Here is a 56,651-nt window from a genome sequence, read left to right as displayed (position 1 = left end):
TCGCCGTGGAGGCGATCGCGCGGCACGGCCGGACCGTCGCGAGCCCGGCCCAGGCCCGCACCCGCCTCGGCCTCACCGCCTGATTCGGCGCGGTCGACCGTTCCGGCCCTCGCGTCCCCTTTGTCGCGCCCGCACGGGATCGGGTAGGAACGGGGACGCGCCCGGCTCTCCGGGCGACGTCCCGGGAGGCGAGCGGATTGGCTGACGGCTTTGTGGCAGCGCCCGTGCGGCGTCGGCGGCGCGACGGAGCGCTGCGGCGCGACGCGGTTCTGGATGCCGGCCTCGCGGTCTTCTCGACCCTTGGCCTTCATGGGGCGAGCCTCGATCAGATCGCCGAGCGCGCCGGCCTCTCGAAGACCAACCTGCTCTATTACTTCGCCTCGAAGGAGGCTCTCTACGTCGCCGTGCTGCGACGGGTGCTCGATGTCTGGCTCGATCCGCTTCAGGCCCTCGATTCCGGGAGTGAGCCGGCCGAGGCGCTCAAGGCCTACATCCGCGCGAAGGTGACCCTGTCGCGCGACGCACCCCAGGCGTCCCGCCTGTTCTGCCTCGAGATCGTCCAGGGCGCTCCGCTCCTGCGGGCGGAACTCGAAGGCCCCCTGCGGGCCTTGGTCGACGCCAAGGTCGCCGTGCTGAGCGGCTGGATGGACGAAGGGCGGATCCAGCCGCACGACCCGCATCACCTCGTCTTCTCGGTCTGGGCGATCACCCAGCACTACGCCGATTTCGCCGTGCAGGTCGACGCGATCACCGGGCACGATCTGTCGGACGAAGCCTTCTTCGAGCGGACCGTGGCCAGTACCCAGAGACTGATCCTGGCGGGCCTCGGACTCGCCTGATTCGGCGGCGTCGCCGGATCCGGGTCCGAGCGCTGCCGTTCTCGCCGTTCCGATGGGCAGGACCCGCACAGCGCGCGCGCATGCCGCGGAGAGTTTGTGCAGATGGTCAAACTTCCTGATTTTGAAGTTTGACCATCTGGTCCGAATAGCTAGCCTGAGGATGTGCCGTACCACTTCGGTCGAGTCCGAAGCCGTACGGCGGAAGACTTGACGGGTCTCATGTCGCGGCACGCAATGCTGCCGTCGGAACGCGAGGGTGCCATGACCGAGCCCAAAGCCGAGACTGAGGCCGAGCCCATGGCCGAACCCATGGCCGAACCGATGAGCATCGGTGTTTTCATTCCGATCGGTAACAACGGCTGGCTTCTCTCGGAGAACGCGCCGCAATACATGCCGAGTTTCGAGCTGAACAAGCAGGTGACGTTGAAGGCCGAAGGGTACGGCCTCGATTTCGCGCTCTCGATGATCAAGCTGCGGGGGTTCGGCGGCAAGACCGAGTTCTGGGACCACAACCTCGAATCGTTCACGCTGATGTCGGGGCTCGCCGCCGTCACCAGCCGGATCAAGCTCTACGCCACCGCCCCGACCCTGTGTCTGCCGCCCGCCATCGTCGCCCGGATGGCGTCGACCATCGACTCGATCTCGAACGGCCGCTTCGGCCTCAACCTGATCACCGGCTGGCAGAAGCCGGAATACGCGCAGATGGGCCTCTGGCCCGGCGACGAATACTTTGCCCGGCGCTACGAGTATCTCTCGGAATACGCGCAGATCCTGCGCGATCTCTGGGAGACCGGCCACAGCGACCGCAAGGGCGACTTCTTCCAGATGGACGATTGCCGCCTGAGCCCGCGCCCGCAGGCCGACATGAAGATCATCTGCGCCGGGCAGAGCGGCGCCGGCATGGCGTTCACCGCGACCTATGCCGATTACAATTTCTGCTTCGGCAAGGGCGTCAACACGCCCACCGCCTTCGCCCCCACCGTGGCGCGGCTGGAGGACGCCAAGGCGAAGACCGGCCGCGCGGTCTCGTCCTACGTGCTCTTCATGATCATCGCCGACGAGACCGACGAAGCGGCCCACGCCAAATGGGAGCATTACAAGGCCGGCGCCGACGGAGAGGCGATCGCCTGGCTCGGCGTTCAGGGCTCGGCCGATACCAAGTCGGGGGCCGACACCAACGTCCGCCAGATGGCCGATCCGACCTCCGCGGTGAACATCAACATGGGCACCCTGGTCGGCTCCCACGCCACCATCGCGCGGCTCCTCGACGCGGTCATGACCGTGCCGGGCACCGGGGGCGTGCTCCTCGTCTTCGACGATTTCTTAGCGGGCCTCGACGCGTTCGGACAGAAGATCCAGCCGCTGATGAAGACGCGTCGGCACATCACCGGTGATGTCGCGCCCCTGACGCGGGGCGACTCGGCCTCCCTGGCACAGGTGGCGTGATGCGGGGCGAGATCCCGGCGGGCTACCGCGACGCGACGGGCCGCGTCGGCGGCGTGACGCTTCCCGCCCGGCCCGAGCCGATCGCCTTCGACGCGGGCGCGAGTGCGCTCATCGTCGTCGACATGCAGAACGCCTACGCGACGAGGGGCGGCTACCTCGATCTCGCCGGCTTCGACGTTTCCGCGACCGGCCCGGTCGTCGAGCGGATCGCCGCGGCCGTCGCCGCCGCCCGGGCGGCGGGACTCCTGGTGATCTGGTTCCAGAACGGCTGGGACGCCGATTACGTCGAGGCCGGCGGTCCGGGTTCGCCGAACTGGCACAAGTCGAACGCCCTCAAGACCATGCGCCGGCACCCGGAGAGGAACCACAGGCTCCTGGCCAAGGGCACCTGGGACTACGCCCTGGTCGACGCGCTGAGGCCGGAGCCGGGCGACATCGTCCTGCCGAAGCCGCGCTACAGCGGCTTCGCCAACACTGCCCTCGACAGCATGCTCAGGGCCCGCGGCATCCGCACCCTGATCTTCACCGGCATCGCCACCAACGTCTGCGTGGAATCGACCCTGCGCGACGGCTTCTTCCTCGAATATTTCGGCATCGTCCTGGCCGACGCCACCCATCAGGCCGGCCCGCCGAGCCTGCAGGCGGGGGCGCTCCTCAACATCGAGACCTTCTTCGGCTGGGTCTCGGACGTCGGCGCCTTCGCCGAGGCGCTCGCCGCCGAGCCCCCCCGCAACGCCGAGTAACCCTCAATCGAAAGCCTCCCAGAATGCCGAAGACCGTCGTGATTCCCCCCGGCACCGGCAAGCCGCTGGCGCCCTACGTGCCCGGAACCCTGGCGGATGGCGTGCTCTACGTCTCGGGCACCCTGCCCCTCGATGCGGACGCCAACGTCGTCCATGTGGGGGACGCGGCCGCGCAGACCCGCCACGTCCTCGAGACGATCAAGGGCGTGGTCGAGGCCGCCGGCGGCGGCATGGACGACGTCACCTTCAACCACGTCTTCCTGAAGGACTGGGCCGACTACGCCGCGATCAACGCCGTGTATGCCGCGTACTTTCCGGGCGAGAAGCCGGCGCGCTACTGCATCCAGTGCGGGCTCGTGAAGCCCGATGCGCTCGTCGAGATCGCCTCGGTGGCCCATCTCGGCAAGGCCGCCTGAGGGATGGCCGTGCCGGTCCATCACGCGGTCCATGGCCGGGCCGGCGGCCGAACCGTGCTGCTTTCGCCGGGGCTCGGCGGGGCGGCGGGTTATTTCGCGCCGCAGATGCCGGCGCTGGTCGAGCGCCGTCGCGTCGTCACCTACGATCATCGCGGCACCGGTCGCTCGCAGGGCCCCCTGGAGCCCGGCCACGACATCGCGGCCATGGCGCGCGACGTGCTCGCCCTCCTCGACGGGCTCGCCATCGAATCGGTCGACCTCGTCGGGCACGCGCTCGGCGGGTTGATCGGGCTGCAACTGGCGCTGACGCACCCCGAACGGGTCGGGCGCCTCGTCGTCATCAACGGATGGGACAGCATCGACCCGGCGACCCGCCGTTGCTTTGCGGCCCGGAAGGCACTGTTGACGCGGGACGGTCCCGAGGCCTTCGTCCGAGCCCAGGCGATCTTCCTGTATCCGGCGCCCTGGATCTCGGAGAATGCGGAGCGGCTCGCGGCGGACGAGGCCCACGCGCTGGCGCATTTCCCCGGCGCCGACGCCGTTCTGGCGCGCATCGCCGCCCTGGAGGCGTTCGACCTGACGGGACGCCTCGGCGCGGTGCCGCACGAGACCCTGGTGATGGCCGCGCGCGACGACGTGCTGGTGCCGTTCACCGCGTCGGAGCGGCTCGCCGCCGGATTGCCGAACGCCCGCCTCGATCTCGCGCCCGATGGGGGGCACGCCCATTCCGTGACGCGGCCGGAGCTGGTCACCACGGCCCTCCTGCATTTCCTCGATCGGCCGTGACGGCGCGAATGGCGATGGACCCGCGAATGGACCCGCGCTTGGACTTGGAGTCGACCGACATGACCGGGACCGAGGGACCTGACGACGCGCCCGTCGCGGCCGGCGCCTATCGCGATGCCATGGCGCGGCTCGCCAGCGCGGTGCATCTCGTCACCACCGACGGGCCGTGGGGGCGTGCCGGCTTCACCGCCTCGGCCGTCTGCAGCGTCAGCGATGCGCCGCCGACCCTGCTGGTCTGCCTCAACCGCGCGTCCTCCGCCCACCCGGTCTTCGACCGGGCCGAGAGGCTGTGCGTCAACATCCTCGGTGCCGGACAGCAGCACGTCGCGGCCGCCTTCGGCGGCAGGCGGTCGATGCCGGAGCGCTTCGCCGCCATACGCTGGTCCACCGGCGCGCGCGGGCTGCCCGTTCTCGCCGACGCGTTGGCGACGTTCGAATGCCGGATCGCGAGCCGGAGCCGCGTCGGCACCCACGATGTCCTGTTCTGCGAGGTGGTCGGCCTCGGCGAGGCGTCCGGTGCGGACGCCCTCGTGTATGCGGACCGGCGCTACCACGTGGTGCCGTCCGCACCCGTCGCCGAGGCGCCGGGAGAATACGAGCGCATCGTCGGCGTGCACGAAGCCGGCGGCACCGATCGGGCGGTGATCGCCAAAGCGCCCGAGGGGGCGTGGAGCCGCGCCGTCACCGCCGCGGCGAAGTGACGGAGCCTGAGCGGCGTCGGCCTCAGGCGTCGATGACGCTCACATGGGCCGCGACGACCTTCCAGCCATCGGGGAACCGGACCCAGGTCTGGCTCTGGCGCCCGATGCGATCGGGCGCCGTCGGGCGCGTGAACAGCGTCATCGCGACGGCGCAATCGCGGCCGTAGGTGGTGATAACCGTGCCGGAGAGATCGCGCGCCAGACCCTCGGCCGAGCGGGACCGGCGGAAGGCGCGGATCGCGTCCATGCCGTAGAGGTTCTCGCCCCCGCCATAGCGGATGGTGCGGGGATCGTCGTGGAACAGCGCTTCCAGGGTCGGAACTTCGTTGCCGACGAGGGCCGCCTCGTAGCGGGCGAACGCGGCCTCGACCTCGGCTTTCACGGTGGGATCGTCGATGGGCATGCGGCTCACGCGAAATTGGCGACGGGCGCGCGAACGACGCCCGCGCGTTCGAGATGATGGGCGACCCGGAGCGCCAGATCCTCGCGCCACGGTGCGGCGATGACCTGCACGCCGAGCGGCAGGCCCGTGTCGAGCCAGACCGGCACGGCGACCACGGGCAGGCCGATGAACGAGATCGGCTGGGTGAACAGGCCGATATTGGCGCGTACCGGCAGCGTGACGCCGTCGAGCACGAAGGCTGTCTGCCCCGCGCGCGGCGCCCGGCAGGGTGTGCAGGGCGCGAGGATCACGTCGACCTCGCGGAACAGGTCGAGCACGGCCGCGCGGTACCAGCGCCGGAAGCGTTGGGCGCGCTCGACGAACGGCGCGGGCAGCATCATTCCGGCGATGAGGCGATCCCGCACGGCCGGATCGAAATCGCCGGCCCGCTCCCGCAGGCGGTCGCGATGCAGGGCGGCGCCTTCGGCGGCCGTGATCAGGTAGGCCGCCGCACGGGCCCGTGCGGCCTGCGGGATCTCGACCGTGCGCGTCGCCGACAGGGCGTCGGCGACGGCCGCGACGGCCGCGAAGGCTTCCGCGTCGCCGCCGGAGGCGAAATACCCGCCCGCCACGGCGATCCGCAGATCCCCCACGCCCGCGTCGAGGCCGGGACCGGTCGGTTCGACGGCCCGATCCGTGGCGACGGGATCCGCCGGATCCGGGCCCTGCATGGCGTCGTACGCCAGGGCGAGATCGCGGGTCGAGCGGCTCATCGGCCCGAGATGGTCGAGGCTTCCGACGAAGGGAAAGCTTCCGGCGCGGCTGAGGCGCCCGTAGGTGGGCTTCAGGCCGAAGCAGCCGCAGAAGGCGGCAGGCACGCGGATCGAACCGTTGGTGTCGGAGCCGAGGGCCAGGGGCACGAGGCCCGCCGCCACCGCCCCGCCCGAACCGCCGGAGGAGCCCCCCGCCATGTGTCCGGGCGCGTGCGGATTCCGGGTGTTGCCGTCGTGGCAGTTCTCGCCGGTGAAATCGTAGGCGTACTCGCCCATGTTGAGCCCGCCGACGAGGATCGCCCCCGCCGCTTCCAGGCGCCCGATCAGCGTCGCGTCCCCCTCCGACGGCGCCCGCTCCCGGTTGATCCGCGACCCGGCCCGCGTCGGCAGCCCGGCGATGTCGAACAGGTTCTTTGCCGCGAAGGGGACGCCCGCGAGGGGGCCGGGCGCCCCGCCCCGCCCATGGGCCGCGTCGAGTCGGTCCGCGCGGGCCAGGGCACGGTCCGCCAGGACGTCCGTGAAGGCGTTCACGGCGGGATCGACGCGGCCGATCCGATCGAGGGCCGCCGCGACCACCGTCCGGGCGCTCACCGCCCCGCTCGCGACGGACGCGGCGATCGATGCGGCCGAGGCCGTACTCCAATCCTGCTCGCTCACGGTCCCGGACCTCACGCTTCGAACACCGGGGCGGCTTCGGCCTCGTCCGGCAGGGGGAACGCGCCGACGAGGTCGGCCGCGGCGTGCAGCACGCGCAGGTTGGCCACGATCGCCGGCATCCAGGCGGGGTCGATGGGCAGGGCGAGCATGCCGGACGCGGCCGAGGCGTAGGCCTCGGGATCGAAGGCCGGGATCTCCGGGGCTTCCGTCATGCAACGTCCTCCTTGGTCTGGGCGATGGCGGTCATGCGAATCTCGTTCCGGCGGGCCCCCGGTCCGCGCCGCCGAGAGGGTTCAATCGAGCGTCTCCGAGGCACGCCCCTCCAGGGCGGCGACAACCCGGTGCGCGTCGGAGACCCAGCCGAAGATGCCGCCCTGCGCCGTGATCATCGCGAGGCCGGCTTCGTGGAATTCCGGGATGTACGACGCGCAGGCATCGGCGATGACGACGCAGCGATAGCCGCGGTCGTTGGCCTCCCGCACCGTCGTGTGCACGCAGACCTCGGTGGTCACGCCGCAGACCAGCAGGGTCGCGATGGCCCGGGTCGCGAGCACGTCGGCGAGTTCGGTGGCGTAGAACGCGCCTTTGCCGGGCTTGTCGATCACCGGCTCGCCATCCTGCGGCGCCAGGGCGGGAACGATGCCGTGACCGGGTTCGCCGCGGATCAGGATGCGTCCCATCGGCCCGGGCTGACCGATCCGCGCCGTGGGTTCGCCGCGCTCCAGCTTGGCCGGCGGCGCGTCGGAGAGATCCGGGCGATGGCCCTCCCGTGTATGCACGACGAGGAGCCCTGCGGCACGCGCCGCGTCGAGCACGGCCCGGCATGGGGGCACGGCGGCGGCGAGGAGGGAGACATCGTTGCCGAGGCTCTCCCCGAAGCCGCCGGGCTCGAGGAAATCGCGCTGCATGTCGATGATGACGAGGGCCGTGCGCGACGCCTCGAAGGGAAGCGGCGACGGCTCGGCGTCGAGAAGGCTGGGCATGCGCGGATCTCTCGCGACCGGGAATCACGGCCTCGAAGCATGTATGCAATCTGGCCGAAATGCGTGCCCAAACCACACACAGCGGTGCGCGAAGTTTCGTCTCTCCTGGCCACCCCATGGGCAGATCGCCGGGATGCGGCATCCGACGCCGGAGACGTCAGCGCTGGGCGCGCGCCCGGCTCGCGCGAATCGGCGGGGCGCGGCGTTTCAGGCGGTCCCGAGCCCGTTCGCCGGCCGCTTCGCGCGCGGCGGCACTTCCGGCATCGAGCGCCTCGAATGCGTCCTCGACCACGCTCATATGGACGAGCATCGCGGAGTTCGCGGCCGCCGCATCGCGGGCGAGCACGGCCCGGACAACGAGGCCGTGTTCGGCATGCGAGCGGGCGAGCCGCCCCGGTGCCTGGAACTGGGCGCGACGGTACGGCGTCAGCCGCCGCCGGAGGTTGCGGGCGATCTCGTCGATCACGCTGTTGTGCGCACCCACGTAGAGAAGGCTGTGGAAGTCCGCATTGGCGAGGACATAGGCGTCGTGGTCGTTCGCCTCGGCGAGGCTGCCCATGCGCTCGTGCAGCATCCGGAGCTGCCCGCGCTCGGCCGGTGTCATGCTCAAAGTCGAGAGCCGCGCGCAGGTCGCCTCGATCTCCCCCATGGCGATGAAGAGCATGTCGAGTTCGTCCGGCGTGATCGTCCGCACGGTCGCGCCCAGGCGTGGACGCAGGTCGATTAGGCCGGTTCCGTTGAGAAGTCGCAGGGCGTCGCGCACCGGTGTGCGCGACACGCCGAAGCGCTTGGCCAGGACCTGTTCGTCGAGATGGGTGCCGGGCGCGAACTCCCCCGACAGGATCGCGTCGGCGATGGCGTCGGACAGGCTCTCGGAGCGGGTTGGGGACGCTGGCACTGTGGTCTCGGGTTCCCGATGCGCCACCGGTACGGGGCCGCGCACGCCACCGATGATAGAGACGAGTTTCCCTCGCCCCGCAACATGACCCGCTGTCCGGGTCTATGGAGATGTGTTGCGGTTATGTGACGGCCGGCTCCGGCGTCCGACCAAGGGCGGGCCATGGCACACCGGTTGCGGTCCCCCGAACAGCATTGGCAGGTTCAGGGGGACGAACGATGTTCGCAAGGACGTTCACGGCTGCGGCTCTGTCGCTCGCCACGGTCGGGGCAAGCATGACCGGGGCAAGCATGACCGGGGCCTGCATGGCCGCCGATCTCGAGACCAGAAAGCTCAACGTGGCGGAGGCAGCACCCCTCAGGGAGCCGTCCTTCTTCCTGTTCTCGGACACGCAGGTGAGCTTTCGCTACCAGTTCCCCGCGGCCGAGCCGGGCGTGCAGATCCAGCGGGCGGATGGCGGCTTCCGCAACCGCGACATTCCGAAATACATCACCAACATCTCGCACGCCGACGCCTGGGCGTACGGCACGAACTTCTTCTCCCTCGACATCCTGAAATCGACCTCGCAGGACCCGGCCGGGACCACCAACGCCCCGGGCGGCTTCGCGCAGTACGACAACGGGGCCACGGAAGCCTACGGCCTCTATCGCGGCACGCTCAGCCTGAACGCGCTGACCGGCACCAAGGCCTTCACCGTGCCGGGCCTCGTCAAGGACGTCTCGCTCGCCTTCGGGTTCGACGCGAACACGAAGAACACCGCGTTCGGGCCGAAGAAGCGCGACGTCGTCGGCGGCCTGACCTTCTCGGTCGACGTGCCCGCCGGCTTCCTCAACATCAGCGCCCACGCCTACAAGGAATGGAACCGGAACGGCTTCAATATCGGCGGCGACCGCGACGTCAGCTTCGACACTGTCCCCGAATTCGAGATCGTCTACAACTTTCCGATCACCTTCTTTCCGAACGTTCCCCTGAGCCTCGCGGGCTTCAACAACATCGTCATGCCCAAGGGCAAGGGCATCCGGGACGCGTTCAATTATCCGGGTGGCTACTATCCCGGAACCGGCGTCGAGTTCCTGTCGCGCACGAACCTCGTGCTCGATGTCGGTAAAATGATCTGGAACCAGCCCAACAAGCTCGATGCCTTCGTGGGCTTCCAGTACTGGCTGAACAAGTTCGGCAACGTGGAGCGCACGACCTTCAAGGGGACCGAGGAGAAGAGCTTCCTTGCCGGCATCGCGTTCCACATCTTCTGAGAAGCCCCGGGGCGGCCTGGAATATGCTCCGCTCGGGACATCGCGTGGAATCGGGAGTCGGAATGAACGCGCACAAGGCCGGGACCCATCGTCTCTGGATCAGGAACCCGCTGGCGATCCTCGCGGAGGATGCGGCCGGTGGCCTCGTCGTCGAAGGGACGCGCATCGTGGAGCGCGTGCCCTCGGGCGGCCAGCCGGCGGCGCCTGTGCACGAGACCTTCGACGCCGCGGGCCACGTGGTGATCCCCGGCCTCGTCAACACCCATCACCACTTCTTCCAGACCCTGACCCGCGCTCATCCGCTGGCGATCAACAAGCCGCTGTTTCCCTGGCTTCAGGCCCTCTACACCGTCTGGGACAAGCTGACCCCGGAGGCCTTCCGCCTCGCCACGCGCCTCGCCTACACCGAACTGCTCCTGTCGGGCTGCACCACGGCGGGGGATCACCACTACCTGTTCCCGAAAGGACTCGAAGCCTCCGTCGACATCCAGGTCGAGGAGGCGAAGGCCCTCGGCATCCGGGCCTTCGTCACCCGTGGTTCCATGAGTCTTTCGGTGCGCGACGGCGGCCTGCCGCCGGACGCCCTCGTGCAGGACGACGACACGATTCTCTCCGACAGCGAGCGGGTGCTGTCCCTGTTCCACGACCCGAACCCCGGCGCCATGGTGCAGATCGGGTTGGCGCCCTGCTCGCCCTTCAACGTGACGAAGCGGCTGATGCGCGAGAGCGCGGCGCTGGCCGAGCGCCATGATTGCCGCCTGCACACGCATCTCGGCGAGACCCTGGACGAGGACGCCTACTGCCTCGCGACGTTCGGGCAACGCCCCGTCGACTACCTCGAGGAGGTCGGATGGATGAGCCCGCGCGCCTGGCTCGCCCACGGCATCCACTTCAACGACGACGAGGTCGCCCGCCTCGGTAAGGCGGGGGTCGGCGTGTGCCATTGCCCGACCTCGAACATGACCCTGGCGTCCGGCCAGTGCCGGACCTGCGAACTGGAGGCCGCCGGCTCCCCCGTGGGGCTCGGGGTCGACGGCTCGGCCTCGAACGACAGCTCGAACCTCATGGAGGGCGTCCGGCACGCCCTGATGCTGAACCGCCTCACCTACGGCGCCGAGAAGGTCACGCACCTCGACGCCCTGCGCTGGGCGACGGAGGGCTCCGCCGCCTGCCTCGGGCGCTCCGATATCGGCCGCCTGGAAGAGGGCCGCGAGGCGGATCTTGCCCTCTTCACCCTGGACGAGCTGCGCTTCTCCGGCGCGCACGATCCCCTGGCGGCCCTCGTGCTCTGCGGCGCCCACCGGGCCGACCGGGTGATGGTGGCCGGGCAATGGCGGGTCATCGACGGACATCCTATCGGCCTCGACACGCGTCGGCTGCGCGAAGACCACAGCCGGTTGGCCCGGCACCTGTTCGGCGCCGTCTGAGGATGGAAGCCGCCCGCTCCGCTTCCGCTTCGCCGCGCCCGCAGGCAGGGCCGACGCCCCTGTTCGGCGCCTACGGCATCGTGAAACGGTTCGGCGGCTTCACGGCGAACGACGGTGTCGATCTGGAGATCCGGGCCGGCGAGATACACGCCTTGCTGGGCGAGAACGGCGCCGGCAAATCCACCCTGATGAAGATCCTCTACGGCCTGCTGGAGCCCAGCGAGGGCGTCGTCACGCACCAGGGCGACATCGTGCAACTGCCGAACCCGGACGCCGCCCGCCGGCTCGGGATCGGCATGGTGTTCCAGCATTTCTCCCTGTGCGAGAACCTCACGGTCGCCGAGAACATCGCCCTCGTCATGCCGCGGGATCTCTCCGGCCGGGCGCTGGCCGACCGCATCGCCAAGCTCGGCATCGATTACGGCCTTCATCTCGAGCCGGACCGTCCGGTCTGGTCGCTCTCGGCCGGCGAGCGCCAGCGCATCGAGATCGTGCGTTGCCTGCTGCAGGATCCGAAACTCGTCATCCTCGACGAGCCGACCTCTGTGCTCACCCCGGGCGAGGCCGAGGTGCTGTTTTCCGTGCTGGAGCGTCTACGCGCGGAGGGGCGGGCGCTGCTCTACATCTCCCACCGCCTCGACGAGGTGCGGCGGCTCTGCGTGCGCGCCACCATCCTGCGCGCCGGCAAGGTCGTGGGCGCCTGCAATCCGCGGGAAGAGACGGCCCGATCCCTCGCGGCGATGATGGTGGGGAGCGCCGTGCGCGAGGTGACCGTGCGCGGGGGCGGAGCCGTCGGCCGGGAGCGCTTGGCGCTCGACCGCCTCGCCCTCCCCGCCCCCGGCCTGCACGCCACCGCGCTCCGCGACGTCTCGCTCAGCGTCGCGGGCGGCGAGATCCTCGGGATCGCGGGCATCGCCGGGAACGGACAGGCCGAACTCTTCGCGGCCCTGTCGGGCGAGGTGCGGGCGGCCGATCCGGCTTCCGTGCGCCTCGACGGGGCACCCGTTGGGGACCTCGGCATCACCGCGCGCCGGCGCCTCGGCGCCGCCTTCGTGCCGGAGGAGCGCAACGGCCACGCGGCGGCACCCGCGATGAGCCTGTCGGAGAACGCCCTGCTGTCGCGCCATTCGACGGCGCCCCTGACCCGGTTCGGTCTGCTTCGTCCGGGGGCCGCCCGTGCCCTCGCCCAGCGCGTGATCACGGCCTTCGACGTGCGCAAGGCGGGCCCCGATCCCGCCGCCGGCACCCTGTCGGGCGGCAACCTCCAGAAATTCGTGGTCGGCCGCGAGATCCTGGCGGAGCCCGGAACGCTCGTGATCAACCAGCCGACCTGGGGCGTCGATGCCGCCGCCGCCGCCCATATCCGTCAGGCGGTGATCGATCTCGCGGCCCGCGGTACCGCGATCCTCGTCATCAGCCAGGACCTCGACGAACTGTTCGAGCTCGCCGGTTCCATCGCCGTGCTGCACGACGGTACGCTATCGGCGGCGGTGCCTGCGGCCGAGACGACCCGCGAGGCCATCGGCCTGCTCATGGGCGGATCGAGCGACGCGGCGCCGGCCCCCGCGCACTGATCGGGAGACCCCATGCGCCTCGACCTCGTGCCCCGCACCCGCCGCTCCGCGGTGCTCGACATCCTCGCTCCGGCGCTGGCCTTCGTCGCGGCGGTTCTGATCGGCGGCGTCGCCGTGGCGGCCCTCGGTGTCTCGCCGAGCGCGGCGTTCGTGACCTATTTCGTCGCCCCCTTGAGCGAGGTCTGGTCGCTCCAGGAGATCGCCCTCAAGGCGGCCCCCCTGGCCCTCATCGCGACGGGGCTCGCCTTCTGCTACCGCGCCGACCTCTGGAACATCGGCGCCGAGGGCCAGTTCGTCGTCGGCGGATTGGCCGGTGGCTGGGTCGGCGTGGCGACGCACGGATCGGGTGACGCCCCCTGGATCCTGCCCGCCATGCTCGCTGCCGGAGCCCTCGCGGGGGCCGCCTACGCGCTGATCCCGGCCGTGCTGAAGGTCCGCCTCGGGGTCTCGGAGATCCTGACGAGCCTCATGCTGGTCTACGTCGCCCAGCTCCTGCTCGACTACATGGTCCGCGGCCCCTTGCGCGACCCGGCGGGCTACAACTTTCCCCAGAGCGTCGGGTTCGATCCGGCCGCGCGCCTGCCCTACCTCATGGAGGGCGAGACCCTGCATGCGGGCGTGCTCGTCGCCCTGGCCGCCGTGGGGCTGGCGACCTTCGTGCTGGCCCGCACCCTGTTCGGATTCGCGGTGCGGGTCGTCGGCGCGAGCCCGCGGGCCGCGCGCTTCGCCGGCTTCTCCGATGCGCGCCTGACCCTGTCGGTCTTCGCCATCTCCGGCGGGGCCGCGGGCCTCGCCGGCATCGTCGAGGTGGCGGGGAAGATCGGGCAGCTCCAGCCCGAGATCTCGCCGGGCTACGGCTTCACGGCGATCATCGTCGCCTTTCTCGGCCGGCTCTCGCCGCCCGGTATCCTCGTCGCCGCCCTCGTCATCGCGCTCACCACCATCGGCGGCGAGGGCGCGCAGATCGACCTGAAGCTGCCCCTCGACCTGACCCGCGCCTTCCAGGGCCTGCTCCTCGGCCTCGTCCTCGGGGCCGACGTGTTCGCCCGCTACCACGTCCGGATCGTGCCCGGCGGGCCGTCGGGCCGCACGGCGTCGTGAGCCCGCGCGAACAGGACCGGAGCCGGTCATGACCCTCGACATCGTCCAGATGGTGCTCGTCACGGTCCTGGCGGCCGCGACCCCCATGATCCTCGCCGGCCTCGGCGAACTCGTCGCCGAGCGCTCCGGGGTGCTCAACCTCGGCGTCGAGGGCATGATGATCTTCGGCGCGGCCGTCAGCTTCGCGGTGGCGATGCAGACCGGCTCGACCCTTCTGGGGGCGCTGGGCGGTGCGGGAGCGGGCCTCGGCCTCGCCGCCCTGTTCGGCCTCCTCACCGTCGGGCTCGCGGCGAACCAGGTCGCTTCCGGCCTGTCGCTCACCATCCTGGGTCTCGGTCTGTCGGGATTGGTGGGGGCGAACTACGTCGGCATCAAGCGCGATCCGGCGCCCCACCTGGCGATCCCCGGCCTCACCGACCTGCCCGGGATCGGCCGGCTGCTGTTCGGGCAGGATGCGTTCGTCTACACGGCGGTCGCCCTCGTCGCCGCCGTGTCGTGGTTCCTCTGGCGCACCCGCGCGGGCCTGACCCTGCGCGCCATCGGCGACGACCCCGTCGCGACCCATGCCCTCGGGCTGAAGGTGCGCCGGGTCCGCTTCCTGTCCGTCCTGTTCGGGGGCGCCTGCGCCGGGCTCGGCGGGGCCTATCTGGCGCTGGCCTATACGCCGTTCTGGTCGCCCGGCATGACGGCGGGCCGCGGCTGGATCGCGCTCGCCCTCGTGGTGTTCGCCTCCTGGCGGCCCCTGCGGGTCGCGGCCGGCGCGCTCCTGTTCGGCGGGGCGACGGTGCTCCAGCTTCACGCCCAGGCCGCCGGGCTCGGCCTGGCGGGCCAGCTCCTCTCCGCCCTGCCCTACCTCGCCACCATCCTGGCCCTGGTCTTGCTCTCCCTGGGACGGCGCCAGGGCGGCTCGCTGGCGCCCGCCGCCCTCGGACGCGTCTTCACGCCGAGCCGGTGACCCGCTTCCACGACGGCACGCCGAAGTTGGCCCACAACGGATCGAAGAGGACACCACCATGCGGGGTAGGTTGATGAGACTCGGCGGTGCGGTCCTGGGCGCGGTCCTCGCGGCCGGACCGGTGCTGACCTGGCAGGCCTCCGCGGCCGACAAGCTGAAGGTCGGCTTCGTCTATGTCGGGCCGGTCGCCGATTTCGGCTATTCCTACCAGCACGACCTCAGCCGCAAGGCGCTGGCGGCGGCGATGCCCGACACCGTCGACACCACCTTCCTCGAGAACGTGCCCGAGGCCGACAGCGAGCGCTCCATCGAGAAGCTCGCCCGCTCCGGCGCCGGCCTGATCTTCACCACCTCGTTCGGCTTCATGGAGCCGACCCTGAAGGTCGCCCGCAAATTCCCGAAGGTGAAGTTCGCGCACGCCACCGGCTACAAGCGCTCCGACAACGTGGCGACCTACTCGGCCCGCTTCTACGAGGGCCGCTACGTGTGCGGGAAGATCGCCGGCAAGCTCTCGAAATCCGGCACCGTGGGCTACATCGCCTCGTTCCCGATCCCCGAAGTGGTGAGCGGCATCAACGCGTTCATGCTCGGGGCGCAGTCGGTCAACCCGAACATCAAGATCAAGGTCGTCTGGGTGAACACCTGGTTCGATCCGGGCAAGGAGGCGGAGGCGGCCAAGGCCCTGCTCGCCCAGGGCGCCGACATCCTCACCCAGCACACCGATTCGGCGGCCCCCCTGCAGGAGGCCGAGAAGCAGGGCAAGCTCGCCTTCGGCCAGTCCTCCGACCAGTTCCGCTTCGCCCCGAAGGCCCAGCTCACCTCGATCACCGACGACTGGAACGGCTACGTCATCGCCCAGGCGAAGGCCGTCCTCGACGGCACCTGGAAGAGCGGCGACACCTGGGGCGGGATCAAGGACGGCATGGTGGTGCTGGCGCCCTTCACCAACATGCCCGACGACGTGAAGGCCATGGCCGAAGAGACCACCAAGGCCATCGCCGACGGCAAGATCCACCCGTTCACCGGGCCGGTGCTGAAGCAGGACGGAACCGTCGCGGTGAAGGCGGGTGAGACCGCACCCGACCCGATGATCCTCGGCATGAACTGGTACGTGAAGGGCATCGACGACAAGCTCACGCAGTAGCGCGCCATCGGACGCGCGGAAGCCCGCCGGATCGCTCCGGCGGGCTTCTTGATCTTACCGGCGACGGATCAGGGGCGCGGTGCCGGCGGCCGGTCGGGCGTCGGGATGCCGGATGGCGGGAGAATCGGCTCGCCGATGCCGGGTGGGGCCGGAATGGCATCGCCGCTTCGAATCGCTTCCCGCTCGTTCCGGGGGCCGGCGCGGCCCTCGGTGCCGCCGGGAGCCGTGGCGGGGTCGCTGCCGGCCGGGGCACCCACGGATTGGGCGAGTGCCGGGCCGGCCAGGCCGAACACCCCGCACAGGGCGAGGACCGAAATCGTCAGGCGCATGATCGGGTACCTTCCAGGTCAGTCGAAGGGGAGAAGCAGGTTTCTGTCGAGGCGACGGAACGCGGCCCTGGCGGTTCCGCCGGGTCAGCGACGACGATGCGTTCCGTGGCGGCGGATCGCTCGTCCGCGAAGGCCGCCCGGGGCCGTGAGGCGCGATTGACCGGCCGGAGGCGTCAGGCTGGCTTGCGCCCGGGCTTCGGGTGCCACTCCGAGGACGCCACCGCCGAACAGGCATCCTGCGAGGAGCCAACCCATCATGGGAAGGCCGAGGCAGATGATTCGGGACGGACGCATCGGATACGCTCCTGCCGCTGGCCCTGGGCCGGGTTCGCGGATCGGAGCACAGCAATAGCCATGCCGGCCCGGCCTCGAGTGCCTCTCACCAAACGCCCGCTGCGCCGCCGTGCTCCAGGCGAGAGCCGGCTGCGACCGGGAACCTGGTGAGGTACGCTAACTTCCCCGATACGTCTGATAGCTCCAGGGCGTCGCCACCAGGGGCACGTGATAATGGCCTTCCGGATCGCCGACGCCGAAGCGCAGCGGCACGACATCGAGGAACGGCGGCTCGGGCAGATCGAGGCCGAGCGCCGGCCCGATCCGCCGGAAGTGGTCTCCGAGTGCGAAGCGGAGCTCGTAGGTCGCCCGCGGCACGGGACGCCCGTGGATCAGGGGCGCGTCGGTGCGGCCGTCCGCGTTGGTCACCGCGCGGGCGACGACGGCAATGTCCGTGTCCGAGATGAACTCGACGAGCGTCACGGCCACCCCGGCGGCGGGCTTCCCCTGGACGGTGTCGAGGACATGGGTCGAGATCCGGCCCGTCGTGGACAACGGCCCCGCGCCCGTCACCAGAGCGTTCAGGCGGATCGCGGCGATCCGCATCACCTCGGCCTCGGCCGTCCGTTGCTCCTCCTCCGGCGACGCGGCCAGCCGAGCCTCGAAACTCGCCAGCAGGGAGGTCCGGCCGTGCCGCTTGACGCACAGGATGAAGGGCAGCCCGAACTTGTCCCGGTAGGCCGCATTGAGGGCTGCGAAACGGGCGGCTTCGGTCTCCGACAGGCGATCGAGGCCCGCCGCGGCCTGCTCGGCGATGGAATTGGGGGCGATGTCCCCGGAGCGGGCGGCGCGTCCGGCGAGTTCGGGATGGTTCGCCAGGAGAGCCTGCCGCCGGGCGTCCGGGGCACCCTCGACCGCCCGGCGCATGGCGGCGAACAGGGCCTCGACGGTGCCGAAGGGCCGTTGCGCGGCGGTCGCCTCGGCGACCCACGGGGCATGCTCGAAGACGGCGCCGAGCACCGCCACGAATTCGGTGGCCGGGGCTTCGTTCAAATCTGCGAGCGTCGTGGGCATGACGGCCGGGTCTCCTTTGAGGCGGGCGATGGTGACGCATCGCAGGGCGGAGGGGTGCAGGCAACGGGCCACGTGCCGTGCCCGAGGCAAGCGCTTCGGCCTCTGGCACATGGTTTGCGCTCTTGGAACCGGCATCCCCGGTGAGGGATCTGCGCGTCGCGGCAGAGGTGTCGACCATGAACAGCGCCACGACGATCGCGGCCCCGCCCGATGCCGTCCTGAGCCCGACCGGCAGCGCACCGCCCGCGGCCGCGGCGAATGTGCGCCCCGTCGCCCTCGGCCTGCTCGGGCTGCAGCACGTCCTGGTGATGTATGCGGGCGCCGTCGCCGTCCCCCTGATCGTCGGCCGTGCCCTGAATCTCGCCCCCGACCAGGTGGCGATGCTGGTGAGCGCCGACCTGTTCGCGTGCGGTCTCGCAACGCTGGTGCAGAGTTGGGGCCTGCCCGGCGTCGGGGTGCGGATGCCGGTGATGATGGGCGTCACCTTCGCCGCCGTCACGCCCATGGTCGCCATGGGGACCAACCCCGCCATCGGATTGACCGGAATCTACGGCGCCGTGATCGCCGCGGGCCTGTTCGCGTTCCTCGCGAGCCCCCTGGTCGGACGGCTGCTGCCGCTGTTCCCGCCGGTGGTGACGGGCACGATCATCCTCGTGATCGGCGTCTCGCTGATGAAGGTCGGCGTCAACTGGGCCGCGGGTGGGGTCGGCAATCCCGACTACGGCGCCCCGCTCTTTCTCGCCATCGCCACGTTCGTGCTCGGCGTGATCCTGGCGATCACCCGCTACGGCACCGGCTTCGTCAATTCGGCCTCGGTGCTCATCGGCATCGTCGCCGGGACGATCGTGGCGGCGTTCTTCGGTCTGGTCGATCTCGGCCACGTCGCCAAGGCGTCCTGGTTCGACGTGGTGCGCCCCTTCGCCTTCGGGTACCCGACCTTCGATCCCGTCTCCATCGTCACCCTGTGCATCGTGATGATCGTGGTGATGATCGAGTCGACGGGGATGTTCCTGGCGCTCGCCGAGATCTGCGCCGACCCCGTGGACGAGGCGCGCCTGACCAGGGGCCTGCGCGGCGACGGCCTCGGCACCATCCTGGGCGGCGTCTTCAACACGTTTCCCTACACCTCGTTCTCGCAGAACATCGGGCTCGTGGGCGTCACCGGGGTGCGGACCCGGAACGTGGCCATCGTCGGCGGCTGCATCATGCTGGGCCTCGGCCTGATTCCGAAGCTTGCAGCCCTCGTGGAGGCGGTGCCGCCTTGCGTCCTGGGCGGGGCCGGCCTGGTGATGTTCGGGATGGTCGGCGCCACCGGGGTGCGCATCCTCGGCGCGGTCGATTTCGCCCGCAATCGCAACAACCTGTTCGTCGTCGCGGTGTCCATCGGGTTCGGCATGATCCCGCTGGTCGCACCGGCCTTCTTCAGGCAGATGCCGCATGCCCTGCACCCGCTGCTCGAATCCGGCATCCTGCTCTGCGCCATCGCGGCGGTGACCCTGAACCTGTTCTTCAACGGCCTCGCCGGTGCCGGGGCGTCGCGGGCGGCGGCCCGGCAGCAGGCGGCCGCCTCCGAGCATTGAGCGTCCCCGACGAACCCTCGGCTGCGCCGTTGCGCGCGAGGCGGGCACCGGCGAGTCTCGCGCGCGCGCCGGGAGCGTCGTGCCGTCCCCTCGATTCCCGATCGCACATGGAGAGAAGACCATGCCCCTGACCGCCTCCCAATACGGCAAGGGCCGCGTGCGGGTGATGCGGCTCGTTCGCGACGGGGATCGTCACACCCCGCGCGAACTCTCCCTCACGGTGCTGATGAAGGGGGCCTTCGACGCCGCCTGGACCGGGGCCGACAACCGCGCCTGCGTCGCCACCGACAGCGTGAAGAACATCGTCAACGTGGTCGCGGCCCGGAACCTCGCCCTCGACGCGGAGGCCTTCGTCCAGGCCGTCGCCGCCACGTTCCTCGAGGCGTACCCGCAGATCGAGGAGATGCGGATCGAGGGTTCGGAAACACGCTGGCTGCGGCGTTCCATCGGGGGCGCGCCGCATGGGCACGTCTTCACCCTCGATGGCAACGGGACGGGCTACGTCGCCCTGACGGCCCGCCGCGACGGGAGCGTGCTCCGCTCAGGGCTGCGGGGCTTCACATTCATGAAGACCACGCAATCGGGCTGGGCGGACTTCGTCGACGACGGGTACCGCACCCTGCCGGACGCGACGGACCGCATCGCCGCCACCGCCATGGACGCCACTTGGTCCTGGGCGGCCGCCCCCGCCGACACCACGGCCACCAACGCGCGGGTGCTCGATATCCTGATCGACGTGTTCGGCACCACCTACAGCGCCAGCGTTCAGGACAGCATGTACCGCATGGGAGAGGCGGTCCTCGCGGCCATCCCGGAGATCGCCGAGATCGGCTTTTCCATGCCGAACAAGCACTACATTCCCATCAACCTGACGCCGTTCGGCCTGGAGAATCCCGGAACCGTGTTCCTGCCGACCGACGAGCCCCATGGGCAGATCGAGGCGACGATCGGGCGGGGCTGAGCCGCGATCCGTCCGTGAGCGAAGCCGTTTGGGTCGATTCCAACGTACTTGAGGAAGGGCCGACCGTGTTCCCGGCGTAAGCTCCGGGTCCCGCCCGCGCCGTGCCCCTTCGCGCGGTGCGATCCCTTGGGTGCCCTCCGGGTGGGCATTCCCTGGAACGCCGAGCGTTCCCGTCGCCTGATGCTTCTCGGAGATGCGGTCCGCCGAAAGATGCGTGCCAGCGGCGGCAGGACCTGGCACAAAAGGCGGCACTGGCGTCCAAGTAACTGCCTGAACTCGGTTTATTCTCGCGAATTTTTACCGGAGGGACATCGAATCAAGGCGTGTGCATCAACATGATGCACACGCCTTGCGCACGGAATGTTGCTTTTCGATGCGTTGCTGCACAAATTCTGGGAACTCAGCGAGCCGTTCCGCCTTCTATCGGACCGCGGCTCCGCACTCGGGAACCCAACCATGACCGTACGTATCCTCGTGGGCGCCGCCCTTGGTCTTGCCCTTTCCAGCGCCGCTCTCGCGCAGAGCTACACTGCCCCGGCCGGGATTCCCGCCGCGACCGCACCGGGCGGCCTCGAGGGACGGGCCGCCGACCGGAACTTCCACGCCTACACGGGCCGCTTGTCCCACCCGGTGCCCGGACGGGCCGGTGCTGCGGATGCGGACGTCACCGGTTCGGTGAGGGGCGCCCTGCCGCAGCGCGGGCGCTGAAGGCAGCCGATCCCGCAACCGGTCTGCGTGACGTGCGCGACGGCGTGGAAGTCCGCGTGTGAGAGACATCGATCCTCGTCTCGGTTTGGGCCGGCGGCTTCCATAGGCCTGCCGGCCCTTCCATTTCCGGACGCCCTTCGACGGAACTGGAAGCGGGTCCCTTGCGTGGCCAAAAACCGTGCATACACGGCCGTCATTTTGAGCGCCTGGTCTGTCCAATTGCTGATGCGCGTAGAGCAAAGGCCATCATCGCACTGCCGAAAGTCTTGGCTTTCTCTCCATTGGGGTACGGCTTAGGTTTCGTTCCATCGCAACCATGCGAGTCGAATGGAACGGATGCCGTGACCGCACGCCCTTTCTCTCGCAGACATCTTCTCGCCGGAGCCGGCGCCCTGTCGCTCGGGCTCCTGCCCTCCGGTCGTGCGCGGGCCGCCGGTGCCTTGACCGTCGGATTCATCTACGTCGGGCCCAAGGACGATTACGGGTACAACCAAGCCCACGCCCAGGCCGCGAAGGCGCTCAAGGGTATGCCGGGCCTCGAAATCACCGAGGAGGAGCGTGTCCCCGAGACCAACGCCGTCGAGAAGACCATGGAGAGCATGATCAACCTCGACGGGGCGACGCTGCTGTTCCCCACCTCGTTCGGTTATTACAGTCCGTATCTTCTCGCCCAGGCGAAGAAGAACCCCAAGATCCAGTTCCGGCATTGCGGCGGCCTCTGGACGGACAAGGATCCGAAGAACGCAGGCTCGTACTTCGGCTACATCGCCCAGGGCCAGTACCTCAACGGGATCGTGGCGGCGCATGCGTCGAAGTCGAAGAAGCTCGGCTTCGTCGGCGCCAAGCCGATCCCGCAGGTGCTGAACAACATCAACGCCTTCCTGCTCGGGGCCCAGAGCGTCGATCCGTCCATCACCTGTCAGGTCATCTTCACCGGCGAGTGGTCGCTCGCGGTCAAGGAGGCCGAGGCCGCAAACGCGCTCATCGACGGCGGCGCCGACGTCGTCACCTGCCACGTCGACAGCCCGAAGGTGGTGGTCGAGACCGCCTCCCGGCGCGGGGCCTTCGTCTGCGGCTACCACGTCGACCAGTCGCCGCTCGCCCCGCAGAAGTATCTCACTGGCGCGGAGTGGAACTGGCTGCCGATCTACAAGGACTTCATCGCCGCGATGCAGGCCGGCCGCGTGCCGCAGAACTTCGTGCGCGGCGGGCTCGCGGACGGCTACGTCAAGATGAGCCCCTACGGCCCCGGCGTGAGCGAGGCGGCTCGCAAGAATGCCGACGCGGTCAAGGCCGAGATGATGACGGGCGGCTACGCCATCATCAAGGGGCCGCTCAAGGACAACACCGGGAAGGAAATCCTGGCCGCCGGCCAAGCCTACCCGGAGAAGGCGCCCGAACTCGAGAGCACCAACTACCTAGTCGCCGGCGTGAAGGGCTCGGTATGAGCGCCGGGCCGATCGGGCCTCGGGTGACGTCCCCGATCGCACACGGGAGACCCTGACGCGTGGTCGCGCAGGCCGCCCCTTCGGAGCTGAGTGCCGCCCCGGCGCGCCCCTCGGCCGGCCTCCAGGTCCGCGCCTGGCTGGCGCGCCGCGCGGAGGCGGTGGCGATTCCCGTGGCCGCCGCCGTGACGGGCTTCGTGCTGTTCGGTGTCTTCCTCGCCGCCATGGGCAAGTCGCCGGTCCAACTCGTCGAGATCGTCTGGCGCGGCGGCTTCGGCTCGGCCTTCGCGCTCGGCAACAGCCTGCAGCGCGCCGCGCCCCTGCTGTTCGCCGCCCTGTGCGTCGCCCTCCCCGCCCGGCTCGGTCTCGTGGTGATCGGCGGCGAGGGCGCCATCGTGCTCGGCGGCCTCGCCGCGGCGGCCGCCGCCCAGCCCCTCGCCGCCTTGCCGGTGCCGCTCGCGATCCCCCTAATGGCGCTGGCGGCGGCCCTCGTCGGAGCGGTCTGGATCGGTGCGGTGGGCTGGCTCCAGGCCTATCGCGGCGTCAACGCCACCATCTCCAGTCTGCTCCTGTCCTACATCGCCATCGCGGTCGCCAACCATCTCATAGAGGGTCCGCTGCGCGATCCGACGAGCCTGAACAAGCCTTCGACCCTGCCGGTGGGCGAGGCCTTCATGCTCGGTCCGATGCCGGGGATCGGCGTGCATTGGGGGCTGGGCTGCGGCGTGATCGCGTGCCTGGCCGCCTACCTGCTCATGGACCGGACGACCCTCGGCTTCGCGGCCCGCATCGCCGGAGGCAACGTGCGGGCGGCGCAGATCCAGGGACTGCCCGTCGGCCGGCTCATCGTCGGCTTCACGGCCCTGGGCGGCGCCTTCGCGGCGCTCGCCGGCTTCTTCGAGGTGGTCGCCGTACAGGGCACCGCCAACGGCACGCTCGCAGCCGGCTACGGCTACACCGGCATCCTCGTGGCGTTCCTCGCCCGGCAGAACCCCATCGCCATCGTGCCGGTGGCCTTCCTGCTCGGCGGCATCGAGGCCTCGGGCGGCCTGATCCAGCGGCGAATGCAGCTCCCCGACGCCACCGTCCTGGTGCTGGAGGGCCTGCTCTTCCTCGTCGTGCTCATGAGCGAAACGCTCTACGGCCGGTTCAAGCTGTTCAACCCGCATCTCTGGGCGGCCAAATCCCGGGCAACCGAGCGCGAGACGGCACGGGGATCGACCCCCGCGGGGCCGGCATGAGGGGTGGGCGATGAGCGAGGATCTCGGTCTCTGGTCCGTCCTGATCGCGGTGATCGGCGGGGCGATCCGCGTCTCGACGCCGTTCCTGTTCGTCAGCCTCGGTGAGACCATCACCGAGCGCTCGGGGCGGATCAATCTCGGGCTGGAGGGAACCCTGGTCTTCGGGGCCATGTCCGCCTACGGCACCGCCGTGTTGACCAATTCGCCCTGGGCGGGCGTGGCGGTCGCCGCCCTGGCGGGCGCCGCGTTCGGCCTCCTGCACGGGTTCGTCTGCCGCCTGCCCCGGGTCAACGACGTGGCGGTGGGCATCGCCCTGATGCTGTTCGGCTCAGGTCTCGCCTTCTTCCTCGGCAAGCCCTTCATCCAACCCTCGGCCCCGCCGCTCCCGGCCATTCCCTTCGGGTTCTGGTCGAGCCTGCCCCAGGTGCAGGCGGCCCTGCAGGTGAACGTGCTGTTCCTCGCGGGCGCGGCCCTGTCGGTGTTCCTGTGGTGGGCGTTCCGCAACACCAAGGCCGGCCTGATCGTGCGCGTTGTCGGTGACAGTGCCGACGCCGCACGGGCCATGGGCTACGACGTCGACCGCGTCCGCCTGTACGCGACGGCCACCGGCGGTGCCCTGGCGGGGATCGGGGGCGCCTACCTGTCGCTGTACTATCCGGGTTCGTGGAACGAGGGCGTGTCGTCGGGCCAGGGCCTGATGGCGGTGGCCCTCGTCATCTTCGCCCGCTGGAACCCGCTGGCGTGCTTCGGCGCGGCTTTGCTGTTTGGCGGCGCCGGGGCCCTGGGGCCGGCCCTGCAATCGGTCGGCGTCAGCCAAGGCTACTACCTGTTCTACGCCGCGCCCTACGTCCTCACCCTCGCCCTACTGATCGCCACCGCGTCGCCCGACCGGGCGCTGGCCGGCGCACCGGGCGAACTGTCCCTCTCGAAGTAGGCTCTCGCATGAACGGACTCGGCGGACTGAACAAGTCGCCCGACGGCGTCGTCATCGGCCTCGTGCAGCTGCAATTGCCCAAGGTGGTCACGAAGGCCGATCTGACGGCCCAGACGGACCGCGTCGTCGCCATGGTGGCCAAGGCGCGCGCGAACCTCGGAACCATGGATCTCGTGGTGTTCCCCGAATACGCCCTGCACGGCCTGTCGATGGACACCAACCCGGAGATCATGTGCCGGGTGGATGGCCCCGAGGTCGCGGCGTTCCAGGCGGCCTGCCGCGAGCACCGGATCTGGGGCTGCTTCTCCATCATGGAGTTCAACCCGCACGGAAATCCCTACAACACCGGCCTGATCATCGACGACGGGGGCGCGGTGAAGCTCACCTATCGCAAGATGCACCCCTGGGTGCCGGTGGAGCCGTGGGAGCCGGGTGACCTCGGCATCCCGGTGATCGACGGGCCGAAGGGCGCGAAACTCGGCCTCATCATCTGCCACGACGGCATGTTCCCCGAGATGGCCCGCGAATGCGCCTACAAGGGCGCCGAGATCATGATCCGCACGGCCGGCTACACTGCGCCGATCCGCGACTCCTGGCGCTTCACCAACCAGGCGAACGCGTTCTCCAACCTCATGGTCACCGCCAACGTCTGCCTGTGCGGCTCCGACGGCGCCTTCGATTCCATGGGCGAGGGCATGATCTGCAACTTCGACGGCGCGATCATCGCCCACGGCACCACGGGCCGCGTCGACGAGATCATCACGGCCGAGGTGCGGCCCGACCTCGTGCGCGAGGCGCGCATCCACTGGGGGGTCGAGAACAACATCTACCAGCTCGGCCACCGCGGCTACACGGCGGTGAAAGGGGGCGCGCAGGATTGCCCCTACACCTACATGCACGATCTGGCCGCCGGCCGATACCGCGTGCCGTGGGAGGATCAGGTCCAGGTCGTCGACGGCACGGGCTGCGGCTTTCCCGCGCCGACGCGGTCCTACGGCGAGGCGCTGGCGCCGGGCGCCCGCGAGGCGGCCGAATGAGCACGGGCTCTCCCATGGGCGTGGAGGCCTCCTCCGTGGGCGCACAAACTTCGGCCGGGGGCACCTATGCGGCCGCCGAGCCGTACCCCTGGCCCTACGACGGCAGCCTTCGCCCCGAGACCACGGCCCTCGTCGTCATCGATATGCAGACGGATTTCTGCGGCGTCGGCGGCTACGTCGACGCCATGGGCTACGACCTCGCCCTCACCCGCGCGCCGATCGGTCCGATCGCCCGGCTCCTCGCCGCCGCGCGCGAACGGGGCTTTCCCGTCATCCACACCCGCGAGGGGCACCGGCCGGATCTGGCGGATCTGCCCGCCAACAAGCGCTGGCGCTCGCGCCGCATCGGGGCCGGCATCGGCGATCCGGGACCCTGCGGCCGGGTGCTGGTGCGGGGCGAGCCCGGCTGGGAGATCATTCCGGAGCTGGCGCCGGAGCCGGGCGAGCCGGTGATCGACAAGCCCGGCAAGGGCTCGTTCTGCGCCACCGACCTCGAACTGATCCTCAACGCGCGCGGGATCCGCAACCTCATCCTCACCGGCATCACCACGGATGTCTGCGTCCACACCACGATGCGCGAGGCCAACGACCGCGGCTTCGAATGCGTCATCGTCTCCGACGCCACCGCGGCCACCGATCCCGGCAACCACGCGGCGGCCCTGAAGATGGTGACCATGCAGGGCGGCGTCTTCGGCGCCGTCGCCACGTCCGAGGCGCTTCTCCGGGCCATGGGCTGAGCACCATGGACAGCACCCCCGCCCTGCCCCGCGCCATCGGCATCGAGACCATCGGCATGACGAAGCGCTTCGGCGCGCATGCGGCCCTCGACGACGTCTCCATGAAGATCGAGCGGGGCGGCTTCCACGCCCTGCTAGGCGAGAACGGCGCCGGCAAGTCGACCCTCGTCAAGTGCGTGATGGGCTTCTACGCCCCGACCGCGGGCACGGTCCTGGTCGATGGGCGCGAGGCCGAGATCACCAATCCGAAGGGTGCGCAGGCGCGCGGCCTCGGCATGGTCTATCAGCACTTCACCCTGGTGCCGTCCCTCACGGGCGCCGAGAACCTCGTCATCGCGCGCGCCGACGCGCCGGCGATCCTCGACTGGAAAGCCGAGCGCGCCGTGCTGGCGGATTTCATGGACCGGATGCCGTTCCGCCTGAACCTCGACCGGCCCGTGGCGGAGTTGGCGGCGGGCCAGAAGCAGAAGCTCGAGATCGTCAAGCAGCTCTACCTCGAGGCCCGGTTCCTCATCCTCGACGAGCCGACCTCGGTGCTGACGCCCTCCGAGGCCGAGGAGGTGCTGGGTCTGCTGCGCGCCATGACCGACCGCGGCGACCTCACCGTGCTGATGATCAGCCACAAGTTCCACGAGGTCGAGACCTTCGCGCGGTCCTTGAGCGTCCTGCGCCGGGGCCGCCTCGTCGGCGGCGGTGCCGTCGGGACGCTCTCGCGCGACGACATGGCGGCACTGATGATCGGCGAGCGGACCGTGCGGACCCTCGCGGCCCGGATCGGCGACGCGGACGCGGGCCGCGAGGTGCTCCGGGTCGAGGGCGTCACCGCCACCGACCCGTCCGGCCTGCGCCACATCGCCATCGACAGCCTGCGGGTGCGCGCCCGGGAGATCGTGGGCATCGCCGGCGTCTCCGGCAACGGCCAGAAAGAACTCGCCGACGTGCTCGGCGGGCAGATCCGCGCCACCGCCGGTCGGGTGATCGTCGCGGGCGCACCCTATTCCGGCACCCGTTCCGAGAGCCGATCGCGAAAGGTCCGGTTCATCCCGGAGGAGCCCCTGCGCAACGCCTGCGCGCCCCGCATGTCGGTGTCCGAGAACCTCGCCTTCCGCGCCTTCGACCGGCGCGGCGACGCGGCCGGCGGCCCCCCGACCCTGTGGCTCGACAAGCGTGCCATGGCGGCCCGGGCCAGGGAGCTGATCGCACGGTTCAAGGTGAAGACGGCCTCCGCCGAGGCCCCCATCGCGACCCTGTCGGGCGGCAACGTGCAGCGGGCCGTGCTGGCGCGCGAGCTCACCGATCCCGTCGATCTCCTCATCGTGGTCAATCCGTGCTTCGGCCTCGACTTCGCGGCGGTCTCCGAGATCCGCAACCGGATCGTCGCCGCGCGCAATGCCGGGGCGGCGGTGCTGCTGATCAGCGAGGACCTCGACGAGATCCTGGAACTGTCCGACCGCATCCTGGTGATGTCGGACGGGCGCCTCGTCTACGAGACCCCGGCGGCGGACGCCGAAGCCGGCACCATCGGCCGGCACATGGCCGGGCATCACTGAAGCATCCGTCTTTTCGATTTCATCGAACGTTTCCATCGAGTCTTTTCGGGTTTTTCGGAGGGCGGTCCGGGCCCATCTTCGCTCCATCAGAAGCCGGCCAACGTCGGCACACCGAACCGATGGAGCCCATCATGTCCCGTATCCTCACCCTGTCGGTCCTCGCTCTCACGGCCGTCGCCGGTCTGACCGGCGCCGCGTCCGCCCAGAGCTACACGGCCCCCGCCGGCATTCCGGCCGTCACGGCGCCGGGCGGCGTCGCGGGGGCGCCTGCGAACGACCGGCGGCGCCTCGACGGAGCGGTCCCGGCTTGGGTGGCGGGTGCGGACGTCGCCACCACCGGGTCGCTCCGGGCGCCCCACCCCGCAATCCGGTCGCGCACCGCGCGCTGATCCGCGCACGAACACGCCGACGCGACGAAGCCGGTCCTTACGGGGACCGGCTTCGTCACGTCGGCTTCGCCTTCTTTGGAACCGGCGCTCCCCTTGCTTGCGAAGACCCGCCCGGCGCCGGTGTGCCGTGTGTGAGGCGATGGGCGGGGAAACGACATGCGGACGGCCGGAATCCCGACCCTCGATCAGCTGCGCGTGTTCCTGTGCGTCGTGGAGGCCGGAAGCTTCGCGGCGGCGGGCCGGCGGCTCAACCGCGCCACCTCGGTGATCAGCTACGGGATCGCCAACCTCGAGCAGCAGCTCGGCCTGCCGCTGTTCGATCGGGACTCGACCCGCAAGCCGCAACTCACCGAGGCGGGGCGTGCCGTGCTGGCCGAGGCCCGCACCGTCGCCCACAGTCTCGATGCCCTGCGCGCCAAGGTGAACGGCCTGCTCGGCGGGCTGGAGGCCGAGGTCAGCCTCGCCGTCAGCGTGCTGATGCCGGGCGACCGTCTCGTCGATGCCCTGAAGGCGTTCCAGGCACGGTTTCCGACGGTGGCGCTGCGCCTCAACGTCGAGGCCCTGGGGGCGGTCCAGCACTGCGTCGCCAGCGGCAAGGCCGTCATCGGCATCGGCGTTGAGATCTGGGACAAGACGAGCGATCCCCTCGAACACATCGCCGTCGGAGACGTCGAGATGCTGCCGGTCGCGGCCCCGTCGCACCCCCTCGCGCGGGCGGACGGCGCCCCGCCGGGCCAGGCCCGCGAGCATGTCCAACTCGTGATCGCCGACCGCTCGCCGCTCTCGAACGGGCAGGAATTCGGCGTGATCGCCACCCGCACCTGGCGGCTCTCCGACCTCGGCTCGAAGCACACCCTGCTGCTCGCCGGGATCGGCTGGGGCAGCATGCCGGCCCACATGGTGCGGGCGGACCTCGCGGCGGGACGCCTCGTCGAACTGCGGATGCCGGAGGCGAAGCGCCGCCGCCTGCCCTTCACGGCGATCCACCGCACCGACCGGCCGCCCGGACCCGCAGGGCGCTGGCTGATCCAGCGCTTCGCCGAGCAGGTCGGAGAGGCGCCCGGAGATGCGCCCGGCGACCCGTCCGCCCATGGACCTGCATCGCGCTACGCGGGCACGCCCGGCTGAGGCGCCTTGGCAACGGGCTTGCTCACGGGGAAGCGGGGAACGCGTCGCGGGCGAGGCGGCGTCCGGTGACGTGTCGCGCCGTGTATACAAAGGAGGCAGGGATGCATCGTGGTGAGCACAACGACGCGATTTACGATCCGCGCGCGGATGACGGCCTGCCGCCGGTCCTGACCCTCGCGGCCCTGCGTGCACGCTACGCCGCCGGAGACCTGAGCCCGGCCGACCTCGCCGCCCGCGTATCCGACCGTATGGCGGCCTGTCCCGACCCGGCCGTCTTCATCACGCCCGTCCCCCGCGAACACCTGATCGCGGCGGCCCGTGCCCTGATGGCGCGCCACCCCGAGCCGAATTCCCTGCCGCTCTGGGGTGTGCCCTTCGCGGTGAAGGACAACATCGACGTCGCCGGCCTGCCCACCACCGCGGCCTGCCCGGCCTTCGCGTTCGAGCCGGCGCAGGACGCGCACGTGATCGCGCGGCTGAAGGCGGCCGGCGCCCTCGTCATCGGCAAGGCCAACCTCGACCAGTTCGCCACGGGCCTCAACGGCACCCGATCCCCCTACGGCGCACCCCGCAGCGTCTTCTCGCCCGACCACATCTCCGGGGGGTCGAGTTCGGGCTCGGCGGTGGCGGTGGCGGCGGGGCTGGCCTGCTTCTCCCTCGGCACCGACACCGCCGGCTCCGGCCGGGTCCCGGCCGCCTTCAACAATCTCGTGGGCATCAAGCCGACGCCGGGTCTCGTCTCCACCACCGGCCTCGTTCCGGCCTGTCGCAGCCTCGATTGCATCACCGTGTTCGCCCCGTGCGTCGCGGATGGGATCGAGATCCGACGGATCGCCGAGGGGTTCGACGGGAGCGACATCTACGCCCGGCGCATCACGCCCGTGTCCCTGCCGTCCGCCCCGCGCTTCGGGGTGCTGACGGGGGCGGACCGCGAATTCTTCGGCGACACCGAGGCCGAGCGCCTCTACGACGCGGCCGTCACCCGGCTCGAAGCCCTGGGCGGCACGCCCGTCGCGTTCGACTACGCCCCCCTGCGTGCCATCGCCGACCTCCTCTACGGCGGCCCCTGGGTGGCCGAGCGCCTCGCGGCGGTCGAGACGTTCTTCGGCACGAACGCCGACGATTTCGATCCGAGCGTGCGCGCCATCGTCGCCTCCGCCGGGGCGTTCAGCGCCGTCGACGCCTTTCGCGGCCGCTATCGGTTCGAGGCCCTGAAGCGCGAGGCGGATGCCCTGTTTTCCGGCCTCGACATCCTGCTCCTGCCGACGGCGCCGACGATCTACACGGTGGCCGCCATGCGCGACGACCCCGTCGCGCTCAACAGCCGGCTCGGCCTCTACACCAACTTCGCCAACCTGCTCGGCCTCGCCGCCATCGCGGTGCCGGCGGGGTTCCGGGGCGACGGCCTGCCCCTTGGCGTCACCCTGGTCGGCCCCGGCGGCAGCGACGATGCCCTGGGACCGATGGCCGATGCCCTCCACCGGGGGGCCGCGTGCGGCCTGGGGCGCGACCGCGCCGGGGCCGTGCCGGACTTCGTCCGCCGCCCGGAGCCCGGCCACGCCGGCGTCGCCCTCGCGGTGGTGGGGGCGCATCTGTCCGGCCTCCCCCTCAACGGCGAGCTGCTCGCCCTCGGCGCGACCCTGCTGGAGAAGACCCGGACCAAGTCCGACTACCGCCTCTACGTCCTGCCGCACACCGAGCCCGCCAAGCCCGGCCTCGTGCGCGACCCGGGTTTCGACGGACCCGGGATCGCGGTCGAGATCTGGACGCTGCCGCCGGAGGCCTTCGGCCGCTTCGTCGCCGCGATCCCCGCACCCCTGGGAATCGGCCGGATCGCCCTGGCCGACGGAAGAGCGGTTCCGGGCTTCCTCTGCGAGGCGCACGCCGTCGCGGAGGCCCCGGAGATCACCCGGTACGGCGGGTGGCGCGCCTACCGGGCCGCGGCCGAACCGGGAGGCACCGCTTGATCGCCGGCGGAGCTTGGCCGCGCCCTTGCGTACACGGCTCCGGACGCCCCAGCTTCGGAGAGACGAGATGTGCCTTGGCGACGACCCGACCTGCGCCGCCTTCGCGGAGCATCGCCTGCGCTACCGGCGTGACATGCAACCCGAACGGCGAGCCTTCCTGAAGAGCGGTTTCGTCGCGTCCGGGGGCGCGGCGGCCCTGGCGGCCGGCGGGCTCTCCCTGGTGAGTCCCGCCGTGGCCGAGGCTGGTCGTACGAGCGCGGCGCACGCCGCCCACCACCACCTGCCCGCCACGGCGGAGACGGTGCATTGGGGCTATTTCAGCAAGACCCTGAAACCCCGTATCGAGATCGCGTCGGGCGATTACGTCACCATCGAGACGCTGACCCACCATGCCAACGACGACGCCGAACGCATGGTCACGGGGGATCCGGGCGCCGAGAGCGTATTCCTCTGGACCAAGGACAAGAAGGGCGTCGCCCGCCGGGGCGCCGGCCCCGAGGATGCCAAGCTCGGTCCGGGCGGCGGCCTCGGCGTCCATATCTGCACCGGGCCCGTGGCGATCCGGGGCGCCGAGCCCGGCGACGTCCTCGAAGTCCGCATCCTCGACGTGGCGCCGCGCCCCTCCGCCAACCCGAAGTTCAAGGGCTCGACCTTCGGCAGCAACGCGGCGGCGTGGTGGGGCTACCACTACAACGACATGCTGGAGGGCAAGAAGCGCGAGATCGTCACCATCTACGAGGTCGATGCCGGCGGCGAGCGGGACTGGGCCAAGGCGGTCTACAGCTTTCCCTGGCCCGGCGTCACCGACCCCGACGGGGTGCTGCACTCGATCATCGATTACCCGGGCCTTCCCGTCGATCACACCAAAACCAAGCGCACCTACGACGTGCTCAAGGGAATCCGGGTGCCGATCCGTCCGCATTTCGGCACCATGGGCCTCGCGCCGGCCGAGGCCGACATGGTGAACTCGATCCCGCCGAGCTACACTGGCGGCAACATCGACAATTGGCGCATCGGCAAGGGTGCGACCATGTATTATCCCGTGGCCGTGCCCGGCGCCCTGTTCTCGGTGGGCGATCCCCATGCCAGCCAGGGCGATTCCGAGCTCTGCGGCACGGCGATCGAGTGCTCGCTCACGGGCACCTTCCAATTCATCCTGCACAAGAAGGCCGCTCTCGCCGGCACGCCCCTCGAAGCCCTCGATTTCCCGATGATCGAGACGCGCGACGAGTGGGTGCTATCGGGCTTCAGCTATCCGAACTACCTGCGCGACCTCGGTCCGGAAGCGCAGAGTGCGATCTTCCAGAAATCCTCCCTCGACCTCGCCATGCGCGACGCCTTCCGCAAGATGCGCTCCTTCCTCATGCACGCGAAGGGGCTGACCGAGGACGAGGCCATCTCGCTCATGTCCATCGCCGTCGATTTCGGGATCACCCAGGTGGTGGACGGCAATTGGGGTGTCCACGCCATCGTCAAGAAGGCGATCTTTTCTGAAAGGACGGCCTGACCGGCATCACGGCGCGGCGCGCTCCCGCTCCGCGACCGCCGCCATCACCTGACGAAAGATCCGGTCCGGCGCGAACGGCGTCGCGGTGAGGCGCGCGCCCGTCGCGTCGCGGATCGCGTTGGCCAGCGCCGGGGCGACGGGGTTGTAGGGCGATTCGCTCATGGACTTGGCGCCGAGCGGCCCGATGCGGTCGTGGGTCTCGGCGAACAGCACCCGGGTGTCGGGTACGTCGGCGCAGGCCGGGATGTGGTAGTTGCGGAACGTCCGCGTGAGGACGCCGCCTTCGTGGTCGAGGCGGTAATCCTCGTAGAGCGCCGCGCCCAGCGCCTGCGCCACCCCGCCCTCGACCTGGCCGCGGCACTGCATCGGGTTGATCACCACGCCGGCATCCACGGCCTGGATGCTCGCGAGAATCCGCACTTCGCCGCTCATCGGGTGCACGGCGACGCGGAACGCCTGGACATTGAAGGCCACCGAGCGCGGACTGCCGTCGGCCTCGGCCCGCGCCTCCAGGGGCGCGAGGGCGGTGAGCGGAACCGGGCCGGCGGGCGTCTCCACGCATTCGACCGCCAGGCGGCAGTGCTCCGGGGCGACGCCCATCCGGGCGGCGGCCGCCTGCACGAGGGCGTCGGCTAGGGCCGTCGCCGCGCGAAGATTCGCCTGACCCGCCACCACGATCCCGGTGCTTCCGTAGGCGCCGGTGTCGTGGAGGACGGCGTCGGTGTCGGCCTGGATCAGGCGGATGCGGTCGGGCGTGGTGGCGAGGGCCTGCGCGGCGATCTGGGCGTGGACCGTGCTGGTGCCGTTGCCGAATTCGGCCGTGCCCACCGCCAGGGCGTAGCCGTCCCCGTCGAGGCGGATCCGCGCGTGGGCGAAGTGGCCGCGCGGCGGAATCGTATCGATCATCGCCATGGCCATGCCCTCGCCGACGCACCAGTCCGACCCCGGCGGGCGGGCGCCCGGATCCTCCGCGAGGGCGGCTTCGGCGAGGGCGGCCTGAGCGAGGTCGAGGCACTGGTCGAGGCCGTAGGAGCCGTACGCGACGTCGTGGGGCTCGAGGCTGGTGGAAACCATCGGGTCGCCCGGCCGCACGGCGTTGCGGCGGCGCATGGCGAAGGGATCGAGGCCGAGCCCGTGCGCCAATTCGTCCACGGCCGATTCCACGGCGAAGATCGTCTGGCTGAGGCCGTAGCCGCGAAACGCGCCCGCCGGCAGGGTGTTCGTGTAGACGCTGTAGCCGTCCACCCGCTTGTTCGGGCAGTTGTAGGCGGCGATGCTCTCGTTGCAGCCGTGATGCAGCACGCCGCCGGCATGGTTGGCATAGGCGCCGGTGTCGGACAGCACCGTCAGCTGGATCGCCGTCAGGGTGCCGTCGGCCTGGGCGCCCATCCGCACCCGCACCCGCATGGGATGGCGCGTGGTGGCGGCGGTGAACTGCTCCTCGCGGGTCAGCTCCCACTGCACCGGCCGTCCGGTCCTGAGGATCGCCAGGGCGACGAGGTCCTCGGTCAGCATCTCCTGCTTGCCGCCGAAGCCTCCGCCGACCCGGCCGCACAGGACGCGGACCGCGGCCCGGTCGAGGTCGAACAGGGCGCAGAGGGCATCCCGGGTCAGGAACGGCACCTGCGTCGAGGAGCGCAGCACGAGCCGGCCATCCGCGTCGATCCAGCCCACGGCACCGTGGGTCTCCAGATGCGCGTGCTGCACGCGCTGGGAGACGTACTCCGCCTCGTGGATCAGGTCGGCTTGCGCGAACCCCGACTCGACGTCGCCGATGGCACCGTGGGCCTCGGCCGCGAGGTTCGGATGGGGCAGGAGCGGCGGTGCGTCCGCCCCCGGGGGCGGCGGATCGCGGTCGTTCGGGGCTCTGTCCTCGGGATCGTGCACCAGGGGGGCGTCCGGGCGGAGCGCCGCGTCCGGATCGAGGAGGGCCGGCCGCGTCTCGTAGGTGACGACGAGGGCCTGGACGCCGGCCTCCGCCGCGGCCTCGGTCTCGGCCACCACGGCGGCCACCCGCTGGCCGACGAAGCGCAGGACGGGATCGAGGATCAGGGTGTCGGGCGCGTCGTCGGCCGGGTTCTCGTGCCTGCCCGTCGAGAACCGGCGCGGCGGCACGTCCGCGTGGGTGAACACCGCCGCCACGCCCGGAACGGCCAGCGCCGCGTGCCGGTCGATCCGCAGAATGCGCGCATGGGCGTGGGGCGAGCGCAGGATCTTCAGGTGCAGCACCCCCGGTACCGCGACGTCGAGGGTGTAGGCGGCCGTCCCCGAGACGACGCGGCGGCTCGCCGGTGCGGGAAGGTTGCGTCCGATGGGGTCCGCGCAGGTCTGGGGCGCCTCGGCATGGCGGGTGCCCGCCACCGCGTCGCGGATGGCGCGGTAGCCGGTGCAGCGGCAGAGGTTGCCCTTCAGGGCCGTGTCGAGATCCTGCCGCTGGCCCTGGTCCAGGGCCGCCGCCGTCATGATCATCCCGGGCGTGCAGAAGCCGCATTGGAAGCCCTGCGCCTCGAGGAAGGCGTCCTGCATCGGGTGGAGGTGCTCGGCCGGTCCGCCGCCGGGGGCGCAGGGGCCGCCGAGGCCCTCGATGGTGGTGACGGTGCGTCCCTCGGCCCTGAAGGCGGGCAGGAGGCAGGAATGCACCGGCTCGCCGTCGAGATGCACGGTGCAGGCGCCGCAATCGCCCGCATCGCAGCCCTTCTTGACCCCGAACCAGCCGAGCTCCCGCAGAAGGGTCCGCAGGCACTGGCCGGGCCGCGGCGCGGCGTCCTGCGCCTGCCCGTTGACGGTCAGGATCATCGGGTCAACTCCTGCCGGATGTCTTCTGCGAGGAAGAGGGAGACGTGACGCCGCCAATCCGGCGTGCCGTGGACGTCGTCGTACCAGTCCGGGTCGCGGATCGCCGCCAGGATCCGCTCCCGCAGGGCCTGCGCATCGGGCACGGCGTCGAACGCGATCCGCACCGGGCGGCGCGTCGCCGCCGTCACCGTCAGGACGAACGCCCCCGCGCCGTCCCGCGTCCCGATCAGCAGCGCGCCGGAGCGTCCGTTCGGACTCAGGGAGATGCGTCGGAACGCGGTCCGCCGGCACAGGGCCGCCACCGGCAGGGCGACGCTGCGCAGGAGTTCGCCCGGTTGCAGCGCCGTCCGCTCGGGGCCGAGGACGAAGTCGGGGACGGCGAGGTGCCGCTCGCCCCCGCCTCGCATACGGATGGTGCAGACGCCGTCGAGGGCGGCCGTCAGGGCGATTATCGGCCCGGCCGGCAGGGCCATGCAGAGGTTGCCGCCGACGGTCGCCGTGTTCCAGATCTTGAACGAGCCGAGCAGCGCCCGGCAGCACTGCCCGACGAGGGGCGAGGCGACCCAGGCCGGCGGCAGGTCCAGCCGGTCGAGCTCCGCGATGGTGCCCGTCGCCGACAGGGTCAGGCCGCTGTCCGAGACCGCGTGCGTCGGCCAGCCCAGGCCGGCGAGGTCGATCAGCCGGCCGAGCTGCGGTTGCGGCTGCGAGAACAGCCAGGTTCCACCCGCCAGCCACGCATCGCCGGCCTGCCAGTCGGGCAGCGCGTCGGCTGGTCCCGGGGTGATGACGGATGTGACGCCGTTGAGATCCATGGGCCAGCCCGCAAGCAAAACTTCGTCCACCCCGGCGCGCCGGCGGACGCCGGCGTCCCGAACGGCCATCGTGTCGATGTTCGGGGGGCGGGTTCAAGGGCCTTGCAAAATTCTACTTCTGCGAGCGTTGTCGTGGGCGCGATCCCGGTCAAGATGCAGGCTTCGACTCGGTCGGGGTCGGCCGAACCGGTCGCCGCTCTGTACGCACGGCCGGGGACGAGGATCGGTCTGCGCAGGTCGAAGGCGCCCATTCCCTTGAAAACACCGGATCGGTGTTTTACCTTCTCTGCATGGCCAGATCCGGTACGCTTCCGTCGCGAATCGTCTACCGCCTCCTGCCCGGGGCCGGCGACGTCGCGGCCTTCCACGACCTGCTCGCGGCCTACCGGCGGATGCTCGTCATCCTCGACGAAATTCGCGCTCGGCATCGGCTGCGCGCCAATGTCGTGGTCCTCACGGAGCTGGCCTATCAGCAGGTGCGCGCCGAGACGGGCCTGCCGTCGCGGTTCGTGACCCTCGGAATCCGCGACTACGCCCAGCACCTCGGCGACAGTCCCGACGGCGTCGATGCGATCCCCCTCGACGAGAAGCTGTTCTCCGTCAAAGGCCCGTCGCAGGTCAGCATCCTCACCCTCGCGGGCCGCCGCACCCTGTCCTACCGCGTCGAGGGCTACGACGGCCCCTGGCGCGAGGTCTCAGCCGCACGGCTGATCATCGTGGGCGAGACGCTCACCCTCCATGCCGGCGTCGCCCTGCACGCACCGATCGAGGAGCAGACAACCATGACCGAGACCATCCTGACCCGGGTCGGGCGCATCATCGCCGGTGCGTCGAACGCCGCCCTCGATCGGCTCGAGAACCGTGACCCGCAGGGCGTCGCCGATCAGGCCCTGCGCGAGATCGACGAGGTCATCGCCGAGGCCCGCACCGATCTCGGCCGCATCCAGGCCGAGGCGTTCCGGATCGAGCAGCGCCGGGGCCAGCTCGCCGCCGAGGTGGCGGGCCTCGCGGCGAAGATCGCCACCGCCCTCCAGCACGACCGGGAGGATGCCGCGCGCGCCGGGATCGCCCGGCAGATCGATCTCGAAACCCAGATCGGCGCCCTCGACGCGTCCCTGCAGGACGTCGGCGAGCGGATGGCGACGGCCCAGAGCGCCTTCGACGCCGCCAACGCGGCCCGGCGCGACGCCGAGCACCGGGTTGCGCTCCTGCGCCGGCCCAGTCCCGAGGCGGGCGACCTCAAGGGCTACGGCAGCGAGGAGCGCAAGCCCCGCCGCGGCCTCGACGGCCCCCTCCGGGCCATCGACCGGCTCACCGGCCTGCCCTCCGCCCCGGCCTCCGACGATCTCGACGAACTCGACCGCCTCCACCGGTCGAGCGAGATCGACAAGCGGCTCCTCGCGATCCGCCGGACCCTCCCGTCATGATGGCGCTGACCGACCCCCACCTGGTTCCGTTCACGGTCGCGGGCGGGATCATGGCCGGCCTCGTCGCCGTCGAGGCCGTCGCCCTCGTGATCGGCCACTCCGTCTCGGGCCTCGTCGATCAGTGGTTCGAGATCGAGGGCGGGCACGGGCTCGGAGCCGAGTCCCACCATCTCGGTTCGCCCACCACCTGGCTGTCCTGGATCAATATCGGCCGGGTGCCCTTCCTCATCCTGCTCATCGTGGCGCTCGCCGCCTTCACGGTCTTCGGCTTCGCGATCCAGGCGGTATCGGACGCGGTCCTGGCGCCCCTGCCCGCTGCCCTCGCGGCCGTCGCCGCCCTCGGCCTCACGGTCCCGACCCTGCGGGCGTCCACCCGCACCATCGCCCGGCTGATCCCGCGCGACGAGACCTACGCCGTGGACGAGGATCACTTCGTCGGCCGGATCGCCGAAGTGACCCTCGGCCCCCTCGATCAGGGCGCGCCCGGACAGGTCCGGGTTCGGGACGGGCACGGCAACTCCCATTCCCTGAGGGCGCGCGCGGCGCCCGACCGCCCCGCGATCCCGCAGAGCACGCACGTGCTCCTGGTGGAGCATGCCGGCGGCGTCTTCGTCGCCGTCCCCGCCGCCCTCGATCTCACCGCCTCCCACTGAAGGGCTTTCGTCCCATGGATCTCGTGAACATCGCCGTGCTCGTCGGCACGGTCGTCGTCGCCCTCCTGGGCATCGGGTTCGTGTTCGGGCGGCTCTACCGCCGGACGACGCGCGACACCGCCTTCGTCCGCACGGGGCTCGGTGGCCGCAGGGTCGTGGTCGACGGCGGCGCGGTGCTGCTGCCGGTGTTCCACTCCATCGCCATGGTGAACCTCAATACCCTGCGCATCGAGGTGAAGCGCGACGGCGCGGCCTCGCTCATCACCAAGGACCGCCTGCGGGCTGACATCACCGTCGAGTTCTACGTGCGCGTGGAGCCCAAGGAGGATTCCATCGCGCTCGCCGCCCAGACGCTGGGCGACCGCACCAACGACGCGCGCAAGCTCAGCGAGCTCGTCGAGGCGAAGTTCGTCGATGCCCTGCGCTCGGTCGCCGCCGGCATGACCCTGCCCGACCTGCAGGAGAAGCGCTCGGAATTCGTGAAGGGCGTGCAGGAGGCCGTGTCGGGCGACCTGCGCCACAACGGCCTCGAGCTCGAATCCGCCTCCCTCACCCGCCTCGACCAGACCTCCATCGAGTTCTTCAACCCCGACAATTCCTTCGACGCCGAAGGCCTGACCGTCCTCAAGAAGATCACCGAGGATCGGCGCCAGGAGCGCAACAAGATCGTCCGCGAAGCCGAGGTCAACGTCGCCGAGAAGGACCGCGAGACGGCCCTGAAGCAGCTCACCATCACCAAGGAGACGCAGGAGGCCCAGCTCGCCCAGGCCCGCGACATCGCCAACCGCACGGCCGAGACCCGGGCCGAGCAGGCCAAGGCGGAGCAGGCGGCCCAGCAGAGCGAGGAGACCGCCCGCATCGAGCGCGAGCAGGCGGTGAAGCTGCGCGAGGCCGAGGCTCGCCGGGCGGCCGAGACGGCCCGGATCGAATCCGATCTCGCCATCGCCACCCGCACCGCCGAGGCCGAGCGCGACCGGCAGCTCGTGATCCAGGAGAACGCCATTCGGGTCGCCGAGCGCTCCAAGGCGCAGTCGGAGGCTCAGGCGCGGGCGAAGGAGGCCGAGGCGCTGGCCGTGTCCGCCGAGGAGAAGGTCGCCACCGCCAAATCCATCGAAATCGCCGAGCGCGAGCGCCAGGTCACGGTGATCGCGGCGAAGAAGGAGGCCGAGAAGGCCGCCACCGCCATCACGGTCAACGCCGAGGCCGAGCGCAAGGCGGCCGAGGACCGGGCGATGGCGATCACCACCCTGGCGGAGGCCGAAGCGACGGCGGCGGCCTCGAAGGCCGAGGCGATCACCAAGCTCGGCGCGGCCGATGCCGAGCGCGAGCGCGTGATGAACGAAGCACGCAACGTCCTGTCGTCGGAAGCCCGGGACTTCGAAGCCAGCCTCAAGCGCATCGCCATCGTCCCCGAGGCCCTGCGCGAGAGCATGAAGGCTGTGGAGAAGATCGAGTCGATCCGGATCTTCGACGCCGGCAGGATGATGGGCGGTGAGGGGGCGGGCCGGGGCGCGGCCGGCTTCGGGGAGAACCTCTCCGGCCAGCTCATGCGCTACCAGTTCAACGCGCCGATCCTGAAGACCCTGCTGGGCGAGGCCGGCTTCACGGGCGGCGGCCACGCCATCGACAACCTTCTGGGCGCGGTCGCGGGGGAATCCGAGACCGACCAGGCGAAGGCCAAGGCGGAGGTTGGAACGGCCTGAGCCGGGATCGGATCAGGCGATGCCCAGGACCTTGATGAGGACGAGGCTCGTCGCGATCAGGACGAGGAGCGAGCCGGTCACCGCGGCGGTGACGCGGCCGCCGACGCGGGCGAGAACCCGGACGTCGACGCCGAGGCCCAGCGCCGCCATCGACACGATGGTGAGGAGACCGGCCAGATGCTTCAGCGGTCCGACCAGGGCGTCCGGGATCAGCCCGAGGGACCGCAGCGACGCGAGCACGAGGAAGCCGAGGATGAACCACGGCACGAGCTGGGTCAGGCGCAGGGTGGCCGGCCGTGGGGCGGCGGTCGAACCGTCCACGGGCAGGAAGCGGGCGATCAGCGAGCACGCGACCACCACGGGCCCGAGCATGAGCACACGCACGAGCTTGACCAGGGTACCGACCTGGGTGCTGAGCAGCCCCACCGGCACCGTCGCGGCCAGGACCTGCGGAACGGCGTAGACCGTCAGGCCGGCGAGCACCCCGTACTGATTCTCCGAGAGGCCGACGAGGGGGACGAACAGGGGCAGGCCCAGCACCATGAGGACGCCGAGGACGGCTGTGAAGGCGATCGAGGCGGCCACGTCCTCGCCATCGGCGCCGATGACGGGCGCCACCGCCGCGATGGCGGAGTTGCCGCAGATGGCGTTGCCGCAGGCGACCAGGATCGCCATCCGCGCCGGCAGGGCGAGGAGGCGGCAGATGGCGTAGCTGGCGCCGATGGTCACCACCACCGTGCCGACGATGCCGGTGAGCAGGGCCGGCCCCGAGGCGACGATGGCCCCGAGGCTGAGGGAAGCGCCGAGCAGGGTGACCGCCACTTCGAGCACCTGCTTGGCGCTGAAGGCGATGCCCCGGCGGAAGCGGTCGCCCGGCTGCCAGACGCTGCGTACGGCGATGCCAAGGAGGATCGCCATGACCAGGGCCTCGACATAGGGATGCTCGAAGACGTGTTCCTCGCCGGCCTGCAGCAGCCTGGCGACGCCCGTGATCGCCAGGCACACGAGGAGGCCCGGAAGAAGAGCGGTCAGCCCCGCCTCGCCTTTCGGGCTTGCTCGATGGAGCTGGTCAGACATCGAGGCGGACGTCTGAAGCGCGATTGCCGCCGGGCCGGAAGGAACTTCCCCGCTCGGTGGTGAGAGGAGAAGAACCCCCTCTGAAATCGCACAAGTTCGAAAAACGCATCCATTGATCCGCGAGGTTCGAGCCGCGACATTCTCCCTATGAGCGACCTTCGAGATCTGCGCCAGCCCGCCTTCGACCCCTTCGGTGAGCCGATGGCGTCGGTGTGCCCGCGCGCGGAGCCGAGCGCTGAGCAGAGAGGCTACGGCGAGACACGCCGTGCCGCCCTCGTGTTCTGGGCGCTGGCCGTGTTGTTGGTGGTGAGCCGGATCTACGTTGCCGAGGGACCGTCGGCCGGAACCTTCGCGGCCGATGTGCCCCAGTCCGTCGACATGCAGGTGGCCGCTTTGCGCTGAACGCGTCTTTCGCGAAAACCGCCGACTGCGGATCGCTCCGGCCGATCAGGCGGATGCGACCGCTGCGACGGGCAGAGACCTTGCGGCGTTTATGCGTCCGCGCCGCGGCTTCGGCCAGATCAGGCGCCCGATCAGAAGTCCCAAGCGGCGGCAGAACAGGGCGAGCCCCCAACACCATCCCAGCGCCAGCCACACGGTCCGCACCAGTTCCATGAGCACGGCCCCGATCACCAGGGCCGCGCGGTCGAGGAGCTTGAGGACGGCCCGCGTCGCGGGGCCCATTCCCTCCGCCAGGCGCACCGCGCGGCCGACCTCGGCCGGAGAGCGCGCCAGCGACAGGACCTGAAACACAACACGCGTTCCGAGCCGGGTCTGCAGGGCGTAGGCCCGACCGCCGAGCGCCGTCAGTTCGGTGACGGCCCCCGTGCGGATGCCGTTGCGCGCAGCGGTGCGGGCGGCGACGAGATCGAAACGGCCGGCGGCTACCGCCATGGATCGCATTGCGGCCGGATCGACGCTCTCCCGGGCCAATCGGCCGAGGCTCGCCGCGAGGGGACGCGAGAGGCGCCCCGAACGGTGGGCCGTCTTCAGCAGGGTCGCGCCGCCCCGGACGACGGCACCGAGGCCGCCCGCATAGGTCGCGGCCGTCGCCGCCAGTCCGACGCTCGCCAGCCCGAGCAGAACCGAATCGTAGGGTTCGTCGCGCACGAGGTGCCCTCCTTCGCGTGCGAGGTCGCGCAGGTCGCCGAGGCCGGTCAGATCCGCCGCGAAGGCGCCGGCGAGGCCGACTCCGCTGTCCGCTTGCCCCGTGAGGGCCCCCTCGGCAAAGGCCCGTGCCGTGTGCAAGGGGGCGACCTGCTGCAAGGCGGCGACTTGGGTTCGCCGCGTGGCATCGACGGGAATCCCGCGCGCATCGGCGAGCTCGAGAAAGCTCTGGGCAAGGCTGTCGTCCTGCGCTGCCAGGGCGGCGTCGATCTCGCCGGCTACGCGCTCGGGCGTCGCCACGGGGTCGAGGCGCAGGCGCGCCAGGGCGGGCGGATCTTCGGCCGCCCGCAGGAGCCGCCACGCGAGGTGGGCCCGTGGCAGGAGCTCCGCGCCGGTGCCCGCCAGAAGGCCTGCCGCGAGGGCGAGACCGGCCCAAGGGAGAAGCGCTCGTCTACCCATGCGGTCCACTCGACCGACCGCCGGCCCCGCGCCGGCGCATCCATCGAAGTCCGGCCTCAGAACGCGGCTCCGGTCAAGGCCGGCCGTCCGCTGTGGCTGTACTCGGTTCTGCAGGATTCCGTGCCGAGGGATCCTTCAGTGCTGAAGGATCTTGGAGAGGAAGTTCTGCGCGCGCTCCGAGCGGGCGTTGCCGAAGAAGTCGTCCTTGGTGGCGTCCTCGACGATCTCGCCCTTGTCCATGAAGATCACCCGATTGGCGACCTTTCGGGCGAATCCCATCTCGTGGGTCACGCACATCATGGTCATGCCCTCGCGGGCGAGCTGGACCATGACGTCGAGAACCTCGCCGACCATCTCGGGATCGAGGGCCGATGTGGGCTCGTCGAACAGCATGACGATGGGGTTCATGGCGAGCGCTCGGGCGATGGCCACGCGCTGCTGCTGCCCGCCGGAGAGCTGGCCGGGGAACTTCTTGGCGTGGGCGGACAGGCCGACGCGGTCGAGGAGCACCATGCCGCTGTCGAGGGCGGCGCCCCGGTCGCGCCCGAGCACCATGACCTGGGCCAGGGTGAGGTTCTCGGCGATGGAGAGGTGCGGGAACAGCTCGAAGTGCTGGAACACCATGCCGACCCGGGCGCGGAGCTTGGGCAGGTTCGTGCGCTTGTCGCGCACGGGCGTGCCGTCCACCACCACCTGCCCCTCCTGGAACGGCTCCAGGGCGTTGACGCACTTGATCAGGGTTGATTTGCCCGAGCCGGACGGCCCGCAGACGACGACGACCTCGCCCTTGTTCACCGCGGTGGTGCAGTCGGTCAGGACCTTGAAGTCCCCGTACCACTTGCTGACGTTGGTCATGGTGATCATCGGGCCGGTCCCGACGGAAGGAGCCGACGAAGTATTCAGGGGGGCGCGCATGGGGCGATCCTCGATGGAAGGCGTTGAGGGGCGGGCGATCAGCGGATGATGGCGATCTTCTTCTGCAGGTGGCGCACCGCCAGGGAGGCCGCGAAGCACACCGCGAAGTAGACGACCGCCGCGAACAGATACATTTCCACCAGGCGCCCATCGCGCTGGGCGATCTTCGAGGCGGCCCCGAGGAAGTCGGTGATCGAGAGCACGTAGACGAGCGACGTATCCTGGAACAGCACGATGGTCTGGGTGAGCAGGATCGGGGTCATGTTGCGGAAGACCTGGGGCAGGATCACCGTCCGCATGGAGGTCCAGTAGGTCATGCCGAGCGCCGAAGCGGCGGCCGCCTGACCCTTGGGGATCGACTGGATGCCCGCGCGCATGATCTCGGAGAAGTACGCCGCCTCGAACAGGGTGAAGGTCACGAGCGAGGAGGTGAAGGCCCCCACCGTCATCGGACGGTCTGCACCCGTCACCCATTGGCCGAGATACGGCACCAGGAAGTAGAACCAGAAGATCACCAGCACGAGGGGCAGGGACCGGAACAGGTTGACGTAGCCCTTGGCGACCAGAGGGATCACCGGAAGCCCCGAGAGCCGCATCATCGCGATGAAGGTGCCGAGCACGATGCCGCCGACGGCGGCCAGCGCCGTCAGGGTCAGGGTGAAGCGCATCCCCTCGAAGAACAGGTAGGGCAGCGAGTTGGTGATGACGGAGAAATCGAAATTCGCGAGCATGGGAGGCTACCTCTGATGGGGCGAAGGCGAGGATTGCACCCTCAGCGGCTGCCCGGGACGGCGACGCGGCGCTCGATCCAGGACGAGATGAAGATCACTCCGACGTTGATGAGCACGTAGAGGATCGTGGCGGCGGTGAAGGCCTCGAACACCTGGAACGAGAATTCCTGCATGGCGCGGGCACGCGCCGTCAGCTCCAGCAGGCCGATGGTCAAGGCCACGGAGGTGTTCTTGAGATTGTTGAGGAATTCGGACGTCAGGGGCGGCAGGATGATGCGGTAGGCGTTGGGCAGCAGTACGTAGCGGTAGGTCTGACCCACGGTCAGGCCCAAGGCCGTGCCGGCCATCTTCTGGCCCCGTGGCAGGGACTGGATGCCGGCGCGGACCTGCTCGGCGACGCGCGAGGCGGTGAAGAAGCCGAGACACAGCACGGCGGTGTAGAAGGGTGCGTTGGGGAGCTGCTTGAGCCAGGAGCCCCATTGTTCTGGCAGCACCTCGGGGAGGACGAAGTACCAGAGGAACATCTGAACCAGCAGGGGGATGTTGCGGAACAGCTCGACATAGGCCGTGCCCACGGCGTTGGCGGCCCGGTTCGGCAAGGTCCGCATCACGCCGACGAGGGATCCGAGGAGAAACGCGATGACCCAGGAGCAGAGCGCCGTGACGATGGTCCATGCCAGCCCCGACAGCAGCATGTCCGCGTAGGTGCCGGTGCCCTCGGGCGACGCTTCGAAGAAGATGCCCCAGTTCCAGTTGTAGTTCATCGCATCGTCTTCCTTGTGGGCGGGGCTGTCGCGGCGCCATCGAGCGGGCCGCCGGATGGTCTCGCACGCTCAGGGCCCCGAATCGCGCGAGGGGCGCGCGTGACGCGGGGGGACAGGGCGAGCGAAGCGGTGATGGCAGTGAGAGAACGCCCGATGAGGCCCGGATGGACCCGGGCTGGCTCGCCAAGCATCAAACGGACCAAAGCATGGCCGGCGCCGGTCGACCTGCGTCCAGGGCCGGCGCTCCCGGCGCTCGCTTCGCTGGTGTCCCGCATCGCGTCCGCGTCGATCCCCGCCGGCTCTCTTGAGCTGTTCTGTTGCTCGGTTCTGTTGGGAACGCGCATCAACGGCTCGTCCCGCGCGTAGCCTTGCCGACTTCCGCGAGGGCGACAAGGGTTCGTGCGCCGCCCGGGGGCCTCCCGGTTGTGGACGGCGGCCCGATGTCATTCCACAATGGTCGGCGGATCACGATCGTTGCGCCGGGGACGCCTCCCGCGCCGGTCCGTGCGGCGGGCGTGAGACCGGGCCGCTCCGTTACGTCAGGGCGCGCGCCGCGAAGGCGCTCGCCAGCATGCCGAACACGTAGAGGGGCACGCCGAAGCCGCTGTACCAGAGCGCCCGCTCCGTCGGGCTGGCGAGGAAGTGACGCATCATCGCGACCTGTCCGGCCAGGAGCGCCGCGACGATGCCCGCCTCGACGGGACGGCCCCATGACAGCAGGAGGCCGATGACCGCTCCCTGGGGGACGGCCATGACCCAGCACGCCACATGCGCGGCGCGGTCCGGCCCGAGGCTCGCCGGCAGGGAGCGGATGCCCATCTGGCGGTCACCCGCGACGGACTTGAAGTCGTTGAGGGTCATGATGCCGTGGGCGCCGGCGCTGTAGAGGGCGGCCAGGATCAGGGAGGTGGCCGGCGGCAGGGCGCCGCCCAGCATCGCCGCATGCCCCGTCACCCAGGCCAAGCCCTCGTAGCAGAGCCCACAGGCGGCGTTGCCCCACCAGCCGTTCCGCTTCAGCCGCGGGGGCGGCGCGCTGTAGGCCCAGGCCAGGGCCAGACCGAGGACGGCCGCGAGGAAGACCCAAAGCCCGAGACCGGCTGCCACGGCGAGCGAGAGGCCGGTCCAGGCCCACGCGATCGCGAGGCCCCAGCGGCCGGGGATGCGGCCCGAGGGGATGGGTCGGTGGGGTTCGTTGATGGCATCGACCTCCCGGTCGAACCAGTCGTTGACCGCCTGACTCGTGGCGCAGACCAGGGGACCGGCGAGGAGGAGCCCTGTCAGCGCCACGCCCCAATGGCCGGCCAGCGGCACGCCCGAGGCGACCACGCCGCAGCCGAAGGCCCACATGGGTGGGAACCACGTCACCGGCTTGAGCAGCTCTAGCACCGCCGCCGGTGCCGGGTAACCGGGATGGAGCTGCGTCCCGTTCATGCGTCCCTCGCCTTCGCACCGTACCGGAGGCTACCGGAAGGCCCTGCCGTTTGGTAGGGCGGCCAAGCGGTCGGGAATGCCCGGATCGCGGCGCTCCGGCGTTCGTTTTAAGGAATGTTTCGCCCCTTCGATCGTGCGGCGAATGTGCACTATCGTGTGCGAAGCCACCGTTTCGCGGGGGGGCTTCCAAAATTCGCCCGCCGGCCTTGTTCGTTTTAAAGGACATCCCTAGTCTGGCGGCCGGTCAGTGGAGCTGGAAAGAACGGATGACATCGAGGGAGTCCCCGCGTCCCATCGCCGTGATCGGCGCGGGCTTCAGCGGCACCATGAGCGCGATCCAGCTCCTGGCGCGCCTGGAGCCTCAGCGGCGCGTGCTCCTGTGCGAGCGCGCGGGCACCTTCGGTCGGGGGCGGGCCTACGCCACCGGCAACCCGGATCACCTCCTCAACGTCCGGGCGGCGAACATGAGCGCCTTTCCCGACCAGCCCGAGCACTTCTCCGATTGGCTCGCCCAATCGACCTTCGACGGCGACGAAGCCTCCGGCATCCGCGTCACGCCCGGCGGCACCTTCGCGGCACGCGGCCTCTACGGACGCTACCTCACCGATCTCCTCACCCGTGCGGTGACGGGGGGCGACGGGCCGCCCCGCCTCGACCTCGTCAACGATGCCGTGACCGACCTCGAGCCGGCACCCGGCGGTTTCACCCTCCGCACGGAGGGCGGCGCGTCCTACCCCATTGCCGGCGCCGTCCTCGCCATGGGCAACCTCGGCGCGCCGGGGGCGCCGCGCAGTCGCCACCAGGCCGACCCATGGGCGCCCGAGAGCTTCGGCCGCCTGCACCCGGATCGAACGGTCCTCATCGTCGGCACGGGCCTGACCATGGTGGACGCCGTGGCGGCCCTGCGGCGGCACGGGTTTCCCGGACGGATCGTCGCCCTGTCCCGGCGGGGCCTTCTCCCCAGCGCCCATGCGCCCGTCCAGCCGTGGCCGATGCCGGATCTCACCGGCGTGAACACGGTCTCCGCCCTCGCCGCCCGCATCCGGCGCGAGATCGAGCGGGCGGGAGCGGCGGGCCTCGGCTGGCGCGGAGTGATCGACGCCCTGCGGCCGGTCACCGATACCGTGTGGCGCGATCTGCCCGCCTCCGAGCAGGCCCGCTTCCTGCGCCACCTGCGTCCGTTCTGGGACATCCACCGGCACCGCGCGGCGCCGCCGGCCGCCGAGGCCACCGCCGACGAGATCGCCCGCGGCACCCTGGTGGTGCGGGCCGGGCGGATCCGCTCCATCACCGACACGGCGGCCGAGGCCATCGTGACCCTGCGTCCGCGCGGAGCGGCCGAGGACGAGCCCCTCGCCGTCCAGTGCATCCTCGACGCCACCGGCATCGGACGCGTGGCGGAGACCGACGATGCGTTGATTCGCCGATTGATGGAGCGTGGGCTGGTCCGGCCGGGACCGTTCGGGATCGGCCTCGACGCGTCCGCCGACCTCGCGGCCCGCGGTTCGGTGCAGGCTGGCCCCCTCTGGGTGGTCGGTCCGCTCCTGCGTGGCGTGCTGTGGGAGTGCACGGCCGTACCCGACATCCGCAATCAGGCTGCCGGCCTCGCGGGCGCGGTGGCGCGGACGCTCTCCGTCCCGGGTTGAAATTCGATCGGGCGCCGTTCGCATTCGAGCGCCACCCTGCTCCGCCGGGCGGAGTCCGTGACGATTCGGACGTGACAGCCCGTCATCGACAGGACATGACCGCTCGGGCTCTCCGGCGGAGGGTGTCCATCGAACCGGCGGCGCGCGGGCCGGCCTCGCTTCCCTCACCTCTTGTTCCGAGCCTGCTCCGATGCTCACCTTCGTGCTTCTCCTGGCTCTGTTGGTCGTCTTCGTCGTCATGATGGTCTGGCGGCGCCATCTTGGGCGCCTCGCCTCCCTGGCGACGCTGCTGGCGGCGATGCTCGGCCTGATCGTGATGCAGGACAGCGGCCTGCTGCCGGGACCTCAGCCCGCCGCGACCGTCCGGCGCTGAAGCGTCACCGTCTCGTTCGCCCGATCCGCGCGCGGGGTGGGACCGTTCGTGCGACTTGTGCGTTCACAGCACGGTGAAGGGTCGGGCGGCGTCGGCAAGGCGTGGTCCGGCCGGCGACGAGGGCCTGCGTTCGTGGCGGCACAGGCGTGCGGGGTTACCGGTGATCTGACCGGGGCTCCTCCCCGCGCGCCGGCTCGAATGCGGCGATGGAAGGCCCGGTCCTTGCGGACATGGGCAGGCGGAGCCGTTTCGCGCCGACCGGCGCGAGGGACCGTTCGAAGGGACATTCAGGGGAGCGGATGATGGCCAAGATCTTGTTGGTGGAAGACCATGAGGAAATCTGGGACTTCCTGTCCCGTCGGCTGAAGCGCCGCGGGTACGAAGTCATCCTCGCCCATGACGGCGAGGCCGGCGTGCAACAGGCTCGCACGGCCCGGCCCGACGTGATCCTCCTCGACATGAACCTGCCGATCCTCGACGGCTGGTCGGCCGCCCGCGTCCTGAAATCCGGCAGCGACACGCAGGGCATTCCGATCATCGCGCTGACGGCGCATGCCATGTCGGGCGACCGCGACAAGGCGATCCAGGCGGGCTGTAACGACTACCACCCCAAGCCCGTCGATTTCTCGAAGCTCCTGACGCAGATCAACGCCGCCGTCGGTCCGCAAGCGCCCGTCGCCGCCTGAGCCTGCCCGGCATCCTCCCGTCGCTCTCCCCCTTGACGAGACCATAGCGTACCCATGAGCGACGATCCCATCACCGCCCGCCTGCTCCGGCAGGCGATGCCGGTCTTCACGACCCTGGCGTCGTGCCTGCTCGTCATCACCATCGCGGCGGCCCTGTATTTCGGCCGTGACATCTTCGTGCCGGTGACACTGGCCATCCTGCTCAGTTTCGTCCTCGTCCCGGCCGTTCGCCTGTTGCGGCGCGTTCGCGTGCCGCGGGCCCTGGCGGTGATGCTGGTGGTGATCGCCGCCTTCGGAGCGTTGCTCGGCATCGCGCTGCTCATTGCCAACGAGGCGGCGCAACTCGCCGCCGACCTGCCGCGCTATCAGCTGACCATGCGCGACAAGATCGCCTCCCTGAAGGAAGCGACCGCCGGAAGCGGCACCCTCACCCGGGTGATCGACATGGTGCAGGACATCGGCGCGCAGCTTCAGCCCGAGCTGAAGGACGCCGTCACCCAGGGCAGCAACGGCAGCCTCGACCGTCCGCTCCACGTGCAGATCGCGGCGGCCAAGGTTGGGTTTTTGGGCACCCTCGGGGCTTTTGCGGCCCCCATCCTGCACCCGCTCGCCACCACCGGACTGATTCTGATCTTCACGATCTTCATCCTCCTGCAGCGCGAGGACCTGCGCAACCGCGCCATCCGGCTCGCGGGCTCGGGCGACCTGCGGCGGACCACGGCCGCCATCGACGACGCCGTCAGCCGTCTCAGCCGGTTCTTCCTCGCCCAGCTCTGCCTCAACATCGCCTTCGGGTTCGTCATCGGCCTCGGCCTGTGGTGGATCGGCGTGCCCAACCCGATCCTGTTCGGCGTGCTCGCCGCCATCATGCGATTCGTACCCTATGTCGGGGCCGCCATCAGTGCCCTGCTGCCCCTCGTGGTGGCGGCGGCGGTGGATCCGGGCTGGACCATGGTGATCGCCACGGCGGTTCTGTTCGTCGTGGTCGAGCCCATCGCCGGCCACGTCATCGAACCGCTGCTCTACGGTCACTCGACCGGTCTCTCGCCCATCGCGGTCATCCTTGCCGCCACGCTCTGGGCCTTCCTGTGGGGGCCCATCGGCCTCGTCCTCGCCACCCCGATCACCGTGTGTCTCGTGGTGCTGGGCCGCCACATCGAGCGCCTGTGGTTCCTCGACGTGATCCTGGGCGACCAGCCTGCCCTGTCGCCGCCGGAGATCTTCTACCAGCGCATGCTGGCGGGCGATCCGGCCGAGGCCATCGATCAGGGCGAACTGTTCCTCAAGGCGCGCGCCCTCGTGACCTATTACGACGAGGTGGTGCTCGCCGGCCTCCTCCTGGCGCAGGAGGATCTCGCGCGGGGGGCCCTGGACCGCGAACGTCAGGGCGAGGTCGGGACGTCGCTGCGCACCGTGGTGACGCGTCTCGGCACCCGTCCCGTGCGCCGAGCAAAAGGCGGCCGCGCTAAGACCGGCAACACCGAGGCCTCGGCGGCCGTCGCGGCCGTCGGCCCCGATCGCCAGGTGGCTGCCATCGTGCGGGCTCAAGCCGATCTCGCGCCGGGCTGGCGCGGTCCCTGCCCCGTCCTGTGCGTGTCGAGCCGTGGTCCGTTCGACGAGGCCGCCACCCTGATGCTGAGCCAGATTCTGGGCCAGCACGGATTGGCCGCGCAGGTCATGTCCATGGCGGCCCTGCGCCAGGGCGAGCGGCCCGAAATCGTCGGCGGCATCGCCATGGTGTGCTTCTCCTACCTCGAGCCGGTGAGCCTCTCGCAGATCCGGCTCACCGTCCGCCAGGCGCGGCAGGCGATTCCCGGCGTGAAGGTTCTGGTCGGCTTCTGGCGCGAGCGCGATCCCGCCTCCCTCGACCGGCTCCGCCGCACGATCTCGGCCGACGTGCTGGTCACTTCGCTGAACGGGGCGCTCGACGCGGCGCTGCGATTCTCCGAGCGCCGTCCCGATCCCATCGAGGCCGCGCCCGCCCCCACCCAGGCGATCCCACACCTGCTCGGACCGTCCGTGGCTGCGTGACGCCTCACAGCGGCGGATGCGGCTGGCGCTCGCGGCCGCGCCGCGAAGGCACGGTTCCGAGGTCGGTCTTCACGCTACGACAGGCGGCGCATCCGTCGCACCGGATGCGCCGCCTGTCGTAGGCGCGTTCTATGACGTCGTCCGGTGGGCGGAGCGATCACCCGGCACGCACCGTGCTCAGGCCCCCGGCGCCACCAGCGAGCGAAGCGATTCCGAGAGATCGCTGAGGCTGAGGCGGCCCTTCTGGAGCACCCGGTCGGCCTGACCCGCCAAGCGACGACGGTCCTCTGCGGTCACGTCCTTGGCGGTGAGTACCACCACGGGAATGTCGCGCCATTCCGCTTTGCCGCGCAGGGCCCTGAGGAACCCGAAACCGTCCATCTCGGGCATCATCAGGTCGAGGAGGATGAGGCAAGGCTTCTTGGCCGCCGTCGCCTCGAGTCCGGCGATGCCGTTCTCGGCCGAGGCGACCCGCCAGCCCTCGCGGATCAGCATCGCGGACATCCGCTCGCGGGCATCGGGATCGTCGTCGATGATGAGCACCGGTCCCTCGTTCTCCGAAGGTTTGAACCGCTCCATGGCGGTCTTCAGCTGAGTCCACTCGATGGGCTTCTGAAGATAGTCCGTGGCCCCGAGCGAGAAGGCGAGGTTCTGCTCGTCGAGGACGGTCACCATGATGATCGGCGTGGCCCCGAGCTCCGGGTCGGCCCGCAGGGTGCGCAGCACCGACCAGCCGTCCATGCGCGGCATGGTCACGTCGAGGAGAATGACCCGGGGCCGCAGGGTTCGCGCCCGTTCGACGCCCTCGCGCCCGTCGCTCGCCGTCGTCACGCTGAAACCATCGCGCTCGAGGAAGCGTGCGAGGAGGTCCCGCGTCGAGGGGTCGTCGTCGATGATGAGAACGTGGCTGCCCGAGGCGACATCGGGCATGGGCAGGCGGTGACTCGCATGCGGGCCGTCGTGCCCGATGGCCTCCAGGGGCGAGGTGCTGACGTAGTCGGCCGGGACCCGGAGGGTGAAAGTGGTGCCGACACCCTCCTGGCTCGTCACCTCGATGGCGCCACCGAGCATGTCGGCGAAGGCGCGGGTGATGGCGAGGCCGAGGCCGGTGCCACCGAAGCGCCGCGTCGTCGAGGCGTCCGCCTGGGTGAAGCGCTGGAACAGCTTGGCCTGCTGCTCGGGCGTCATGCCGATGCCCGTATCGATGACGTGGAAGTTGAGCCACCCGCTCCCGCTCGCCTCGCTCCGCGTGGCCGACAGGGTGATCTGGCCGCCCTCGGTGAACTTGGCCGCGTTGCTTAGGAGGTTGATGAGGCACTGACGCAGCTTGGTCTGGTCCGTATGCGCTTCGCCGAGGTCGTCGGCGACCTCGATCGCGAGGGTGTTGCCCTTCTTGTCGACGAGGGTCTCCACGGTGGCGGCGACATCCCGAACGATCTCGGCGACGGAGAAGGTCTCGGCGTAGATCTCCATCCGCTCGGCTTCGATCTTCGACAGGTCGAGGACATCGTTGATGAGCCCGAGGAGGTGTCGCGCGTTCGCCTCGATCTTGCGCATGTCGACGAGGAGGCTCTCCTCGCCAAGATCCTCCATCTCTTCCTGCAGCATCTCCGAATAACCGATCACTGCGGAGAGCGGCGTGCGCAACTCGTGGCTCATGTTGGCGAGGAACTGGCTCTTTGCCCGGTTGGCCTCCTCCGCCGCCTCCTTGGCGGCGGCCAGCGCCAGTTCGGCCTCCTTGCGCGCGGTGACGTCGGAATGGGTGCCCACCCATTCGCGGATGCTGCCGTTCTCCTCGAGGATCGGGACGGCGCGGGCGGACATGATCCGCCAGATGCCGTCGTGGCGGCGGATGCGATGCTCGATCTCGTAGGGGGAAAGGCTGTCCACCGCCTTGATCCACGTCGCGTTGGTGCGTGCCCGGTCATCCGGGTGGATCGCCTCCAGCCACCCGGCCCCGGCGGCCGCCTGCGGTGTCTGACCGGTGAAACGGGTCCATTCCGAGGGTGTCACCTCGAAGCCACCCTCGGGCGTCGTCGTCCAGACGATCGCGCTGGTGGCCTCGGTCAGTGACCGGAAGCGCTCCTCGCTGTGGCGCATGCGCTCCTCGGACAGCTTGCGCAGGGTTTCGTCGGACACGACGAGGCCGACGCCATCGGCCTGTGCGCCGCCCGCGCCGGTGCTGTCGCGAAGGGGGTAGAAGCTCATCAGGAAGTGGCGCACCCCACGCGGAGCGCTCGGGGTCGGGACGGCGACATCGACGTTGGTGGTGACGAGGCCTTCGTCCCGGGCGGCCCGGAGCTTGGGGGTCAGCTGCTCCTGCAGGGTCGGCAGCATGGCCCAGATCGGCGCGCCGAGATCGGCTCCGAATCCGCGCTCGTTCATGGTGGCGAGCGCCCGGTTCATGTGACGGATGCGCAAGTCCCGGTCGAGGAAGCCGAGGCCGACGGGGGCATTCGCGAACACCCCGTCGAGGAGGGCGGCCGTGCGCTGTTCCTCACGCCGGCGCACGAGGGCGAGGCGACCGAGGAGGCCGACGGCCGCCAGCGCCGAGGCGATGGAGACGAGGAGGAGCACCAGCGACCAGGTCCGGTCCTGGCCCTCGATCCGCTCCAGACTCGCATTGGCATGGTCCTGCAGGGCTTTCGCCGCCGCCCGGACCCCGTCCATGGTGCGCTTGCCCTCGCCGGTCCGCGCCAGCACCACGGCCGGATCGTAGCCTTCGGCCCGCCGCACCGCGATGACGCGGGCGGCGAAGGCGCGCTTGGCCTCCACGAAGGTGCGCAGGCGCCCGGGACCTGGGCCAGAGGAATCCTTGGTCAGAGACTCGATGGCGTCGAGTTGCCCGCCGACGGTGTCCTGGGCGGCCTGGTACGGCTCGAGGTATTCCTCGGACCCGAACAGCATGTAGCCACGCATGCCGGTTTCGAGTTCGACCATGTTGGCGAGCAGGCGATCGCTCAGGGTCAGCACCGCGTGCTGGCGCGTGCCTTCCGTCCGGCGTGCCTCACCCACCCAATAGTTCGCGATCCCCGCCGCCACGGCGATGCCGATGAGCACCAGGGCGAGGGGGGAGCCCGGCAGGCCGCCGAGCAGGCGCGTCTCGCGCCGGCCACCGGCGGAACGCGGAGGGGAGGCTAGGGTCATCGGGCCGCCTGGGCTTGAGATTGGGGAAGGGGTCGGTGCGCGCGGAACCCGGCGCATCCGGTGCTCGCCGAACGCGTCAGCGCCGGAGGCGGTTGCCGAGGATGAAGCCGAACAGTCCCATGAGGATGATGCCCGCAGCGCCCTCGATGCCCACCAGCAGGTTGGTGAAGCGTCCGATGGGCTTGATGCCGATCTCGGGTGGGTTGGCCGTCATCATGTTGAGGGCGCTGTAGCTCACGAGATCGAGGACGTTGTAGGTCGGGCTGCCGTCGCCGCCCTCGCGGATCAGGCCGCCGGCGACGCCGTAGAGCACGGCGAACAGGCCGATGACGAGGACGAAGGCCCGCGCGATCCGCGACAGGCTCTCGCCGTAATCGCACAGCCACTCGACGAAGCGGTCGGCGACCCACTGGTAGCCGTGCCGCGCCAGATCCCGGCCGGAGCGGGCATGCCAGGCTGCCCGCGCTTCGGTGCCCGCGTGGAACCGGCCCATGCGGCGCCCGCGCTTGTAGGCCCAGCTCGCCTCGTCCTGGGCGCCGATGCTCTTGAAGTTCTGTTCCAGGGCGAGGTAGCTCGCCTGCGCGGCCTTGTACTCGCCGGCGATCTCCTCGCCCACGGCCCCGCCGAGCTGCTCGGCCCGCATCCGCGTGCCGTTGAGCCAGGCTCCGGCGAAGCGCACGTGGCGCAGGGAACAGGTGGAGAGGTTGAGCCGTACCAGGCTGGTCTCGGAGAAATCGGCGCCGTCGAGGATCGCCCCGTCGAGCTTGACCCCGGTGAAGTTGGCGCCCTGCAGGCGCGATCCGGCGAGATTGGCCTTCTTCAGGCTGGCGCCCTCGAAATCCGCGTAGGTGAGGTTGACGTTGCCGAGCTTGGCTTCATCGAGGCGGGTGCCGCGAAACACCGTGTAATCCGCATCCGCACCCGTGAGGTCGGCCCCCCACAGGTCGGCGCCGGTGAAATCGGCGCCGTCCAGGAGCGCGCGACGCAGCTTGGCGAAACGCATGGAAGCCTGGCCGAAACGGGCGTCTTCCAGCATGGCCTCGTCGAAATTGGCCTCGCCTCCGGCCATTGCGGTGAAGTGGGCGCCGCTGAGATCGGCGCCGCCGAGATCGGCTTCCTCCAGTACGGCTCCGTCGAAGCGGGCGGAGCGCCCGAGAGCACCGGAAAGGTTCGCGCCCGTCAGGTTCGCGCCGCCCAGGTCCGTTTCCTCGAGGGTGGCCTCGTGCAGATCCACGTTGGCGAGGCGAAGCCCGTTCTGCTGTCCGTCCCACCAGGCCGGCATCACGCCGGAACCGGCTCGACCCGGATCGAGCGAGCGGCCGAGACCAAGACCCCGCAGGTCGATGCCCCGACAATCGAAGCGGTCGCCATTCGGCGTGGGGGCGTCGGCGAAGGATGCGATTCGGGCAAGCAGTGCGGTGACGCGTGGGTCCGCATCGGCTTGGTCATCGGGTCCCCTGTCCGCTGGCGCAATCGGGATGCGGGCGGCGCCGGATTGCTCCGTCAAGGTTGGCCTCTTTCGTTCCAGGTCGGCGTCCGACGGCACCCTGCAGCGGGGGCGGCAGCAGGAACGTCACCGGCGGTGTCGACGGCCCCCGCGCCGGTGTCAAACCCGAACGGCGTCGCGCCCCTCCCTGTCTGTCCAGAAGGATGACCAAGGATGCTGAAAGAGGTGCGTGCTGAAGACAGATTGGACCGAGCAGCCGGCTTGCAGCCCTGTTTCCCTACGTTTCCAGGGCTGTGTGAGGCGGGATGACGCTTTCGTCGCGAAAATTTCGTTTCCCCGCCATTTGGCCGTTGACGGTTGGGCTGTGGGCCCGTAGAAGCCTGTTCATCGGCGGCGGCCAGCGGGACTTTGGTCTTGGCGGCGGCGCCGGTTCTCTTGGAGGCGTTATCGGATGGATGATCCGGCTTTGGCTGGATGGTCCACTGTTTTTGTCTTTGGGGTGGTGTTT

Annotated in this window: 52 protein-coding genes (1 of these 52 running past the window's edge); 35 read left to right on the top strand and 17 right to left on the bottom strand. The window is 70.3% G+C overall.

Annotated features, from left to right (window positions below):
* The 7 genes from ASG60_RS04120 to ASG60_RS04090 form a co-directional block, all read left to right on the top strand.
* Window positions 1-83, top strand: partial view of a 3-keto-5-aminohexanoate cleavage protein gene (locus tag ASG60_RS04120; RefSeq protein WP_056384325.1) — the final stretch only. The gene continues 748 nt to the left of window position 1, outside the view; only the last 83 of its 831 coding nucleotides appear in the window; the start codon falls outside the window, past its left edge; it ends in the stop codon at window positions 81-83.
* 114 nt (window positions 84-197) lie between these two features.
* Window positions 198-839, top strand: a complete 642-nt coding sequence (rutR, locus tag ASG60_RS04115; RefSeq protein ID WP_056263067.1) for an HTH-type transcriptional regulator RutR — start codon at window positions 198-200, stop codon at window positions 837-839.
* A gap of 321 nt (window positions 840-1,160) precedes the next feature.
* On the top strand, window positions 1,161-2,285 hold the full coding sequence (gene rutA, locus ASG60_RS04110; RefSeq protein WP_056384351.1) for a pyrimidine utilization protein A: 1,125 nt from the start codon (window positions 1,161-1,163) through the stop codon (window positions 2,283-2,285).
* Window positions 2,285-3,028: a pyrimidine utilization protein B gene (gene rutB, locus ASG60_RS04105; RefSeq protein ID WP_056263065.1), complete on the top strand. Its 744-nt coding sequence runs from the start codon at window positions 2,285-2,287 to the stop codon at window positions 3,026-3,028. Before rutA ends, rutB begins: the two co-directional genes overlap by 1 nt.
* A gap of 23 nt (window positions 3,029-3,051) precedes the next feature.
* Window positions 3,052-3,444, top strand: coding sequence for a pyrimidine utilization protein C (gene rutC, locus ASG60_RS04100; protein WP_056384324.1), 393 nt, complete (start codon window positions 3,052-3,054; stop codon window positions 3,442-3,444).
* Between the two features lie 3 nt (window positions 3,445-3,447).
* A complete protein-coding gene (gene rutD / locus ASG60_RS04095; protein ID WP_056384323.1) occupies window positions 3,448-4,230 on the top strand; it encodes a pyrimidine utilization protein D in 783 nt (260 codons plus the stop codon).
* 59 nt (window positions 4,231-4,289) lie between these two features.
* Entirely contained in the window at window positions 4,290-4,931 is a 642-nt protein-coding gene (locus ASG60_RS04090) for a flavin reductase (RefSeq protein WP_082531606.1), read from the top strand.
* 22 nt (window positions 4,932-4,953) lie between these two features.
* On the opposite strand, the gene hpxZ is transcribed toward ASG60_RS04090, so the two are convergent.
* The 5 genes from hpxZ to ASG60_RS04065 all read right to left on the bottom strand — a co-directional run bounded on the left by hpxZ (window position 4,954) and on the right by ASG60_RS04065 (window position 8,624).
* Window positions 4,954-5,334, bottom strand: a complete 381-nt coding sequence (hpxZ, locus tag ASG60_RS04085; RefSeq protein ID WP_056384322.1) for an oxalurate catabolism protein HpxZ — start codon at window positions 5,332-5,334, stop codon at window positions 4,954-4,956.
* A 5-nt stretch (window positions 5,335-5,339) separates the two neighbouring features.
* Window positions 5,340-6,743 carry an AtzE family amidohydrolase gene (locus tag ASG60_RS04080; protein ID WP_056167908.1) on the bottom strand — a complete coding sequence of 468 codons (1,404 nt, stop codon included), beginning with the start codon at window positions 6,741-6,743 and terminating at the stop codon, window positions 5,340-5,342.
* 11 nt (window positions 6,744-6,754) lie between these two features.
* Complete coding sequence (locus ASG60_RS04075) at window positions 6,755-6,955, bottom strand: DUF4089 domain-containing protein (protein WP_056167906.1); 201 nt, start codon at window positions 6,953-6,955, stop codon at window positions 6,755-6,757.
* Window positions 6,956-7,036: 81 nt separating this feature from the next.
* Complete coding sequence (locus tag ASG60_RS04070; protein WP_056167903.1) at window positions 7,037-7,726, bottom strand: isochorismatase family cysteine hydrolase; 690 nt, start codon at window positions 7,724-7,726, stop codon at window positions 7,037-7,039.
* A gap of 157 nt (window positions 7,727-7,883) precedes the next feature.
* Window positions 7,884-8,624, bottom strand: coding sequence for a GntR family transcriptional regulator (locus tag ASG60_RS04065; RefSeq protein ID WP_056167901.1), 741 nt, complete (start codon window positions 8,622-8,624; stop codon window positions 7,884-7,886).
* A 305-nt stretch (window positions 8,625-8,929) separates the two neighbouring features.
* On the opposite strand from ASG60_RS04065, the gene ASG60_RS04060 reads away from it, so the two are divergent.
* The 6 genes from ASG60_RS04060 (at window position 8,930) to ASG60_RS04035 (ending at window position 16,078) form a co-directional block, all read left to right on the top strand.
* Window positions 8,930-9,877, top strand: a complete 948-nt coding sequence (locus ASG60_RS04060; protein ID WP_156467454.1) for a hypothetical protein — start codon at window positions 8,930-8,932, stop codon at window positions 9,875-9,877.
* A 62-nt stretch (window positions 9,878-9,939) separates the two neighbouring features.
* Complete coding sequence (locus tag ASG60_RS04055) at window positions 9,940-11,304, top strand: 8-oxoguanine deaminase (RefSeq protein WP_056384321.1); 1,365 nt, start codon at window positions 9,940-9,942, stop codon at window positions 11,302-11,304.
* A 2-nt stretch (window positions 11,305-11,306) separates the two neighbouring features.
* The gene (locus ASG60_RS04050) at window positions 11,307-12,878 is read left to right on the top strand and encodes an ABC transporter ATP-binding protein (RefSeq protein WP_056384320.1); all 1,572 of its coding nucleotides are present in this window, start codon (window positions 11,307-11,309) and stop codon (window positions 12,876-12,878) included.
* Between the two features lie 12 nt (window positions 12,879-12,890).
* Entirely contained in the window at window positions 12,891-13,979 is a 1,089-nt protein-coding gene (locus ASG60_RS04045) for an ABC transporter permease (RefSeq protein WP_056384319.1), read from the top strand.
* 28 nt (window positions 13,980-14,007) lie between these two features.
* Window positions 14,008-14,934: an ABC transporter permease gene (locus tag ASG60_RS04040; protein ID WP_056384318.1), complete on the top strand. Its 927-nt coding sequence runs from the start codon at window positions 14,008-14,010 to the stop codon at window positions 14,932-14,934.
* A 58-nt stretch (window positions 14,935-14,992) separates the two neighbouring features.
* On the top strand, window positions 14,993-16,078 hold the full coding sequence (locus ASG60_RS04035) for a BMP family ABC transporter substrate-binding protein (protein ID WP_056384317.1): 1,086 nt from the start codon (window positions 14,993-14,995) through the stop codon (window positions 16,076-16,078).
* A gap of 68 nt (window positions 16,079-16,146) precedes the next feature.
* On the opposite strand, the gene ASG60_RS04030 is transcribed toward ASG60_RS04035, so the two are convergent.
* A complete protein-coding gene (locus tag ASG60_RS04030; protein WP_056167878.1) occupies window positions 16,147-16,407 on the bottom strand; it encodes a hypothetical protein in 261 nt (86 codons plus the stop codon).
* 450 nt (window positions 16,408-16,857) lie between these two features.
* Window positions 16,858-17,754, bottom strand: coding sequence for a 2-oxo-4-hydroxy-4-carboxy-5-ureidoimidazoline decarboxylase (uraD, locus tag ASG60_RS04025; protein ID WP_056168109.1), 897 nt, complete (start codon window positions 17,752-17,754; stop codon window positions 16,858-16,860).
* 176 nt (window positions 17,755-17,930) lie between these two features.
* Between uraD and ASG60_RS04020 the strand changes: the two genes are divergently transcribed.
* The 13 genes from ASG60_RS04020 to ASG60_RS03960 all read left to right on the top strand — a co-directional run bounded on the left by ASG60_RS04020 (window position 17,931) and on the right by ASG60_RS03960 (window position 32,938).
* Window positions 17,931-19,334 (top strand): nucleobase:cation symporter-2 family protein, encoded by a 1,404-nt coding sequence (locus ASG60_RS04020; RefSeq protein WP_082531605.1) that lies wholly within the window; start codon window positions 17,931-17,933, stop codon window positions 19,332-19,334.
* A gap of 121 nt (window positions 19,335-19,455) precedes the next feature.
* Window positions 19,456-20,295, top strand: coding sequence for a factor-independent urate hydroxylase (pucL, locus tag ASG60_RS04015; RefSeq protein WP_056384316.1), 840 nt, complete (start codon window positions 19,456-19,458; stop codon window positions 20,293-20,295).
* Window positions 20,296-20,751: 456 nt separating this feature from the next.
* Window positions 20,752-21,003, top strand: a complete 252-nt coding sequence (locus ASG60_RS04010) for a hypothetical protein (protein WP_082502499.1) — start codon at window positions 20,752-20,754, stop codon at window positions 21,001-21,003.
* A 341-nt stretch (window positions 21,004-21,344) separates the two neighbouring features.
* Window positions 21,345-22,451 carry a BMP family ABC transporter substrate-binding protein gene (locus ASG60_RS04005; RefSeq protein ID WP_056358250.1) on the top strand — a complete coding sequence of 369 codons (1,107 nt, stop codon included), beginning with the start codon at window positions 21,345-21,347 and terminating at the stop codon, window positions 22,449-22,451.
* A gap of 86 nt (window positions 22,452-22,537) precedes the next feature.
* Window positions 22,538-23,689 carry an ABC transporter permease gene (locus ASG60_RS04000; protein ID WP_244476574.1) on the top strand — a complete coding sequence of 384 codons (1,152 nt, stop codon included), beginning with the start codon at window positions 22,538-22,540 and terminating at the stop codon, window positions 23,687-23,689.
* Between the two features lie 10 nt (window positions 23,690-23,699).
* Window positions 23,700-24,623: an ABC transporter permease gene (locus ASG60_RS03995; protein WP_056167858.1), complete on the top strand. Its 924-nt coding sequence runs from the start codon at window positions 23,700-23,702 to the stop codon at window positions 24,621-24,623.
* Between the two features lie 8 nt (window positions 24,624-24,631).
* Window positions 24,632-25,660, top strand: a complete 1,029-nt coding sequence (locus tag ASG60_RS03990; RefSeq protein ID WP_056167853.1) for a formamidase — start codon at window positions 24,632-24,634, stop codon at window positions 25,658-25,660.
* Window positions 25,661-25,674: 14 nt separating this feature from the next.
* Window positions 25,675-26,397, top strand: coding sequence for an isochorismatase family cysteine hydrolase (locus ASG60_RS03985; RefSeq protein WP_056167850.1), 723 nt, complete (start codon window positions 25,675-25,677; stop codon window positions 26,395-26,397).
* On the top strand, window positions 26,394-27,947 hold the full coding sequence (locus ASG60_RS03980) for an ABC transporter ATP-binding protein (protein ID WP_200947648.1): 1,554 nt from the start codon (window positions 26,394-26,396) through the stop codon (window positions 27,945-27,947). Before ASG60_RS03985 ends, ASG60_RS03980 begins: the two co-directional genes overlap by 4 nt.
* A gap of 131 nt (window positions 27,948-28,078) precedes the next feature.
* The gene (locus ASG60_RS03975) at window positions 28,079-28,336 is read left to right on the top strand and encodes a hypothetical protein (RefSeq protein ID WP_056168104.1); all 258 of its coding nucleotides are present in this window, start codon (window positions 28,079-28,081) and stop codon (window positions 28,334-28,336) included.
* A gap of 156 nt (window positions 28,337-28,492) precedes the next feature.
* Window positions 28,493-29,464, top strand: coding sequence for a LysR family transcriptional regulator (locus ASG60_RS03970; protein ID WP_056384313.1), 972 nt, complete (start codon window positions 28,493-28,495; stop codon window positions 29,462-29,464).
* A gap of 101 nt (window positions 29,465-29,565) precedes the next feature.
* Entirely contained in the window at window positions 29,566-31,431 is a 1,866-nt protein-coding gene (gene atzF, locus ASG60_RS03965) for an allophanate hydrolase (RefSeq protein ID WP_056384312.1), read from the top strand.
* A 67-nt stretch (window positions 31,432-31,498) separates the two neighbouring features.
* Complete coding sequence (locus tag ASG60_RS03960) at window positions 31,499-32,938, top strand: acetamidase/formamidase family protein (RefSeq protein WP_056358267.1); 1,440 nt, start codon at window positions 31,499-31,501, stop codon at window positions 32,936-32,938.
* A 6-nt stretch (window positions 32,939-32,944) separates the two neighbouring features.
* On the opposite strand, the gene ASG60_RS03955 is transcribed toward ASG60_RS03960, so the two are convergent.
* On the bottom strand, window positions 32,945-35,734 hold the full coding sequence (locus tag ASG60_RS03955; protein WP_056384311.1) for a molybdopterin cofactor-binding domain-containing protein: 2,790 nt from the start codon (window positions 35,732-35,734) through the stop codon (window positions 32,945-32,947).
* Window positions 35,731-36,546, bottom strand: coding sequence for an FAD binding domain-containing protein (locus tag ASG60_RS03950; RefSeq protein WP_056384349.1), 816 nt, complete (start codon window positions 36,544-36,546; stop codon window positions 35,731-35,733). Before ASG60_RS03950 ends, ASG60_RS03955 begins: the two co-directional genes overlap by 4 nt.
* A gap of 290 nt (window positions 36,547-36,836) precedes the next feature.
* Here ASG60_RS03950 and ASG60_RS03945 point away from each other — a divergent pair, with 290 nt between their 5' ends.
* Genes ASG60_RS03945 through ASG60_RS03935 form a run of 3 tightly spaced genes read left to right on the top strand, consistent with a single transcriptional unit; the run spans window position 36,837 to window position 40,329 of the window.
* Window positions 36,837-37,973, top strand: a complete 1,137-nt coding sequence (locus ASG60_RS03945) for a PspA/IM30 family protein (RefSeq protein WP_056384310.1) — start codon at window positions 36,837-36,839, stop codon at window positions 37,971-37,973.
* Complete coding sequence (locus ASG60_RS03940; protein ID WP_056384309.1) at window positions 37,970-38,626, top strand: OB-fold-containig protein; 657 nt, start codon at window positions 37,970-37,972, stop codon at window positions 38,624-38,626. The genes ASG60_RS03945 and ASG60_RS03940 overlap by 4 nt, the downstream gene beginning before the upstream one ends.
* A 14-nt stretch (window positions 38,627-38,640) precedes the next feature.
* Window positions 38,641-40,329 (top strand): flotillin domain-containing protein, encoded by a 1,689-nt coding sequence (locus ASG60_RS03935; protein ID WP_056384308.1) that lies wholly within the window; start codon window positions 38,641-38,643, stop codon window positions 40,327-40,329.
* Window positions 40,330-40,341: 12 nt separating this feature from the next.
* On the opposite strand, the gene ASG60_RS03930 is transcribed toward ASG60_RS03935, so the two are convergent.
* The gene (locus ASG60_RS03930) at window positions 40,342-41,406 is read right to left on the bottom strand and encodes a YeiH family protein (RefSeq protein ID WP_056384307.1); all 1,065 of its coding nucleotides are present in this window, start codon (window positions 41,404-41,406) and stop codon (window positions 40,342-40,344) included.
* A 147-nt stretch (window positions 41,407-41,553) separates the two neighbouring features.
* On the opposite strand from ASG60_RS03930, the gene ASG60_RS03925 reads away from it, so the two are divergent.
* On the top strand, window positions 41,554-41,808 hold the full coding sequence (locus ASG60_RS03925) for a hypothetical protein (protein WP_056384306.1): 255 nt from the start codon (window positions 41,554-41,556) through the stop codon (window positions 41,806-41,808).
* A 45-nt stretch (window positions 41,809-41,853) separates the two neighbouring features.
* Here the strand turns inward: ASG60_RS03925 and ASG60_RS03920 are convergent, their stop codons facing one another.
* From ASG60_RS03920 to chlG, 5 genes are all read right to left on the bottom strand, one after another.
* Window positions 41,854-42,972 carry a hypothetical protein gene (locus ASG60_RS03920; protein ID WP_056384305.1) on the bottom strand — a complete coding sequence of 373 codons (1,119 nt, stop codon included), beginning with the start codon at window positions 42,970-42,972 and terminating at the stop codon, window positions 41,854-41,856.
* Between the two features lie 135 nt (window positions 42,973-43,107).
* A complete protein-coding gene (locus ASG60_RS03915) occupies window positions 43,108-43,836 on the bottom strand; it encodes an amino acid ABC transporter ATP-binding protein (RefSeq protein ID WP_056168099.1) in 729 nt (242 codons plus the stop codon).
* 89 nt (window positions 43,837-43,925) lie between these two features.
* Complete coding sequence (locus tag ASG60_RS03910) at window positions 43,926-44,618, bottom strand: ABC transporter permease subunit (RefSeq protein WP_056167813.1); 693 nt, start codon at window positions 44,616-44,618, stop codon at window positions 43,926-43,928.
* 41 nt (window positions 44,619-44,659) lie between these two features.
* A complete protein-coding gene (locus ASG60_RS03905) occupies window positions 44,660-45,382 on the bottom strand; it encodes an amino acid ABC transporter permease (RefSeq protein ID WP_056167810.1) in 723 nt (240 codons plus the stop codon).
* A gap of 534 nt (window positions 45,383-45,916) precedes the next feature.
* Complete coding sequence (gene chlG, locus ASG60_RS03900; RefSeq protein WP_056384304.1) at window positions 45,917-46,813, bottom strand: chlorophyll synthase ChlG; 897 nt, start codon at window positions 46,811-46,813, stop codon at window positions 45,917-45,919.
* Between the two features lie 266 nt (window positions 46,814-47,079).
* Here chlG and ASG60_RS03895 point away from each other — a divergent pair, with 266 nt between their 5' ends.
* The 4 genes from ASG60_RS03895 (at window position 47,080) to ASG60_RS03880 (ending at window position 51,549) form a co-directional block, all read left to right on the top strand.
* A complete protein-coding gene (locus ASG60_RS03895) occupies window positions 47,080-48,459 on the top strand; it encodes an FAD/NAD(P)-binding protein (RefSeq protein WP_056384303.1) in 1,380 nt (459 codons plus the stop codon).
* A gap of 190 nt (window positions 48,460-48,649) precedes the next feature.
* On the top strand, window positions 48,650-48,832 hold the full coding sequence (locus tag ASG60_RS03890; protein WP_056167800.1) for a hypothetical protein: 183 nt from the start codon (window positions 48,650-48,652) through the stop codon (window positions 48,830-48,832).
* A 302-nt stretch (window positions 48,833-49,134) separates the two neighbouring features.
* Window positions 49,135-49,518 (top strand): response regulator, encoded by a 384-nt coding sequence (locus ASG60_RS03885; protein WP_056168094.1) that lies wholly within the window; start codon window positions 49,135-49,137, stop codon window positions 49,516-49,518.
* A gap of 54 nt (window positions 49,519-49,572) precedes the next feature.
* A complete protein-coding gene (locus ASG60_RS03880; RefSeq protein WP_056384302.1) occupies window positions 49,573-51,549 on the top strand; it encodes an AI-2E family transporter in 1,977 nt (658 codons plus the stop codon).
* 177 nt (window positions 51,550-51,726) lie between these two features.
* On the opposite strand, the gene ASG60_RS03875 is transcribed toward ASG60_RS03880, so the two are convergent.
* Both ASG60_RS03875 and ASG60_RS03870 read right to left on the bottom strand, forming a co-directional pair.
* Window positions 51,727-54,696, bottom strand: coding sequence for a response regulator (locus ASG60_RS03875; protein WP_056167795.1), 2,970 nt, complete (start codon window positions 54,694-54,696; stop codon window positions 51,727-51,729).
* 76 nt (window positions 54,697-54,772) lie between these two features.
* A complete protein-coding gene (locus ASG60_RS03870; RefSeq protein WP_056263075.1) occupies window positions 54,773-56,170 on the bottom strand; it encodes a pentapeptide repeat-containing protein in 1,398 nt (465 codons plus the stop codon).
* A 278-nt stretch (window positions 56,171-56,448) separates the two neighbouring features.
* Here ASG60_RS03870 and ASG60_RS23250 point away from each other — a divergent pair.
* On the top strand, window positions 56,449-56,651 hold a 203-nt coding region (locus tag ASG60_RS23250), incomplete at its 3' end, for a hypothetical protein (protein WP_210168485.1).

The organism is Methylobacterium sp. Leaf469, from assembly GCF_001424745.1.
Taxonomy (GTDB): Bacteria; Pseudomonadota; Alphaproteobacteria; order Rhizobiales; family Beijerinckiaceae; genus Methylobacterium.
The sequence above is the reverse complement of the archived record's forward strand: the minus strand, read 5'-3'. Positions and strand labels throughout refer to the sequence as shown.

Bases quoted from the DNA above. Each gene is read 5' to 3' on its own strand.
- rutA (WP_056384351.1), top strand. From the start codon at position 1,161: ATGAGCATCGGTGTTTTCATTCCGATCGGTAACAACGGCTGGCTTCTC.
- rutB (WP_056263065.1), top strand. From the start codon at position 2,285: ATGCGGGGCGAGATCCCGGCGGGCTACCGCGACGCGACGGGCCGCGTC.
- rutC (WP_056384324.1), top strand. From the start codon at position 3,052: ATGCCGAAGACCGTCGTGATTCCCCCCGGCACCGGCAAGCCGCTGGCG.
- rutD (WP_056384323.1), top strand. From the start codon at position 3,448: ATGGCCGTGCCGGTCCATCACGCGGTCCATGGCCGGGCCGGCGGCCGA.
- ASG60_RS04090 (WP_082531606.1), top strand. From the start codon at position 4,290: ATGACCGGGACCGAGGGACCTGACGACGCGCCCGTCGCGGCCGGCGCC.
- hpxZ (WP_056384322.1), bottom strand. From the start codon at position 5,334: ATGCCCATCGACGATCCCACCGTGAAAGCCGAGGTCGAGGCCGCGTTC.
- ASG60_RS04075 (WP_056167906.1), bottom strand. From the start codon at position 6,955: ATGACGGAAGCCCCGGAGATCCCGGCCTTCGATCCCGAGGCCTACGCC.
- ASG60_RS04070 (WP_056167903.1), bottom strand. From the start codon at position 7,726: ATGCCCAGCCTTCTCGACGCCGAGCCGTCGCCGCTTCCCTTCGAGGCG.
- ASG60_RS04060 (WP_156467454.1), top strand. From the start codon at position 8,930: ATGGCCGCCGATCTCGAGACCAGAAAGCTCAACGTGGCGGAGGCAGCA.
- ASG60_RS04055 (WP_056384321.1), top strand. From the start codon at position 9,940: ATGAACGCGCACAAGGCCGGGACCCATCGTCTCTGGATCAGGAACCCG.
- ASG60_RS04050 (WP_056384320.1), top strand. From the start codon at position 11,307: ATGGAAGCCGCCCGCTCCGCTTCCGCTTCGCCGCGCCCGCAGGCAGGG.
- ASG60_RS04045 (WP_056384319.1), top strand. From the start codon at position 12,891: ATGCGCCTCGACCTCGTGCCCCGCACCCGCCGCTCCGCGGTGCTCGAC.
- ASG60_RS04040 (WP_056384318.1), top strand. From the start codon at position 14,008: ATGACCCTCGACATCGTCCAGATGGTGCTCGTCACGGTCCTGGCGGCC.
- ASG60_RS04035 (WP_056384317.1), top strand. From the start codon at position 14,993: ATGCGGGGTAGGTTGATGAGACTCGGCGGTGCGGTCCTGGGCGCGGTC.
- ASG60_RS04030 (WP_056167878.1), bottom strand. From the start codon at position 16,407: ATGCGCCTGACGATTTCGGTCCTCGCCCTGTGCGGGGTGTTCGGCCTG.
- uraD (WP_056168109.1), bottom strand. From the start codon at position 17,754: ATGCCCACGACGCTCGCAGATTTGAACGAAGCCCCGGCCACCGAATTC.
- ASG60_RS04020 (WP_082531605.1), top strand. From the start codon at position 17,931: ATGAACAGCGCCACGACGATCGCGGCCCCGCCCGATGCCGTCCTGAGC.
- pucL (WP_056384316.1), top strand. From the start codon at position 19,456: ATGCCCCTGACCGCCTCCCAATACGGCAAGGGCCGCGTGCGGGTGATG.
- ASG60_RS04010 (WP_082502499.1), top strand. From the start codon at position 20,752: ATGACCGTACGTATCCTCGTGGGCGCCGCCCTTGGTCTTGCCCTTTCC.
- ASG60_RS03995 (WP_056167858.1), top strand. From the start codon at position 23,700: ATGAGCGAGGATCTCGGTCTCTGGTCCGTCCTGATCGCGGTGATCGGC.
- ASG60_RS03990 (WP_056167853.1), top strand. From the start codon at position 24,632: ATGAACGGACTCGGCGGACTGAACAAGTCGCCCGACGGCGTCGTCATC.
- ASG60_RS03985 (WP_056167850.1), top strand. From the start codon at position 25,675: ATGGGCGTGGAGGCCTCCTCCGTGGGCGCACAAACTTCGGCCGGGGGC.
- ASG60_RS03975 (WP_056168104.1), top strand. From the start codon at position 28,079: ATGTCCCGTATCCTCACCCTGTCGGTCCTCGCTCTCACGGCCGTCGCC.
- ASG60_RS03970 (WP_056384313.1), top strand. From the start codon at position 28,493: ATGCGGACGGCCGGAATCCCGACCCTCGATCAGCTGCGCGTGTTCCTG.
- atzF (WP_056384312.1), top strand. From the start codon at position 29,566: ATGCATCGTGGTGAGCACAACGACGCGATTTACGATCCGCGCGCGGAT.
- ASG60_RS03960 (WP_056358267.1), top strand. From the start codon at position 31,499: ATGTGCCTTGGCGACGACCCGACCTGCGCCGCCTTCGCGGAGCATCGC.
- ASG60_RS03955 (WP_056384311.1), bottom strand. From the start codon at position 35,734: ATGATCCTGACCGTCAACGGGCAGGCGCAGGACGCCGCGCCGCGGCCC.
- ASG60_RS03950 (WP_056384349.1), bottom strand. From the start codon at position 36,546: ATGGATCTCAACGGCGTCACATCCGTCATCACCCCGGGACCAGCCGAC.
- ASG60_RS03945 (WP_056384310.1), top strand. From the start codon at position 36,837: ATGGCCAGATCCGGTACGCTTCCGTCGCGAATCGTCTACCGCCTCCTG.
- ASG60_RS03940 (WP_056384309.1), top strand. From the start codon at position 37,970: ATGATGGCGCTGACCGACCCCCACCTGGTTCCGTTCACGGTCGCGGGC.
- ASG60_RS03935 (WP_056384308.1), top strand. From the start codon at position 38,641: ATGGATCTCGTGAACATCGCCGTGCTCGTCGGCACGGTCGTCGTCGCC.
- ASG60_RS03930 (WP_056384307.1), bottom strand. From the start codon at position 41,406: ATGTCTGACCAGCTCCATCGAGCAAGCCCGAAAGGCGAGGCGGGGCTG.
- ASG60_RS03925 (WP_056384306.1), top strand. From the start codon at position 41,554: ATGAGCGACCTTCGAGATCTGCGCCAGCCCGCCTTCGACCCCTTCGGT.
- ASG60_RS03920 (WP_056384305.1), bottom strand. From the start codon at position 42,972: ATGGGTAGACGAGCGCTTCTCCCTTGGGCCGGTCTCGCCCTCGCGGCA.
- ASG60_RS03915 (WP_056168099.1), bottom strand. From the start codon at position 43,836: ATGATCACCATGACCAACGTCAGCAAGTGGTACGGGGACTTCAAGGTC.
- ASG60_RS03910 (WP_056167813.1), bottom strand. From the start codon at position 44,618: ATGCTCGCGAATTTCGATTTCTCCGTCATCACCAACTCGCTGCCCTAC.
- ASG60_RS03905 (WP_056167810.1), bottom strand. From the start codon at position 45,382: ATGAACTACAACTGGAACTGGGGCATCTTCTTCGAAGCGTCGCCCGAG.
- chlG (WP_056384304.1), bottom strand. From the start codon at position 46,813: ATGAACGGGACGCAGCTCCATCCCGGTTACCCGGCACCGGCGGCGGTG.
- ASG60_RS03895 (WP_056384303.1), top strand. From the start codon at position 47,080: ATGACATCGAGGGAGTCCCCGCGTCCCATCGCCGTGATCGGCGCGGGC.
- ASG60_RS03890 (WP_056167800.1), top strand. From the start codon at position 48,650: ATGCTCACCTTCGTGCTTCTCCTGGCTCTGTTGGTCGTCTTCGTCGTC.
- ASG60_RS03885 (WP_056168094.1), top strand. From the start codon at position 49,135: ATGGCCAAGATCTTGTTGGTGGAAGACCATGAGGAAATCTGGGACTTC.
- ASG60_RS03880 (WP_056384302.1), top strand. From the start codon at position 49,573: ATGAGCGACGATCCCATCACCGCCCGCCTGCTCCGGCAGGCGATGCCG.
- ASG60_RS03875 (WP_056167795.1), bottom strand. From the start codon at position 54,696: ATGACCCTAGCCTCCCCTCCGCGTTCCGCCGGTGGCCGGCGCGAGACG.